Genomic DNA, 57208 nt, shown 5'->3' with positions numbered 1-57208 from the left:
CCCCGAGGCTGCCCCCGGTCGCCCGGGGCGCCTGCGCCGTCGTGAACCAGACCGAGGGCGCCCTCCCGCAGCCGGTCGCCCCGGCGCCGGCCGGGGACGCACCCCTCGCCGAGGTCCTCGCCACCGAGGCGGCCACCCTGGCGGAGGTTGCAGATCCCGCTGTCCTCGCCGCGGCGAGGCGGGAGGCCCGGGCTGCCTCGCTGGTGGCAGACCTCGACGGGGTTCTCGCGAGCAACCCTCTCGACGAGACCGATCTCAAGATCGGGCTGCAGCCGGCCAAGCCGCACGAGGTGCTTGAAGCCCTCGGTCGCAGGGGTGCCCGGTGCGCGGGCTCAGCCGCCCGGCTCAGGGCATACCTGAGCGACTTCGAGCATCCCCGGCACGCCGAGCTCGCCGCCCTGCACGACCGGCTCTACGCCGAGGGAAAGCGCCTCATGGCCGAATCGCGCGCGATTTCCGCCTAGGGACCTGGTGCCATGCTTGTGCGGGGATAGACTGCTCTCATGCGGGATGGCGCTGCCGCCCGCGGAGCAAGGGAAACCGGCACATCATGTCCTCAAGCACCCCCATCACCGACCGGATCGCCGAACAAGTCGCCGCCATTCTGGAGGCCCGCGGTCAGGCCCTCGTCCAGGTCAGGCGCCCCGCCCTCGACATCGCGGCGGTCAACCGCGACGTCGGACCAGATTACCGGGTCGAGGAGCGTCTGGGCTCCCTCCGTCTCATCCGGGTCGACATAGACCGCATGGTCGAGAAACTCGACGCGTCGATGACCCCCCGGATGATCTACATGCTGGCGGACATCCACGCGCGCGGCGTCCGGATGGGACAGTCCCGGGAATGGGACCGCCACCGGGATGCCGCCGTGGCCGCAGGGGAGCGCGGGCCCCGCGTCATGCCCCCGGGCTGGACCCCGCCGAAAAGCCGGACCCGGAAGGCCGTCGAGGCTGAGGCCCCGGCCGCCGGCCCGTCCCTGTGAGCCCCGAACTCCTCGCACGCGCCGGCCGGGCGCTCGCCGGCGACGACTGGCGGCGGCCGCTCGCCCGGGCGCTCGGGCCGCTCCATCCGGATGGCCCCCGCGAGGAGATCGACCAGCGCACCGTGTCCCGCTGGTCCCTCGGGCAGAGGGAAATCCCGCCCTGGGTCCGCCCCGCGCTCGTGGGGCTTCTCTGGCAGCGCGCCCAGGAACTCCACCACCAGGCCGACGAGGCCGCCGCGGCGGCGGACGCGCTGACTTTCTAACAGGAAGGGCCCCGGGATGACCGGGGCCCTTTTCTCATTCCGCGTCGTCGGGGCGTTGCTCCTCGGGCGGCGTGGGCGTCGCCGCGAGGCGCTCGCGGATCTCGGCGAGGCCGACCGGCCTGAAGTCCCAGCAGTCGACGCCGACGTCGAGGCTGCGGCTCGTCCCCGGCAGCTTCCCGTGGGAGTGCCCGTAGAGGTGGAGCGCCCCGCGCCAGGAACCACTCCACGTCCGGAGGCCGTAGTGGCAGAGCACCAGGCGGGTGCCATCGACGTGGATCGTCCGGAGCATCTCCGGCGGGCTCGCCCAGCCGAGGTCTAGGTGGCGGGGCTTGTCGTGGTTGCCCACGATGAGGTGGGCGTTACCCCGGACCCGGGCGAAGATCTCCTGGCACCGCTCGGCCGGCGAGTTCATGGCGAAGTCGCCGAGGTGGAACACCTCGTCGCCGGGGCGGACGACGCTGTTCCAGGCGTAGACGAGGTCGTCGTCGTGACGGCCGATGTCGTCCCAGGGGCGGCCCTCCATGGCGAGGATGCCCCGGTGGCCGAAATGCGTGTCGGCTGTGAACCACGTGCGGTGCGACGAGAAAGTCTGGCGGGTCTTGGTCTTCATGATGGGCAGCCTCCGTGGCGGGGGGCTGCGCGCGCGGCGTCACGCCCCTTGGATGGGTCTCTGGCTCGGGCGGGGGGCGCGTATTCGTTTCACGGGGGCCTCTCAGGCGGGGTCGAATCAGCAGGATCGCAGCTCGTGGAGCGGGGTCAACCGGGTCGGCGGGGTGACCCTGGGCGATGGTGAAGGAAGGGTGAAGGCGGGGCCGGAACGTCTACCGGTGACGCATCCTGGTGGACGTTCCGGCCCGGTTGAACGCCGCCCGTTTGTTCCTATTTCGTTCTCATCGGAGGAGCGACATGGACAACTATTACTGGATCGCCGAGGCGGCCGCGGAGGAGCGCGACGCCATCGCCCGGGCGCTCGCCGAGGACATGGCGGAGGCCTCGCGCGGAGGGAGGGGATTCGTGCGGGCCGAGCGCCCGGCGGACCTGGCTAGGGCGCTCGGCCGGGACCGGCGGGCTAAGCGGGGACGGCCTTCTTCCGCTTGGTCGGCGGCTTCCTAACGGGCCGCGGCCGCGGCGGCGGCAAGGGCACGCGGGCGACGGCCTCGCGCTCCCGCTCATAGGCGGCGAGGATCGCCTCGCACCACAGGGTCATCCCCTCGGCCTTGAGCTCCACGCGCTGGGCCCGGTCGTAGTGGAGGCGGGTGACCGCGGCGGTCCGCTCGCGCTCGTCTGACTTCCCGTCGACGTGGTCCAGGATGGCCGCCGCGGCCCCGCCCAGGCGACGCTCGCCGAGAAACGTGGCGAGCCCCCCGACGGACGTCATGCGGGGTCCAGCGCCGGATGCCGTACAGGGCGAACAGGTCGGCCTTGCTTGGGTCGGGCTTGCCCTCGCGCAGGCCCTGCAGCCGGGCGAGCAGTTGATTGAGCGCCAGGTAGGAGATGTGCCCCTCGCCGCGACGGGACGGGAACATCCAGGGTGAAGGCTTCTCCCGGCCCCACGCGTCTTCCTGCCGGTAGCGTTCAATGATCGCCCAGGCATCCGGAGGAACAGGAAGGCCGTGCGGCAGCTTTGACTTCATCACCGTTCCCGGCCAGCCGACGGCGGTCCAGCCGGGCAAGCTGTTGCTGAATTGCGGGACGCACGAGCCGACTTCGGTGGTCACCAGGGCACCGGTGCGTTGGGCGGTCAGCACGACGGCCCAGAGCGCACCGAGCAGCCCGGCGCCGGTGGCGTGCTCCGTCTGCCCGAGCGAGCGGTGTCGTTCCGCAACCACGAGGGTTCTGGCGAGCTCGTCCACGGTCGGCACGTGGGTCCGCGTCCCAGAGGCGTAGTCGACGGTCAGCCGGTCCCACCACGGGAACTCCATCCGGACGAGCCGGCATCGCAGCGGCTGCTCCCGCCAGCCCCAGGTCATCGCATCGCGGAACTGGCCGATGACCCTCTTGGCAGCGGACCGCTTCGTCGTGCCGTCCTCAAGCAGCCGCTGCCGGACGCCGAGCATTGTCTCCAGGTCCAGGGCGGCGACGGTTACCATTGACAGGCCGGCCATCTCGGGATGCCTGAGGTACCCCTCATAGCTGGCACGCCAGCGTCCGGCCTTGAGCTTCGGGAGCTTCCAGGCGAGGAACGCGTCGATCAAGTCGCCGACGACCCAGGGCCCGTCCCGCCGGCGTGCTTCGGCGGTCTGCGTCTCCGGCTCCTCCTCGGGCCACGCGGCGTCCAGGGCCTCCTCGACGCTTCCGGTCCGGCGCAGGACTTCCTCGTAGATGCGGGTCTCCGCCTTGGGCTGGTGCAGGCCCGGCACGGCGAGGCGGATGCGCTCGGCCTGGTCCCGGGCCTGCGCGAGGCTGATGATGTTGGCGTCGCCGATGCGCACCGTTCCGGCCTTCGACTTCCTGAGCCACGTCGCGGAATTCCGGGTCACGCGCAGGACGAGGCCGGCACATTCGGTGTCGACGAGGTCGAGGCCGCGCCCCGGGACCTCGCCCTTCCGGATCAGCGCGCGGGCCTTCGTCACGTGCCCGGCGGTGAGCGGCACGCGCTCCCGGGCGTACGAGCCCCTGCCACCCTCGACGGCCATGTAGTCCCCCCGGCTGGATACCACCCGGATACCACCTGACCCGAATCGCCCCCGCAACCCCGGTGTTAACCCTAGGCCGGCGATTTCCCCTGTATATTGAGGCGGTTGGTTACCGAAACCCTGGGCGGAAGGGATACGCTCGGGTTGACAATTCAGCCTTCCAAGCTGAATACGAGGGTTCGATTCCCTTCACCCGCTCCACGCCCGCCCCATAACGGGATAACGGAGCTCCGGCATCGCCGCACGGCCCGCCCGGTCAGGCGCCCACCCATCCGGTTTCAGCCCTCCGCCCTTTCGTTGGCGGCCATTCGCCGTGTTCGGGCCCCTCGGGAAGCATCACCATGAAGGTATCCGCCGACCTGTGCATCGTGCCGATGGGCGTCGGGCCGTCGGTCTCGCCCTATGTGCGCGAGATCAAGGCGATCATCGAGGCGAGCGGCCTAACCGCCACAATGCATCCCAATGGCACCAACATCGAGGCCGATTTGTCGGAGATCTGCGCCCTGGCCGAGCGCTGCGAGGCGCGGCTGGCCGAGTTGGGCGTCGAGCGGACCTTCTTCACGCTGATCTTCTCGACCCGGCGGGATAAGGAGCAATCCATGGCCGACAAGCTCGCGGCCGTCTCCTGACGGGTCGCCCCCGGGGCACCGCGCGGCGGCCACGCCGTCGCGCGGTTCTTTCAAGTCCGAAACCGCTCAGCCGTGGCAGGCGCAGCCGGCATGCTCGCAGCCGGCGTGATCCTTGTGACTGTCGGCGCAATCGTCACAGCAATAGGCCTTGCCGTCCCGGGATACGGCCTTGGTCAATTGGACCACGCACACGCAGTCCTGACAGGCGCATTTTACCATCTCGACGTCGACGCTGGCCATAACCTTCTCCTCAGACGATTCGTCCGCCGGCCCAGCCTAGCGCCGCGCTGCCCCGGGCGGAAGCGGATCGCCGCCGCGGTGACGCGCCCGTGATCCGACCGGCCCCTTCGTGCGTTCACCCTCGTCCGGACGTGCGCGTCCCGGGAGGAGGACGGCATGAGCGAGCAGAACACCGGCGACGTGCGGATCGAACCCTATGACAGCCCGGCGGGCGGCTGGGGCTCGGCCCGCTCGCTGGTCGAGATCCTGACTCGCGAGGGCGTGCCGGTCACCGGCTCGGCGATGCTGCTCAAGCAGAACAAGCCGGACGGCTTCATGTGCGTCTCCTGCGCCTGGGCGAAGCCGGCCAAGCCCCTGGCCTTCGAGTATTGCGAGAACGGCGCCAAGGCGACCGCCTGGGAACAGACCCGCCGGCGGGCGACCCCAGACTTCTTCGCCGCCCACACCGTCACCGAGTTGCTCGGCTGGAGCGATTACGCGCTGGAGGAGCAGGGCCGCCTGACGCATCCGATGCGCTACGATGCCGAGACCGACCGGTACCGGCCGGTTTCCTGGGGTGAGGCCTTCGCGGAGATCGGGCGGGAATTGCAGGCGCTGCGCGCCGAGGATCCGAAATCGGTGGTGTTCTACGCCTCCGGCCGGGCGTCCCTCGAGACCAGCTATATGTGGGCGCTGCTGGCGCGCCTCTACGGCAACAACAACCTGCCGGACTCATCGAACATGTGCCACGAGCCGACCTCGGTGGCGCTGCCGCAATCGATCGGCGCGCCGGTCGGCACGGTCCTGCTGGAGGATTTCGAGTCCACCGACCTGATCTTCTTCTTCGGCCAGAATGTCGGCTCGAACGCGCCCCGGATGCTCCACCCACTCCAGGAGGCGCGGCGCCGGGGGGCGCAGATCATCACCTTCAACCCGCTGCGCGAGCGCGGGCTCGAGCGCTTCACCAACCCGCAATCGCCGGTGGAGATGCTGACGCGCTCGGCCACCAAGATCTCGACCCAGTACCATCAGGTGAAGGCCGGCGGCGACCTCGCGGCGATCACCGGCCTGTGCAAGGTCCTGATCGCCATGGACCGGGAGGCGACAACGTCCGGTCGGCCCGCCATCCTCGACCACGCCTTCATCGCCGAGCACACGCACGGCTTCGAGGATTTCGTGGCGTTCTGCGACAGCCAGGATTGGGCGGGGATCGAGCGGCGCTCCGGCCTGACCCGCCCGGCCCTCGAAGCCGCGGCCGGCACCTACGCCCGGGCCAAGGCGGTGATCGGCATCTACGGGATGGGGCTGACCCAGCACCGCAAGGGCACCGAAACGGTGCGGATGCTGGTCAACCTCCTGCTGCTGCGCGGCAATATCGGCAAGCCCGGCGCCGGGATCTGCCCGGTGCGCGGCCATTCCAACGTGCAGGGCCAGCGCACGGTGGGCATCTCCGAAAAGCCGGAGCTGGTGCCCCTCGACAAGCTTAAGGAACTCTACGATTTCGAGCCGCCGCGGGAGAAGGGGCTCAACACGGTCGAGACCTGCGAGGGCATCCTCGACGGCAGCGTCCGGGCCTTCGTCAGCCTCGGCGGCAACTTCCTGCGCGCAGTTCCCGATACCGGGCGCATGGAGCCGGCGTGGCGGCGGCAGCGCCTGACCGTGCAGATCTCGACCAAGCTCAACCGCTCGCACCTGGTCAACGGAACCGTCGCCTACATCCTGCCCTGCCTCGGCCGGATCGAGATCGACCAGCAAGCCAGCGGTCCGCAGGCGGTCTCGATGGAGGATTCCACCGCGCGCTTCCACGGCTCCCGGGGCGTATCCGATCCGGTCGGCCCCGATGTCCGCTCCGAGCCCTGGATCGTGGCCGAGATCGCCAAGGCGTCGGTACCCCCGAACCCGCGGATCGACTGGAATGCCTGGGTCGCCGATTACGCCCGGGTGCGCGACGCGATCGAGGCGACCTACCCGAAGGTGTTCCACGACCTGAACGGCCAGATGTTCCGCCCCGGCGGGATCACCAAGCCGCTCGGCGCCCGTGACCGGAAATGGGAGACCGACACCGGCAAGGCGAATTTCGCGGTGCCGGAAGGGCTTGAGGCCGATCCCGACTTGCCGGCGCGCGGCCCGGACGTGCTCGACCTGATCACGCTGCGCTCGAACGACCAGTTCAACACCACGGTCTACGGCTACGACGACCGCTTCCGGGGCGTGAAGGGCACCCGGGACATCCTGTTCATGAACCGGGCCGACATCGCCCGGCTCGGGCTCAAGGATGGCGGCTCCGTCGATGTCGAGGCGGTGGCCGGCGATCAGATCGCGCGGCGCGTCGGCGGCCTGCGGGTGATCGCCTACGACATCCCGCCGGGAAATTGCGGCGGCTACTATCCGGAATTGAACGTCCTGCTGCCGCTCTGGCACCATGACGAGCAATCCAAGACCCCCGCCGCCAAGGCGATCACCGTGCGGGTGACGGCCGCGACCTGAACCGGGGGATCTGGCGCGGCGCCGTTCTCTCCGGCAAAGAGCCCGGATGGATCAGGTCACGCCCCGAGACGTGGAGCCGCGCCTGCGCGGGCTCCTGGACCTGATCGCGGCCGGCACGCCCGTCCGCGAGCCGGGTCTCGACCTCGCGCATGTCGATGCGAGCGGCACCGCGCTCGCCGCCGGCGGGACCGCGCCGGCCGACGCGGAATCGGGCGGCCTTCCGCTCGCCGAGGCCGACCTGTCGCGCGCCCGCATGGAGGAGGCCGACCTGTCCGGGGCCAACCTGCGCCGGGCGAGCCTCACCGGGGCGGTCGGGCGCTCGACTCGCTTCGTCGGGGCGATCCTGGAGGAGGCCGACCTGTCCGAGGCGGACATGTCGGGGGCGGATTTCACAGGCATCGTGGCCGGGCAGGTCAAGTTCGCCTCCGCCATGCTGGAGGATGCGCGCTTCGGCCAGGCGGCGATGCGCTTCGCGGATCTGTCGGGCGCGCTCCTGGACGGGGCGAGCTTCGCGGAGGCCGACCTCTGGGGGGCGGATTTCTCCGGCGCCGACGCGGACGACACCGTGTTCCGGAATGCGCGGCTCGACGAGGCCAAGCTCGCCGACGCCAACCTGACCCATGCCGATTTCGAGGGCGCCAGCCTGACCAAGGCCTCGCTGGCTGGCTCGCGCCTGCGGGGCGCCAAGTTCACCGGGGCGAAGCTCGACGGCGCCGACCTGTCCGGCGCCGACCTGTCGGATACCGATCTCGTGCGGCTCAACCTGGCCACCTGTCGGCTGCGGCATGCCCGCTTCGCCGGCGCCTGGCTCAACGGCACCCGGATGAGCGTCGAGCAGCTCGGCGGCGCCGTGGGCGAGGAGGTAACCGGCGCCTATGAGCTGGCGCAGGCGAGCTACCTCGCCCTGGAGCAGAACTGGAAAAGCATCGGCAGCCACGATGCGGCGAGCTGGGCCTACAAGCGCGGCCGCCGGATGGGCCGCTTCCAGGCCGGGCAACAGGCGCGCGCCGCCTGGGCCGAGCGGGACTGGGCCGGAATCCTGCGCCACGGCTACCGCTGGACCGCCGACCGCTTCGTCGAATGGCTGTGCGATTACGGCGAGAGCCTGTCGCGCATCGCCCGGGCCTTCGCGCTGCTGATCCTCGTCTTCGCCGGCCTCTACGGGCTCACCGGCGGCCTGTTCGTGGTGGAGGGGCCTGAGGCGGGGCCGACCTACAACCCGATCGACCTGATGAGCTACAGCGCCCTCAACATGATGACCGCCAACCCGCCGGAGATCGGCCTTAAGCCGACCGGGCGGGTCACCAACCTGCTGGTCGGCCTGGAAGGCGCGGTCGGGATCATACTGATGGGGCTCTACGGCTTCGTCCTGGGCAACCGCCTGCGGCGGTGAGGTCCGTCAGTCGTTGCCGTTCGCGCTCAGCCGCTCGATCAGGGTCCCGAGATCCTTGCGCAGGGCCCGGATCTCCGGCTCGCTGAGTTCCAGCTGGCACATCACGCTCTCGCGCACCGTGACCGCCTCCGCCCGCAGGGCCGCGCCCTGCGGGGTGAGCGCGATCTCGACCTCGCGCTCATCGGATTGGCGCCGGGTCCGGACCAGGAAGCCCGCGCTTTCCAGGCGCTTCAGCACCGGCGTGAGCGTGCCGGAATCGAGCCGCAGCCGCCGGCCGATCTCCGAGACGGTCACGCCGTCCTGCTCCCACAGCACCAGCAGGACGAGATATTGCGGATAGGTCAGGCCGAGCCGCTCCAGCAGCGGCCGGTAAGACTTCGTCATCCGGTGCGCGGCCGCGTAGAGCGCGTAGCAAAGCTGGTTATCGAGGAGCAGCGGATCCATCGCCTGCTCCGTCTCGATCGTGTCCACTGAATACGACATGTGTCTCGCCCATCGCGGTCCGAGTGCCGCCTGTCTCGCACCGCGACCGCGGGTTGGTCATCCTAGCATAACATGCTCGCCACACGCGCAAGCTCCTGCTCGACCAGCTCTTTCTCAACAACCCCGTCGGTCCGGCGTTGCGACACCTGGGGATGACAAGTTCGATAGGCTGTCCAAGAACCCGGCTTCGTCCTCCAGCGTACGCAGGTCGAGCACCAGCGTATCGTCGCTGATGCGGCCGATCACCGGTACCGGCAATCCGCGCAGGCGCTCGGCCAGCCGCTTGCAACGCCCCCCGGCCCCGCGCCGCCCGCTATCCCCGTCCGGCACCAGCACCAGGGCGGCACTCGGCATGGTCTCGACCGGCAGGGCGCCGGAGCCGATCTGGCTGATGCAATCCCCGACCGACACCGTGGCCCAGCCGGAGACCCGGTCCGCGACCGCGGGCGCGATGGCCCGGGCCTGCGCGTCGATCGCCGCGCGCGGGCGGGTCAGCAGGCGCAGGGTCGGCAATTCCTCGGTCAGCCGCTCGGGGTGGAGATAGAGGCGCAGCACCGCCTCCAGGGCCGCGTAGGTCATCTTGTCCACCCGCAGTGCCCGCTTGAGCGGGTTCTTGCGCACCCGGGCGATCAGGTCCTTGCGTCCGGCCACGATCCCGCACTGGACGGCGCCGAGCAGCTTGTCGCCGCTGAAGGTCACCACATCCGCCCGGGCCAGGGCCGCCCGGACGGTGGGCTCGGGCGGCAGGCCGTAGGCGGCGAGATCGACCAGGCTGCCGCTGCCGAGATCCTCCGCCAGGGGCACGCCGTGCTCTCGGCAGAGCGCATGGAGCGCGATCGGATCCGCCTCGGCGGTGAAGCCGGTGATCGCGTAGTTGCTCGGATGCACCTTCATGACGAGGCCGGTGCGCGGCCCGAGCGCCTCGGCGAAATCGTGCAGATGCGTGCGGTTGGTGGTGCCGACCTCGCGCAGCCGGCAGCCGGCGCGGGCCATCACGTCGGGGACCCGGAACGAGCCGCCGATCTCCACCAATTCGCCGCGCGAGACCACGACTTCCTTGCGCATGGCGAGGGCGTTCAGCACCAGCAGGACCGCGGCGGCGTTGTTGTTGACCACCACGGCGGCCTCGGCCCCGGTCAGGCGGCAGATCAGCCCTTCCACATGGTCGTCGCGCTCGCCCCTTGCGCCGGTGGCGAGATCGAATTCGAGGTTGCTGGCCTGGACCATCACGGCGGCCACCGCCTCGGCGGCCGAGCGCGGCAGGAGGGCACGGCCCAGATTGGTGTGCAGCACCGTGCCGGTGAGGTTGAACACCGGCCGCAGGGACGGGCGCCGCTCGGAAGCGAGGTTCCGGGCCGCCGCCTCACGGATCGCCGCCGCATCCGGCACCGTACCGCCCTCCGCCCGGATCTCGGCGAGGACGGCCCGCACCGCCGCGGTGAAGGCCGTGCGCCCATAAGCGGCCACGATCTCCTCCGAGGCCCCACCGACGAGACGTTCCACCGAAGGGATCCGGCGTTGGCCCTGTGCGGCGTCTTCGGGGGTCGGGCGGGCTGTCGCTGAGGATGTCATGGTCCGCTGAGAGATAACGATGCCCGCGCCAAGGACTACCCCGGCCCGGCGCGCGCGCGATCCCCGCAGGATTGGTCTGGGAGTGGCTTGAGCAGGTGGAAACCGTCGACCGTTTGTGAGTGAAACAGATCCAAGTCGCACCCGCCTGACGCCTGTCCCTGCGGAACCGGGATCGCCGTGCCGAGCACCGAGCGGGTTGTCAGCGGCACCCTCGATCAGGGTCCAGCTGGGGCTGATCGAGGTCCAGGCCGGTTCGTCGATCGGCGACGCCATCAACGGCGCCGAAGAGATCCGAAGCGATTGAGCCGGGAGCGCGACAGGGCGTCCGAGCCGCGCCCGGTTGACACTGCACGGGACACGGCTCTTTCGCATCTGGGACTCAGGCACCCGCGACGACAGGCCGCGCAGCAGCATCGGGATGTTCAGGCGCCTTACAGGGGACTCCGTCGAGGTTACCGCGCATCGCCGCCGCAGCTTCTGCATTCCAGCACTCGGTTCCCGGCGAGGCCGAGCCACCTCGGCTGCGATCCGTATCCGTATTTCTCGACGAGGCCTCGATGCAGGTCGCGTGACATTCAAGGCCTCACCGATGCGACGCACTTCGACTGACAATGCCGCGAGGGGATCCGGCGCGGCCTCACCCTTGCAACGCATGTATCCGCCCGCGGAAATAAAATCGTTCCCGCCTAGACCCACAGATTTACCGACCTGCCCCGGATGCGATACGAGTGCTCAGCGAATCACAATTTGTAATGGAAAATATCGGCGATGGGGCAAATAGACATCCCGACGGGCGCCACATCCCGTTCGGAAACATGCTGATTCACGCGTCTGTCGCGCGATGAAGACCAGAGATCGTGATCGCCGGGTTGAGATGAGACATGGTTGAGCAGGTAGTCCCGACGATCGAGAACCCGGGATCGCGCGAACATTACGAGGCCGTCGTGCTCGGGGCCGGCATCAGCGGCCTGGTCTCGGCTGCGGTCCTGATCGAGCAGGGGTACCGTCGAATACTCGTTCTCGACGAGTTCGAGAAATACGGCGGCAACCACATCGATTGCGCCATCGGCCCGTACAGCTTCGATATCGGCAGTTTCATATTCCAGGACGACTCGCCGTTGCTGGTGCATTTCCCTGAGATGCTGCCGTTGTATGTGCCCATCGACCCGACCTGGGGGAAGCTGACGCCGCAGGGCGCTGTCGCCGGCTATCCGCTGTCGATCAAGGACGACATCCTGCGCTCCGGCCCGTGGGGCTGTGCCCGGATCGGGTTGTCCGTCCTGTATTCGCGGATCTCCCGGCCGAAGATCCGAAATGCGCGCGATTTCGCCCGGTACTGGATCGGCGACTACCTGCTGCGGCGGTCCGGGCTCGAGAGCTACATGATGCGCTTCTTCGGCATCGCCGCCGAGAAGGTCGATCTCGATTTCGCCGAGAAGCGCATGCTCTGGATCAAGGAGCATTCCTCCCCGAGAGCGATGCTGCGGCACCTACGGCCCCGCAAGGCGGAGGCGCCGACCAATCGACAGCTCGCCCGGCCGAAATCGGGCTATGACGATCTATACGCGGTCGCCGCCGCGAAACTGCGCGGACAGGGCACCGAGTTCCGGCTCGGCTGCGCCGTCTCGCAGATCCGAAAGGCCGGGTCAGTGTTCCATCTCGACACGACCGGTGGGACCGTGACCGCGGACCGGGTCGTGTCGACGATCCCGATCAACCGCGCTCTCGAGATCTCCGGATTGGGCGCCGACGAGAACCTCACGTCGGTGACCCTGATCAGCCTGTTCTTCAGCTTCTCGGGCAAGAAGGGCTTCGACTGCGCGGTCCTGTACAATTTCTCGCATGGCGGGTTCTGGAAGCGCCTGACCATGTACTCGGATTTCTACGGCACGGCCGAGGGGCGCGAGTATTTCGGCGTGGAGGTCATCGCGTCCCAGGCGGGGAACAGCCTTGAGATCGCGGAGCGGGATTTCCGGTCGCACGTGGCGGCCAATCATCTGTTCGACGGCGACCTGCGACTGGAGGGCAGCCGCTTCGTGCCGAACGCCTATCCCATCTACATCAACCGCGCGCAGGAGCGGGTCGGGGTGGCGCTGGCGCGGCTGCGCGCGTTCGGGATCGAATCCTTCGGGCGGCAAGGCGGCTTCGATTATCAGCCGACCGCCCGCGTCTCCACGCAGAATGCCGAGGCGCAGGTGCGGCGCGGGCCGGCGCAGAGAGCGTCCTGACGCCGGTAAACCTCCGTGCGCGCAGGCTGACGCCTTCGCCGGCCATGGCAGCGCGGACAGGGGTCGCGCCTGACCTATCGACATGGTTGCAGCCCCATCACCGCATGCAACCATAAGATCAAGGTTGGGGGCACGAAGAATTGAGGGTCTGACATACCAGACCGACGCGCGTGGATTGATTAATCCATCCCTCGTATCGGCTACGTAGACGAGTGGATTTTGACGTCCGAGCAGGATAGAGACCGGGGCGAAATCCGTACCCGGCTCCGTCGTCTGGGGTGGGGCTTTGAAGGCTCGGTACGGCGCCGTCGGGCGCTGAAACGGTGTGCGCTCCGAACGCGAGCGGTGGAGCGATCGGCTCGCGGCGGGCGCGAACGGGCCTGACCTGCGTGAGCGCGAAGCGGAGTAGGCGTCAGTCGTGGAGAAAGAGCCGAGAATCGCCGTCGTCATCACGTGTTTCAATTACGAGACCTACGTGGGCAAGGCGATCCGGAGCGTCCTCGACCAGGAGACGCCCGATTGCGAGCTCGTGGTGATCGACGACGGGTCCACGGACCGGTCCTGGGACGTGATCCAAGAGACGGGCGCACGCGCATACCGGATCGCCAATGGCGGGCAGCGGTCGGCGTGTCTGTACGGTCTCGGACAGACACGCGCGCCGTTCGTCCTGTTCCTGGATGCGGACGACGAATTGGCGCCCGGCGCGCTCGCGCGCATCCTCCAAGTCCTCGATCCCGGTGTCGCGAAGGTCCAGTTCTGCCTGACCTGCATCGACGCGACCGGGCGGGTCATCACGGAGCGCTACCCGGCGCTGGAGGCCTTCCGCAGCCAGGACAAGGTGGTCGACGAGATCCTGCGCTCGGGCGTCTATCAGACGCCGCCGACTTCCGGGAACGTGTTCCGGCGGGATGTCTGCGAGGTCCTGCACCACTGCGCGTACGACAATGCGGTCGACGGCGTGATCCTGCTCGTGGCGCCATTCATGGGCGATGTCGTCAGCCTGTCCGAGACCCTCGGCCTGTACCGGGTCCATGGGCAGAACGATTCGGGGCTGGGGCGTGCCCCGCGGGCCGAGACGTTCGAGCGCGACCTCCGGCGCTTCGAACTGCGGTTGGCGCATCTGCGCCGGCTGGTCGGTCAGTTGCGGCCGGAGGCGGTTCTGATCGAGGCCGAGCGGACCTACTATTTTCGGTTCATGGATTTTTCCGCCGCGCTGGTCCGCGGAACCCGATACGGGTCTCGCGGCTTCCTAGACCTGCTTCGGGCCATCCTGACGGAGCCGCGCCCGCTGAAGTGGAAGGTCGCGACCGCGCTGTTCTTCGTGGCGATGTTCCTGGCCCCGCTCCGCCAGGCACAGGCGCTTCTCGCGTTCCGGTTCTCGGTCGGGCAGCGCTCGGCGCGACGCTTTCTGCGGGCCGCCAACGCCTCGCAATAGAGGCTCGGCCGTCCAAAATTCAACCTGTGCGCACTATATCTAGGCACAGCGCAGACAATGCGTAGTCCAATAACGCTGGACGGTTTGTGTTAATCTTCGACGTTGATTAGGGTCGCGCCTCGCGGCACCGCCGAGCGTCACGCGGCATCCAGGGCCGGACGCGATGTCGGGAATGTCTCAGGTGAAGCGAGCGTCGGTGTAACGTGCGGATTCTGCATCTTCTCAATCATAGGCGCCGCCTGAACGGGCATGTGCATGCGGCCGTCGATCTGGCCTGCGCACAGGTCAAGCTCGGCCACACCGTCGCGATGGCGAGCCAGGGCGGCGATTTCGACGAGCTGCTTCGGACGAACGGCATCGAGACCTTCGTCGTCGATCACGAGCGCCGCCCGGGCCCGGTCCTGAAGTCCATGGTGGGGCTCACCGGGCTTCTGCGGCGCTGGAGACCGGATGTCGTCCACGCGCACATGATGACGAGCGCCGTCCTGGCCTGGCCCGCATGCAAGCTGACCCGGGTCGCGCTGGTGACGACGGTCCACAACGAGTTCGAGAAGGGCGCCATCCTGATGGGGCTCGGCGACCGCGTCATCGCGGTGAGTGCCGCCGTGGCCAAGTCCATGCAGAAGCGCGGCATTGCGGCGTCGCGGATCGACGTCGTGCTGAACGGGACGATCGGTTCCGCCCGGATGGCCGGCCGTTCCGAGGTTCCGAAATCCCTCGATCACCCCGCGATCGTGTTCGTCGGCGGCCTCCATCCCCGCAAGGGCTTGCCCGACCTGCTGCAGGCCTTCGACGCGGTCCACGCGCAGCATCCGGCAGCGCGGCTCTACGTGGTCGGCGGCGGCCCCACGCAGGATAGCTACACCGCGATGGCCCGGGCGATGGCGTCCGCGGACGCGATCGCCTTCACCGGCCCGCAGGACGATCCCTATCCGTGGATGCTCGGCGCCGACATCTTCGTGCTGCCCTCTCACGCAGACCCGGCGCCCCTCGTGCTCTCGGAGGCGCGGGAGGCCGGGTGCGCGGTGATCGCCACTCAGGTCGACGGCATTCCCGAACTCCTGGGCCAGGGCGAGTCGGGGATCCTCGTGCCGCCGAAATCTCCGGACCGGATCGCCGACGCGCTCCGGATGCTGGTGACCGACCCGGACCAGCTCAAGGCGTGGCGCGCCAAGAGCCAGGTCGGGATCGAGAACCTGCGGATCGACCGCGTGGCGCGCGCGACGCTCGAGGTTTACGGCCGCGCCATCGGACCCAGGGCCAAGCCCTCCGCATCGTGACGCAGGCGGGACCCAGGGGTCACGCGAAGCCGCTATCCCGGCGGGTGTCAGGCTGTGTATTGGGGCAATAGGCTCAATAAGGCCTGTCATCGCCATATCGCCCATATCCGGGTTCATTCTCAGGGACAGAGACATCACGTTTCGCGCCGGCCGCGATCCCGTCGCATGTCGTCTCCCGCAGGATCGGTTCATGCTCACCCTCAAGACGTTGCGTGGCGCCGGCTGGAGTGTCGCGGCCCGAACGTCGTCGCGCGTGATCGACCTCGCAACGCTGCTCCTCCTCGCCCGGATGCTGACCCCGGCCGATTTCGGCCTGACGGCGATCGCGGTCTCGCTGGTCGCGATCGTCGAGATGGTTCTCGAGGTGCCCTTGGTGCAGGCGCTGATGCGACTGCAGAAGATCGAGAAATCGCACCTGGACACCGCGTTCACGCTCGGCCTGCTGCGCGGTGGGGTGATCGCGGTCCTGATGATGCTCGCCGCCTGGCCGGTCGCGCATATCTACGACGATCCGCGGCTCGTCCCGCTCATCCTCGTCCTGGCGCTGGGGCCGATCACGCGCAGCCTCTACAGCCCGACGATGGTGCACTTCTTCCGCGATCTGAACTTCCGCGTATCGTTCGTCGCGGATTTCTCGGGAAAGGTCATCGCGGCCCTGCTCTCCGTGGCGGTGCTCTACGCGGGCGGCGGCTATTGGGCGCTCGTGATCAATCCCGTTGTGTCGTCGCTCATGCCGACGATCCTGTCCTACGTGCTGGCCCCCTACAGTCCCAGGCTCTCGCTGGAGCGGCTGCGCGACTTCTCCGCCTTCACCGGCTGGTTCACGTCCTCGCAGGTCCTGGCCGCGTTCAGCTGGCAGTACGACCGCGTGTTCCTGGGCTACAACGTCGAGAAGGCCGTCCTGGGCCGGTACAGCCTGGCGAGCGATTTCTCGGTCATGCCGACCCAGAGCCTGATCGGTCCCGCCATGCGGCCAGTCATGGCGGCGTTCGCCACGATGGCCGACGACCGGAAGCGCCTGCACCTCTCCTTCCTCAAGGCGGCGCGCCTGACGATGTTCATCGCGCTGCCGGCGGGCATCGGGATCGCGCTGACGTCGGACCAGATCGTCGACGTCTTCCTCGGCAGCCAATGGAGCTCCGCGTCGGTCTATTTGCGGTGGCTGTCGCTCGCGGTCATGCTGACAGCCTATTATCAGCCGGTCTCGTCGCTCTGCGTCGCGATCGATCAGCCCAACCTGTTGTTGAAGATCAACATTCTGGAAACCGTCACGAAGCTCCCGCTGCTGACGGTCGCCTTCTACACGGGAGGCCTGCTGCTGATGCTGTACGCGCGGGTCGTCGCCGCCGCCCTGCATTTCCTGATCAGCGCCGTTTACGCGCGCCGCGTGATCGGAACCAGCCTCACGGCGCAGATGCGCAATCTGTGGCAGGTCGTGGTGTCCTGCATCGCAATGGCCTTGGCCGTCCTCCTCCTGGAGAACCTGTTGCAGCGGTTCGCCGTCCCCTCGATCGCGCAGTTGGTCGCCATGAGTGCGTGCGGCGCCGTTGTCTACGCCGCATCCATGCACCTGTGCGGCTTCCGCCTGCGCGCCCTGCGACAATAACCCCGGGCGATCGATCGCGGATAAGACCGGACATCGACCGGGATATGCTGCGCCGCGTTCGATTCAATCTTAATTTATCTGTTCATCGCGCTGCGCGATTTTTAGCAAAATTCGAGGGCGCGATATTTGCGTAAACTGCGGAGCGGGTTGAGTGTTGCCTGATATCGTATAAAGTAACAGCCAGCGACGCAGTGCGGCCCTTGTCCCGAATAGCGGGACGAAGCCGAGGTATTTTGTCGGAACCCGGTTTCGGCTCAGGAGATTTGAATGTATTGGCGGCAGATTGCTGCGTCTTGCGTGTTCGTGGTTGCCAGCGTTCTCGCAGCACCGGCCGCCGAGGCACCGGGCCGATACTTGCTCGGCCCGCAGGATCGTCTGACCATTCGGGTCTACGATCTGCGACGCAACACCGGCGAAGCGTATTCGTGGACCGCCCTGAACGGCGAATTCTCCGTGGCTGCGGACGGCACGGTATCGCTTCCGCTGATCGGCCAGATCAAGGCGTCCGGCGGGACGCCGACCGATCTCGCCGAGGCGATCGGAACCTCGCTGAAACAGGCGGCCGATCTTGCGGAGACGCCGGCGGCGTCGGTGGAAGTCGCGAAATACCGCCCGTATTACATCACCGGCGCGGTGCAGCAGCCGGGTAAGTTCGAGTATCAGCCCGGCCTGACCGTGCTCCAGGCGGTCAGCACCGCGGAGGGGCTGCTGCGCGCCACCGACCCGCGCATGGTGCGGCGCGAGATGGTGACGACGCGCGGTGAGCTGCGGACGCTCGCCGCGGAGCGGATCGCGCTGGCCGCCAAGCAGGCGCGCCTCGACGCGGAGATCGCCGGGGCGGATACGATCACCTTCGGCGAGGATCTCAAGGCCAACGCGGACAAGGCTCGGGCCGATCAGGCGATGCGCGGCGAGCAGCTCCTGTTCGACACGCGCCGCAACGCGATCAAGGCCGAGGTTGCCGCGATCGAGCAATCCATGTCGAGTTTCCGCGCCGAGATCGGCGCGCTGGAGAACAAGTCCAAGTCGCTCGATCGCCAGATCGAGCTGAGCCGAGGCGAATTGAACCTCGTCAACGATCTCGTCGCCAAGGGGCTGACGATCACACCGCGGAAGCTGGCTGCCGAGCAGAGCCAGGCGGCCTTCGAGAGCAACCGGCTGGACGTTCAGGTCGCGATGCTGCGCGCCCAGCAGAGCCTGACGCGGGCCGAGCGCGACATCATCGAGCTCCGGTCCCGGTTCCGCCGCGACGCCCTGGCGGAGGCGGCCGATACCCGCCTCAAGCTGGCGCAGAACGACGAGAAGACACTGACCGCCGGGCGGCTCTCGGCGGATGCCGAGGCGCAGACGCTCGGCACGGCCGAGGATGGCAGCGAGACGCTGACGCCGCGCTACGAGGTGACCCGCCGGGTCGGCGACCGGTCGACCACCTGGCTGGCGCAGGAAGACGGCCAGGTCGAGCCCGGCGACGTCGTCCGGGTCACCCTGGTCCGCAACCCGAGCAGCAGGTCCGGGGAGGCGCCGCAGGTCGCCGTTCCGCGCCGGCCGTCCGAGGGGGGCAATGCGAACCGCACCGGGCCGGCTTCCGCGGATGCCGTGCGCCGGGCCGCCGAGAGCGCGGATCGCTAGCGTCCGGCCCCGGCCGGAGCGGGGTCAAGCGCGGCGCGCCGCGGCGACCGGCTGAACGTTTCTCCCCATGAGGCAGGCGGATCATGAGCTTCGAGCCGATCGGCGCAATCACGATCGTTGTCGGGCTGTTCTGCCTGCTGTTCGGCACCCGGTCGACGGTCGTCGCCTTCGTCGTGTTCTGCACGCTCGGATCCGCCGCCGCGCTGCTGCTCGGCGGCGCGAACGTGCAGCCGGCCCACCTGTTTCTCGTCTTCCTGGCCATCTCGACCCTGTTCTGGCGCAAGACCGCCGTCGAGATGCTGGAGGCCCTGAAGATCACCGAACCGGGTTTCTGGCTGCTCTGCCTCGTCTTGTACGGCGTGCTGAGCAGCTATGTCATGCCGCGGCTGTTCGCCGATGAGACCTATATCATCCCGCTCGGCGCCTCGACCCATCTGAGCACCAGCGACGGCGCCGTGCCGCTGGGGCCGGTGTCGAGCAACCTGACCCAGCCGATCTACCTGATCGGCGACCTCTTCTGCTTCCTCATGATCGCCACCGTGGGATCGACGCAGCGGGGCCTCGAGACGCTCGCCACCGCGCTCATTGCCTACGCGGCCACCAATATCGGCTTCGGCATCCTCGATCTGGTCACCAGTGCGACCGGCACCCAGGAGGCGCTGCAATTCATCCGGAACGCCCAGTACACGTTCCACGATGAGGAGGTGGTCGGCACGATGCGGCGGATCATCGGCTCCTGGCCTGAGGCGTCGGCCTTCGCCGGCATGACGCTGGGGGCGCTCGGATTCACCGGCATGCTGTGGCTGTGCGGGCGCAAGCCCCTCGTCACCGGCCCCCTGGCCCTGCTCTCGCTCATCTTCGTGGTGATCTCGACCTCATCGACCGGGCTGGTCGGTGCCGTCGTCGTGCTGGGGCTCCTCTACGCGACGGCGCTGCGGCGGTGCAGCCTGCGCCCGCAGGATCGCTTCAGCGCCGCGACAGTCGTCCTCGGGCCGCTGCTGCTCTGCCTGATCGTGCTGCTGGTGCTCGCCACCGACGGCGTAGCCGCGCGGATCTACGAGTACGTCGACACGCTGATCCTGAGCAAGGCGCAGACGGAATCGGGCATCCAGCGCGCATCCTGGAATGCGCTGGCCTGGCGAAACTTCTTCGATTCGTGGGGTCTCGGCGTCGGCCTCGGGACGAACCGGACCTCCAGCTTCCCGCTCGCGGTGCTGTCGAATGTCGGCGTGCCCGGTGCCGTCTTCTACCTGTTGTTCATCCTGACCGTGTTCGGCGTCCGCCGGGGCGAGCCGCGGAGCTATCCGAGCGACGTGCGCGCCGCGGCCCGGGTCGCCTGCCTGTCCCTGCTGACGGGCGCCCTCATTGCCGGTCCCACGGTCGACCAGAGCCTGCTGTTCTACGTCTTCGCCGGCGTCGCCTCTGCCTGGCCGGAGCGCGAACGCCGCCCGGCCGCGCCGGTCGCGCCGGCCGCGCCGGCCGCGAAGCTCATCCCCGATCCGCTCGCTCTGGGCCAGGTGCGGCCCGCGCTGCGGTAGCGGTCAGGCCGCCGCAGCGGTCCCTACGGCTTGCCGGATGGCCTCCGCGTGGATCTTGGCCGAGTTCTCGACGCTGTAGCGCTCGATATTCTCCCGCCTGAAATCCGCGAAAGTTCTCTCTTCGGCGATCCGGTCGCAGTAGCTGTTCATGGCCTCGACCAGGGCGGCCTCATCGTCGGGCGGGACCAACTGGCCCAGGCGCCGGTCGATCAGGATGTCGCTCGGCCCGAACTCGCAATCGGTCGAGATGACCGGCAACCCGCATCGGAGCGCTTCGCAGATGGCGAGGGACCATCCCTCCCACCGCGACGTCGCGACGAAAACATCGCTCGCGTAGAGCGCTCGCTCCGGACTGTCGGGGTGATATTCGAGCTTGACCACATCCGTCAGGCCGAGGCGCCGGATCTGCTCGGTCAAGGCCGCCTTGTCGGCACCATGGCCCACGAGACGCAGCCGGATGTCCTGCCGGCGCGTGTAGAGCGCGGCGAACGCGTCGATCAGGATGTCCTGGCCCTTCTGGTAATCGTATCGCCCGACATTCACGAAGGTCACCAGCCCCGCCGTCGGCGTGTCGTCGGGCCCGGGCGCTGCGAATTTCCGGACCGGGTTCGGCACCCAGACCGTCGGCCTGCGGCAGTTGAAGTCGTCGGTGAAGGCGCGAAGCTGCCGGGGCGAGGTGCCGAACACCGCGGCCACGCGTCGGAGGACGAGATGCCGGAGGAGGAAGAACAGGATCTTCGCCTTGAGGTGTCCGCTCTCCCGGCGCGGATTCCCGTGCAGGTGCATCGCGACGGGCTGCCTCAGGCCCAGGCGCGAGAACCAGAAGATCACCGTCGGTTCGATCTGGGGAATGACGACGAGGTCGTAGTGCTTCTCCCGCACGACGCTCCGGAACGCCCGCATCAGCGCTAGGCGTGACGAACCGGCTCGCCTGACGATGGAGTAGGCCCGCGGCAAGGGCGGGTGGTTCCTGTGCTCGGACACGAGCAGGACATCGACGTCGAACACGTCGCCGTAGGTTTCAGCCAGCTCCGTGCAGATCTCGTCGTTGACGCGCTCGATCCCCGCGAAAACCGTCGTGCCGGGCTGGCAATAGAGGACTTTGATCTTTCGATCCGTCGCGACGGCCATCAGGGACACTCTGAGTCTCGGTATGCGGGCACGGTGATCGCCGGAAGTGCGCCGCGATGGCGGGACTTCGCACGGATCTTCGAGCGATCCCCGCCGCAGCGGAGGCCGATTCGGCGGGAGACGGCGCGCCCGATGACGGACCGAGCGCGCTCCAGCACGCTAGAGCCATTCCCGATTGCGTTGCAATCGGGAATGGCTCTAAGTCTTTGATTTTGCGCGCTCGCTTGCGCCGAACCGGTATCCACTTCGGCGGCGAGCGCTCTAGGCGCGGTTGAGCACGGCACCGATGACGCTGGCGCCGGCACTGCGCAATCCGTTCACGGCGTCCGAGAGTTCGTCGACGGTGGTGCGTCCGGCCTCGGCCACGATGATCACCGCATCGGCCCGCCGGGCCGCGGCCCGGGTCTCGGCGGAGACCGACAGGGGCGGCAGGTCGAGGATGACGTAGCCCGTCTGCCGCAGGTGGTCGATCACCTTGGGGAAGGACGGTGCACCGAGGTAGACGCGGCTGTTGGCGGCCGTGTTCGGCAGGCGCGCGGGCAGCACGGAGATCCCGCCGTAATCGAGGAGCTTGGCCTCGGGAATCCGGCTGGGATCCTCGATCAGGTCGGCCAGGCAGGCCCCCTCCCAGGTATCGACATCGTAGGTCAGCGACCGCGGAGCGGATCCGTGGATGTCCGCGTCGATCATCGTCACCGAACGTCCGCTCTCACGGATGATCCGGGCGAGGTTCAGCCCGATGAGCGAGGTCCCGGAATTCGCGGTGCAGCCGACCAGGGCGACGACCGCCTCGCTGTCGCCGGGGCGGCTCGAGAGGGCGAGCTGGATCGAGGTTCGCAGGTCGCGGATGCCGGAGGCGAAGCCGCTATTGCCGAGCCACAGCGTCGTGGCGGACCGCAGGTCGCTCGGACCGCGCCGCCCGGCGACGCCCTTGCGCGAGACGTCGGGCATGACGGCCAGGCACGGGATGCCGACGCGCTGGACGAGATCCTGCGGGGTCCGGATTCGCCGGTCCAGCGCCTGCCGCAAAGCGACGGCGAGCAGCCCGCCGACGAGACCCACCGTCAGGCCGAGGCCCAGGATCAGCGTCTTGCGGGGTGCGGACGCCCGGAGGGGCTGGAGCGCGGCACCGATCACGCGGGCATCGGCGTCCGGGGTCGGCGCGTCCGGCAAGCTGCCGCTGGCCACCGCGGCTGCGGCCGACCGCGCCTGCGAGGACAGCGCGTTGACGCGGCCCTGCAGGAATTCCGCGCCGTTCTTGGCGGCATCGGCCTTGGCGGCGATTGATTGCCAGAGATAGGCCGAGACCGCGGCGTTCGCGATCCGACGCGCCAGGGTCGGGTTGGTGGAGGTGTAGGAGACCTCCACGACGTAGGACTGACCGACCCGGCGGACGCTGAAATTCTGCGCGAAGGTCTCGAACTGGCGCTGCTGAACGACTTCGGGGCTCGGCGGCGGCGGCTCCGGAATGCCGAGCAGGGATTTGAGGCTCAGGCCCGACGGCTCGGCCTTGGCGGAGGGCGGAAGGCCGAATTCCGGATTGTTCGCGAGCCCGAGGCTGTTGAACACGTTGGCCAGCAGGCGCTCGGAGCGCAGGACCTGGAGTTCGCTCTCGGCGCGTCCGACATCGAGGCTCGGCGCCACCGCGCCTTCCGCCGAGCCCGAGCCGGCTTGGCGGCGCGGCTCCAGCAGTAGGGTCGCGGTTGCCGTGAACAGGGGCGTGGCGGTGCTCGCGTAGACGAAGGCGAGGCCGACGCAGAACAGGATCCAGAGCGCCACCACGAATTTGTGGCGCTTGGCGGCCTTCAGGGCGGCGGAGATCACCGCCATGGGACCGTCCGGGACGCCCACGGACGTCGCCTCCGGGAACGGCCAGACGACCTGAGGCCGATCCTGCGAAATCCGATTTTGATCGTGCACGCTCATCTCACGGCTTTCCGTCGGATCTGCAGGGCCCGCTCAGGTTCGAGGCGTCCGAGGAGTGCGTCGGCCGCACCCCGCAGGTTGCCTCGCAAACGGCCGCGCCGATCGATGAACGGCTCCGGGACGGCTGATCGCGCCAGATTGCTGGTGAAGTTCCGAAATAAATGATCGGCCACCTGAGCGTAAGTCATCGTTCCCTTACGCAGCATGTACAGGGGATTAACCACCTGCGAATAGCCGAGCCGGTCCCCGGCGATCCGGCCGCCCTTCACGCCCATGTGGACGCCGCGCGCCGCCATGCATTTCACGAGCCGACCGCCCTTCGCTCTCAGGGCGGCGCCGAAATCCCGGTCCTCCAGCCAGCCGTAGAGGACCAGGCGCTCATCGAACCGCAGGGCCCCGATCGCGGAACGCCGGAAGGCCATGTTGCATCCATAGGGACTGAACGGCTCGATCAGCGGCGCCGGCACGACCGGCCCGCTCTCCGCGAGCAGGCGATCGACCTCCTCGAAGGTCAGGCCGGGCCCCTTGATGCCATCCGCGAGCACGTCGCCCGTGAAGCCCACGATATCCGCCTCGTCGCGGAACGTCCGGGCGGCGACATCGAGCCACTCGGCGTCGGGCACGAAATCGTCGTCGAAGAAGGCGACGACATCGATCCCTTCGGGTAGCGCGGCCAGCGCCGCGTTGCGCTGCGCCGCGAGACCGGGGCGGCCCGTCACCACCGCGACGTCGGGCCAGTTCGCAGCGTCCCCGGCATCCTCCGGCTTGATGCAGGAGATCATCACGGCGGCCGGCTTGTAGGTCTGCCGGTCGAGGATCCGCCGCAGCGTCTGGGCGACGACGTCCGGCCGCCCCAGGGTCGCGATGACCACGGCGATGCTGGGCGGGGCGGAGGCGGTGCGGGGGCGCCCGACATCCCGCCGCTGCGGCGCCTGCATCACGTCCAGGTAGCCCTGCGCCGTGTCGGCCCAGGAGAACCGGGCCGCCTGGAGCCGGCCGCGGCCGATCAGATCCTGACGGAGGTCGGCACTCGCCAGCAACGTCCGGACATGCGCCAACCAGAGATGCGGCTGGTCCGGGGGCGCCAGGAGCGCGGCGGTGCCGCAGATCTCCGGCAGGCTCGCCCGGTCGGTGGAAATGACCGGGCAGCCCCGCGCCATCGCCTCGAGCGCCGGCAGACCGAAGCCCTCGGTCAGCGAGGGGAAGGCCAGGCACAGGGCGCGCTCGAGGAGGTAGGCCAGATCGTGATCGCTCACGAAGCCGAGATGCTGCACATTCTCGCTGCGCTGCAGATCCTCCGCGGCGAAGATGCCCGCCTGCCCGCCGGCAATGATCAGGTCGACGCCGAGGGTCGCGAACTCGCCGGCCAGACTGAGCAGCAGGCCGAGATTCTTGTGTCGCGCGCGCGAGCCGAGCGCCAGGACGAACGGGCGCTCGCTCCCGTCCGGATTGCGGCGCAGGGCCGACGGCGCCCGGGTCGCCTGGTTCGGATCCCAGGCCTGGACATGCTCGTGCCCATTGGGGAGGACGAGGATGTCCGAGGCCTTCAGCGACAGATGCTGCGCGATCTGCCCGGCCGAGAAGGTCGAGACCGTGGCGATCCGCGCCGAGCGCCGGGCCAGGAGCGGCTGGAGGGTCTTGTAGAACGCCCGGAACGACGCGCTGTAGCTCTCCGGCTCCAGGAACACGTTGGCGTCGTGGATGCAGACGACCTGATCCGCCTTGAAGGCCGGAGCGGTGTTGCAGAGGTTGAGCAGACGACCCGGCCAGGCGCGCGGCAGGACGGCCTGCTCCCAGGCATGGCCGCCCGCGCGGCCGACGACCTTGAGCGGCGTCCCATCCAGGCCAGGATCCTGGGCGCCGGGCGGCGCCAGCAGGGGGATCGTGGAGCCCTGCGCGGAAACGGCCTGGCTCATCGCCCGGGTCACGTTCAACGCGTAGCGCTGAACGCCGGTCATCGATTGCGTCAGGAAGCGACCATTGATCCCGAACGACTCAGCCGCTTTCATGCTGACGATATACTCCTATTGCGATCCGTCATATAAAATATTAATCTATCCAATATGGCCGATAGTGCTTGCCACTATTTTTGCCGTCCGGCCCGACCCTTTCAGGCCGCAACGTCCGTTTCAATTGCTGCGGGCCGTTTTGCACTATCACAGCGATATTACTGGTAAATGCCCCTTAAGGCCACAGTTCCTTACGCTATCGCTCAGCCGTGTACAAGAAACGGCCGCTGCCCTCGAGAGCAGTGGCACCGCGTTGCGGCATCTGCGCGTCGGGATCGATCCGGCCCGGACCAGACCGGATCGCGGGGCCTATTCCGCCAGCACCAGCAGGGAATAGCCGCCGAGGATCCGCACGGTGAGATCCTGGTTGAGCGCGAACATGGCCCGGCGCGGGATCTTCATGAGCTTGCTGGACGTCGCCTGGTTGGGCAGTTCGAGGCGTCCGGCCGTATAGGCATGGTCGATGATTTTGTATCCGCAGTCCCGAAGGGTCGCGAGCGCCGATTCCTTGAAGAAATAGTGCAGGTGCCCGACACCTTTTCGCAGGTTCATGATCGGCCGCTCCCGGAAAAGCGACTGCACCGACAGGTCGAGCGGGATGTGGAAGATCTTGTATTTCGCCAAGGGACGCAGCTGCTTCGCGAAGCCGAGATAATCCTCGACATGCTCGATGACGTCGATGACCAGCATCACGTCGAAGGGCGCCGCAGCGGCATCGAACACGCTTTCGAGGTGGAATTTGGTCCGGTCGGTCTCCTTGGTCTTGGCCCGCCGATAGGCATGCGGGGAGACCTCGTAGCCGTAGCCCTTCGAAAAACCGAAGGAACGCTCAAGGTTGAGAAGGATGTCCCCGGTCCCGCAGCCGACCTCGCAGAGCGTATCGAACGTGATAGCGTTCTTATTGATAATCTGAGCGATCTGCTTCGCTTTCCAGGGCGCGTCTTCCTCGTGCCATCCTGGATTATTCTCCGCATACGTCTCGCTCTGGTAAATTTCAAGCATACTGGTCATCCCCAGGCATACGTGTGACGGGGAACTGAGTTCGTCCTGTCATCAACGTTTCGACAGCCAATATGGCCTCACCGCGCATTGAATTTTTGTAGCTCCGTCCCCCGACAACGCAACCTTCCGATTGAAATATCAACCGCTTAACGGAAGGATCGTTAAGGCCAGAGATTTTTATAGCTGGCCAGATTTCCATTTACGTCCGCGTAATTGCGGTGGATCCATTACGGGCGACGCTCGCGCAACGGGCTGCCCTCTCGGGCGGCTCACCGATGGGTTGAAGAGCGTCGCTGTTTGCAATCTATAAGGCTGTATTAGCTGCGCTGTAGCCGGATCAGTACTTACATCAGCGTTCTGTGCAGCCGAATCGGCAGGCGAGAAGACGCTCTCTGCCCAACCCGCCGTCGCCCAACAGCGTGCCGCGCCTCGTCAACGCTCGCGCCGGCGCAGGGCCCGCATCTCGGAGCGCAGCGCGCGCCCAGCATAGATCAGCTCGATCAGCGAGAGCGCGAGGCGGCCGCCGCGCGGGAAAGTGCGGATCACGGCCCCCTCGCGCCACAGGCTTTCGCGGATCCGCTTCAACGGGCTCGCCGCGCCAGGACCGGCAAATTGCGCCCGCAGCTCGGTCCGCCCGAAATCCCGGGATCGGTGCCCGAGGCTCAAGGTCGCTACCGCCTGCGCGTCCGGCCAGACCACCGCATCCTTCAGCTGCTGCCAGGCCCGCGCCGCATCCTGCGGGACACGATGGAGCGATTCCGGCGCGAGGCTGTCGATGGCGGCCAGGACGCCGGAGAACAGGCCGGGCTGCTCGGGCGCAACGCGGCTCTCCCAGCCGGGAACCTGAAGGTTGGCGCGCGGCGCAGCGCCGTCAACGCCGGCCGTGAAGGTGCGAACGCTCGCCAGATCCGGCTCAAGGCAGGCCTCGATCAGCTGCCAGAATCGGAGCGCCGAGGTCCGGACATCCCACGGCGTGTACGCGTCGCTCTCGACGCTGAGGCCGAATGTCCGCGGGAAATGCGGCGTGGGAAGCCCCTTGTAATTGCAACGGGCGAATTGGAGGCCGGACCATTGCCGGTCCGGAATGCCCTCCTGAAGGATCCGGACCGTGCTGCCGTAGAGGCCGGTATCGACCAGAACGCCGTGGCGGCGGCCGCCGGTACAGGCTGCGAGATGGGCGCGAAACAGCCCATCCTGCTCCGCGACCGCGCGGTGGAGCGCCACCACGCCGGGCTCGTCGCCCGCCAGGAGCGCGATGAACGTCACCGTCTCGAACGGCGCGTGCCAGGGCGGCGGCAGGTCGAGATCGTCGCGCTGCGCCAGGGCGGCGGCGATCTCGGCCATCGACTGGCCGCTGAACTCGCGCTCCAGCTCGGACAGGACGCCCGGACTCGGCGGGTCGAAGGCGGTCCGGGCCGCGACAAGGCGCGACACCATCAGGTCGGCGTGCGGCACCTGCTGCGGCAGGGCGGTGCGGTCGAGGAAGCGCTCATAGGCGAGTCTCAGTCGCAGGCCGCCGCGGGCGCAGAAGAGCAGGACGGCCTCGTCCCCTTGGAGGAAGCGCTCGAACAGCCAGAGACGGAGGCAGAATTCCGCCAGGATCGGGCCCACCACGACGCGCCCGAACGTCTCCGCGTCGAGCCGGCCGACATCGGGTACGCTCATGCGGGTGCGCCCGCGCGCTGCGTATGCGCCGCCCGGATCCGGAATCCGTGGAGCGCGCGGGCGCGCAGGGCGTCGGCCCGGCGCCGGAACACGAGATGCTTCGGCCGCAGCACCTGCAGGGAGCGCAGGCCCGCGGCCTGGGCCATCGTCACATCTGCTCTGGTATCGTCGCCGATATGCAGAATGTCGGCGGCCGCCACGCCTTCCTGGCGCAGCACGACCTTGAACAGGGCGCCGGTGCGCTTGGTCGCGTTGTGGTCGGCGCTGGCATAGATCTGGGCGACGGGATGGTCGGGCGCGCGGGCAGCGAGCAACTGCGCGATCGTCTCGCCCCGATGATACGTGTCGCTGACCGCGATGATCCGGCATCCGCTCCGGACCTGCGCGCGGAGCCAGTCCAGGAGGACCGTATTGGCGGTCAACTGGGCGATCTCGATCGCGATTTCGGCGTGATGCAGGATCTCCGCCGCCTGGGCATCGAGAGAGAGGATCCGCCCCATCGCGTCGACCATGTCGGCGAACCGAACGTCCCCCGTGGGGCAGGAGAGATCGAGGGCTCGATAGGCCTGCTTCTGGACGTCGAGGCGGGCGTCGTAGATCGCGCCGGGATGACGCACAATGCCCCGCTCGGCGGCCAGGCGCTGCGCGGCGAGCACGGCGATGTCGTTGAACCGCTGACGTTCCGAGCGATGATCCCGATAGAGCAGCGTATCAAATACGTCGCAGGAAATGATCCGGGCAGCAGCTGTCTTGGGGAGGAGCATGATGCCTTTTAGCCCTTTAAACCCGCGCGTATAGCCGCGGCGAGCCGATCGCCGGGACGCGTCTCCGACATGCCCGACCTGTCCGCAGCGTGGCAACCGCGATTGCGGTCTATCCAGACAAAATCGCTGGCCTGATTGCCGGTTAACAATATTCGTGCGCGACTTCGCCCCCGAAAATGGTTGTGAGGAATCCGGCGCCTATTGTGCGTTGGGAGCAAACGCGACTCACCCGGAACTCCCCATCGGCGCCGAACCGGCATTCCGTCCGGCGAAGGGCGCTGCGGGCCGCGCTTCGAGCCCGCAGCCGTAGGCGAACCCACCCTATTCCTTGCAGACAGCGTCGCGCTTCGTCTCGTCGGGGGCGAAGGCGTAGACGTAATCGACCAGCAGATCGGAGGGGTTGGGGGTCTTGTCGATCGGCCAGCCGGAGCCGAGGGCGAGGTTGACGAGGATCATCAAGGGCTTGGTGTGCTCGGGCGGGGTTGGGGTCCGGCCGATCTCGCGGCGGTCGAGATAGAAGACGACCCACTCTTTCGTGACATCGACGCCATAGGTGTGGAAGCTGTCGTTGAGCGACCCGCTCGGCACCGAGGTGACGATCTCGCCGCCGCGGTTCTTCTTGGGATCGGTTTTGTCCCAGATGTGCCAGACCGAATGGAATCCGTCCGGGAACTGGCCGTAATATTCCAGCACGTCGATCTCCACCGACGGGGTCTTGTCGTCCTTCGGGTTGTTGGCGTTCAGCCAGAAGGCCGGCCACACTCCGGGGCCCGGCGGAAGCTTCATCCGGGCCTCGAAATACCCGTACATCAGGGCAAAGCCCGCGGTGGTGGGATCGGCCGAGGAGATCAGGCCGGAGGTCCACTTTCCGTTGTCGTGCTTGCGCGCCCGGATCTTCAGGATCCCGTCTTTGACGATGAACGGCGCGTTCTTCTCGGGGTCGGCGAAGATGTCGATCGGATCGATGAACTGGGCATCGCCGAAATCGCCGTTCCAGGGCGTGTGCGCCGACCACCGCGTCCGCTCATTGTTGGACTTCGAAACGCTCAAGTCGTTGAAATCGTCGGCGAAGACCTTCTTGTACCGGCAGAGCTGCAGCGGCTCACCCTGCGCTTTCAGCTCCCGACATCCCGCGACCGTGGCGAGGCCGGCCAAGGCTGCAACGGCTGGGAATACCCATTTATTCCTCATCAAGCGTGCGCCCATTTGGGATACCTGCAATGTCAGCGAGTTTTAGCGATTATATTTTGCCTTATTAGACGGTGTATATAGTTTCGGTCCAGGGCAAAGATCGGCAGATTGCCGAGGCGCGGGACAATCGGAGCGGGCCAGGCGGTCCGGACGACGCGCGGGCCTGGGACTGCGGCGACGCGGCCAACGGCACCGCGGAGCGGCATGACCCATGGCCCCGTCGAACGTCACCGCACCGATGGTGATGGAAGGACGCGCGAACGCGAGGGCGCCAAGTGCGACACCCGGCCAGCCGGCGCACGTCATCGCGAGCGGACGCAAAGTCCAGGAACGGTCTCGGCGCTTAGCCGCTGCGTGGCCGCGAATGTGTTCGCGCCGCCCAAAGCTCCGGCGCAAGCGGCCGGATCACATCGTGGACGGGAAGGACCCGTCCAGCGGCCTCAGAATGCGAATCCGACTTCGGCCGCGAAGGCGTCGAGGAGCGGCAGCGAGGCGTCGAACAGCGGGCGCGAGCCGAAGGCGTCGCCGGCGCGCACGAACAGGGTCGCCTTGGCGTTGCGGTGCGGACCAAAGACGCAGGCGAGACGGCCGTCATCCTTGAGCTGATCCAGCAGCGCCTGCGGCCGGACCTCGACGCGGCCGTTGATCAGGATCACGTCGAACGGCCCCTCCTTGGGGGCGCCCGCCTGGAGCGGGCCCTCGATCACCCGGACCGAGGAACCCAGCTTGGCGCGGGCCTTCTCGGCAAGGTCCGGAACCGATTCCAGCGCCGTCACCGCCGCGCCGAGATGCGCCATCACTGCGGCCGCATAGCCAGTGCCGGTGCCGACATCGAGGGCCTTGGCGCCGGGCCGGATCTTCAAAGCCTGGATCATCCGGGCCAGCACCATCGGCGCCGGCAGGCAGCGGCTCTCGCCGTTCGCGCCATCGAGCCGCAGGGTCTGATCGATATAGGCGAACGGCTCGCGGCCCGGGGGCACGAAGGCCTCGCGCGGCACCGTGTCGAACGCGTCGAGCACCGCGTTGTCGTTCACGTCGAAGGTCCGCAACTGGCAATCGACCATCATCCGCCGCGCCTGCGCGTAATCGATCATCGAACCGTGTCCTCGAACCGGATCGGAACGCCGCCCCCGCCAGGCCGCTGCGTCGGCGCCGCGGTCCCCGGCCAAGCTCAAGCGTTCCGGACGCGCGCGTTTTCGGAGATCACTCGCCAAAACGCAAGGTTTTCGCGGACGGGACCGGCCATGAGAGTCAACGGCGCGGTCGCCCCGGGACGGCACCCGGCGACGCTGGCACGCGAAAGGCGGGTGACGGCCGCATCCCGCTGTCGCGGCAGAGTTGTCCAAGGGCTCGCGTCTCGCGGCCAGACGTTGAATAATGAGTGCAGACCGGATCGGGCGCGCGAAGAGCCCGGCCCTATCGGGAGGCATCATGACGCCAGCCAGCAAGCCGATTCTGACGCGAGGTCTCGCCGCCGCGCTCGCCTGCCTGGGCCTCGGGACCCTGGCCCCGGGCGGATCGCGCGCCCAGGAGACGCCGGCGAGTTCCGCGCCGCCGGCCAGCGTGCAAATCGATCGCGGCTCGGCGCTCTATGGCCGGCCGGAGGGCGGGGACGCGGCCAAGCTCGCGCCGGTCGCGGGGCCGCCCCTGGCGACGGCCGCCGCCAAGCTGCCGCTCGACAAGCTCAAGGTTCCGGAGGGCTTCAAGGTCGAGGTCTATGCCAGCGGCCTCGCCAATGCCCGCTCGATGACGCAGGCGCCGGACGGGACGCTGTTCGTCGGCACCCGCACGGTCGGCAAGGTCTACGCGGTGCTGCCGCAGGCCGGCCCGGACGGCAAGCGCGTGGTCAAGACCATCGCGTCCGGCCTGCACCGGCCGAACGGCGTCGCGTTCCATGACGGCGCCCTCTACGTCGCCGAGCTGTCGAAGATCTGGCGCTACGACGACATCGCCCAGCACCTCGATGGCGTCGAGAAGCCGAGCCTCGTCTACGACGACCTGCCGAAGGACGAGGCCCATGGCTGGAAGTTCATCGCGATCGGGCCGGACAACAAGCTCTACGTGCCGATCGGTGCCCCCGGCAACATCCTGCTGCCCCCGGACACCCACGCGCAGATCCGTCGAATCGATCTCGACGGCAAGAATGCCGAGGTCATCGCCCGCGGGGTGCGCAACACGGTGGGCTTCGACTGGAACCCGAAGACCAAGCAGCTCTGGTTCACCGATAACGGCCGCGACTGGGTCTCCGAGGATATCCCGAACGACGAGCTGAACGTGCTCACCGAGCCCGGCAAGCAGCATTTCGGCTACCCGTTCTGCCACCAGGGCACATTCACCGATCCGGAATTCGGCTGGGGCCATTCCTGTTCGGAATTCACCGCCCCGGCGGGCCTACTCGGGCCGCATACGGCCTCGCTCGGCATGCGGTTCTACACGGGCGCGCAATTCCCGGAGGCCTACAGGGACGCGGCCTTCATCGCCCGGCACGGGTCCTGGAACCGCACGGCCAAGCTCGGCGGCGACGTGGTCGTCGCGCGGCCGGGCCCGGACGGTAAGGTCGCCTCCGTCGAGCCGTTCCTGACCGGCTTCCTCCAGGACAACAAATATGCCGGCCGACCGGTGGACGTGCTGGTCGCCAAGGACGGGGCGATGCTCGTCTCGGACGATTACAACGGCGCGATCTACCGCGTCAGTTACGGCCAGTGATGCGCGGTGTCTCGAGGATCGGGGTGATCCGGGGGCTCGCGCCGGCCCTCGGCGTCCTGCTGGCCGGTGCGGCGCTGGCCGCACCCGATGCGGCCATGCAGGAGCGTCTGGCCCCCTGCGTCGCCTGCCACGGGACCGGCACGTCCGAGACCGAGGGCGTGCCCTCGCTCGGCGGACAGCAGGCGGATTACGTCGTCACGCAGCTGTTCCAGTTCCGGGAGAAGCAGCGCGAGGCCCCGCCGATGAACGACGTCGCCGCCGGCTTCTCCGACGACGACCTGCGCGCCTATGCCGACGCGGTCGCGACCCTGCCCGCACCGGCTTGGTCGGGCCCGGCCGCGGACCCGGCCCTGGTGGCGCGCGCCCAGGCGCTGGTCTCCAAGCACCAGTGTAATTCCTGCCACGGTGCCGACCTCGCCGGCCGGGATGCGATTCCCCGGATCCGGGCGCAGCGCGAGGAGTATCTCGCCCGGGCGCTCACGGCCTACAAGTCGAACGCCCGGCCTGGCTACGACCCGGCGATGAACGAGGTCGCGCAGGGCCTGAGCGAGGACGACATCAAGGATCTGGCGGCCTACGTGTCGCGTCTCTGAGCCTCGCGGCTCAGCTCACGGGCCGCAGCGTATCGCCCACGGCAAGCGCGCCACCGGCGATCACCTCGGCATAGACGCCGAGGTCGCGATGGCCGAGCCGCGCGTCGAGGGTCCAGGGGATGTCGTGGTCGCGCACGCCGCTCGCCGGATCGACGTTGGTGGCGGCGCAGCGCACGGTGCGCTTGGTGATCTTGAGCCGCAGCCCGCTCGGCGCCTCGATCACCCGCCCGACCATGTCCAGCTCGGCGAACGGTGCCAGCCCCTCGACCAGCAGGTTGCCCCGGAAGCGCAGTGGGTCGACCGGCGCGCCGAGATACTCTTCCACGGCCGCCACGCTCGCGCGGTTGATCAGCGAGACGTAGCCGGTGGGCGAATCGGTGAACCGGTATTGCGGCGGCGCCGCGAGGACTTTCGGCTCACCCCGGAGGCTGTCCGGAAGATAGCGCCGCATCAGGTCGGCGAGCCCGTCCCGACCGGCCGCCGTATCGAGCCGGAAGGCCAGGGTTTCGCCGTCATGCTCCACCGTGAGCGTGGCGGTGGGATCGTCGTAGCGGGTGCGCAGACGCGCCAGCGCCTCGTCGCGCATCAGCATCAGGTACTTGGTTTTGGGCTGGTGCCGCGGCGCCACCGGGTTGAAGCCCGAAGGCCCGTTCTCGATGGCGTAGAGCCGGTCCCCCGGGAAGAAGCCGCTGGTCTCCAGCTCGGCCCGTTCCAGAGGCTCGGGACTCAGCCCCTTCACGGGGTAGCGGTAGAGGCCGAGGAGGCCGATTTCGAGCGCGGCTTGCATGCCGGGAAGGTGGCGCGGAAAAGCTGTGCCGCGCAAGTCCCCGGCCCCTTGTGGTGCGCAAATACAACACCACATCGGGTCTACCGGTGGCTTTCGGCGCCGGGGCCTCTTCGCGGCGGATAGCCGGGGGGCGACGTTTCGGCAGGGCCGCGCCATCTCGGGCGGCGGATGCTGGCACGGGAGGGTGAGACACGCATGAATTTCGACATCTACACCGAGCGCGCCCGCGGCTTCGTCCAGGCGGCGCAGAACCTCGCGATGCGCGAGGGCCATCCGCAGCTTCAGCCGGGGCACCTGCTCAAGGTGTTGCTCGACGATCCCGAAGGCCTGTGCGCCGGTCTGATCGACCGCGCCGGCGGCCAGTCGCGGGTCGCTCTGGCGCAGACCGATCAGTGGTTGGCGAAACAGCCGAAGGTGTCCGGCAACGCCTCGGCCCCGCAGGCGACGCGCGAGCTGATGCGCCTGTTCGACACCGCCGAGCAGGCGGCGAAGAAGGCCGGCGATTCCTACGTCACGGTGGAGCGTCTGCTCCTCGCTCTGGCGGTGGAGAAGGATTCCGAGGCCGGCCGCGCGCTGCAGGCGGCGGGCGTGACCCCCGCCTCTCTCAACGGGGCGATCAACGCGCTGCGCAAGGGCCGCACCGCCGACAACGCCTCGGCCGAGAACGCCTACGACGCGTTGAAGAAATATGCCCGCGACCTCACCGAGGCCGCCCGGGACGGCAAGCTCGACCCGGTGATCGGCCGCGACGAGGAGATCCGGCGGACCATCCAGGTCCTGTCCCGGCGCACCAAGAACAATCCCGTCCTGATCGGCGAGCCGGGCGTCGGCAAGACCGCGATCGTCGAGGGGCTGGCGCTGCGCATCGTCAACGGCGACGTGCCCGAGAGCCTGCGCGACAAGAGCCTGCTGGCCCTCGACATGGGCTCGCTGATCGCCGGCGCGAAGTATCGCGGCGAGTTCGAGGAGCGGCTGAAGGGCGTGCTCTCCGAGGTCACCGCGGCCGAGGGCGGCATCATCCTGTTCATCGACGAGATGCACACGCTGGTCGGCGCCGGGAAGGCGGACGGGGCGATGGACGCCTCGAACCTGCTCAAGCCCGCGCTCGCCCGCGGCGAGCTGCACTGCGTCGGCGCGACCACGCTGGACGAGTACCGCAAGCACGTCGAGAAGGACGCCGCGCTCGCCCGCCGCTTCCAGCCGGTCTTCGTGTCGGAGCCGACCGTGGAGGACACGGTCTCGATCCTGCGCGGCCTGAAGGAAAAGTACGAGCAGCACCATGGCGTGCGCATCCAGGATTCGGCCCTGGTGGCGGCGGCGACGCTCTCGAACCGCTACATCACCGACCGGTTCCTACCCGACAAGGCGATCGACCTGATCGATGAGGCCGGCTCGCGCCTGCGCATGCAGGTCGATTCGAAGCCGGAAGAGCTCGATTCGATCGACCGCGAGATCGTGCGGCTCAAGATCGAGGCCGAGGCGCTCAAGAAGGAGACCGATTCCGCCTCGCGCGACCGGCTGGTCCGCCTCGAGAAGGAGCTGGCCGATCTCGAGGAGCGCTCGGCATCGATCACCGCCCGGTGGAAGGCCGAGAAGGACAAGCTCGGAACGGCCGCCGGCCTCAAGAAAAAGCTCGACGAGGCGCGCAACGAGCTGGCCGCGGCCCAGCGCCAGGGCCAGTACCAGCGCGCGGGTGAGCTCGCCTACGGGGTGATCCCGGGCCTGGAGAAGCAGCTCGCCGAGATCGAGGCGAAGGCCGAGGGCGGCCGCGACGGCATGATGGAGGAGGCGGTCACGCCTTCTCACGTCGCCGGCGTGGTCTCCCGCTGGACCGGCGTGCCGGTGGACAAGATGCTGGAGGGCGAGCGCGAGAAGCTGCTGGCCATGGAGGAGGCGCTGGCGAAGCGCGTCGTCGGCCAGCGGGAGGCGGTGGAGGCAGTCTCGACCGCGGTCCGGCGTGCCCGGGCCGGGCTGCAGGACCCGAACCGGCCGATCGGCTCGTTCATGTTCCTTGGCCCTACGGGCGTCGGCAAGACCGAGCTGACCAAGGCGCTCGCCGGCTTCCTGTTCGACGACGACACGGCGCTCGTGCGCATCGACATGTCCGAGTACATGGAGAAGCACGCGGTCGCCCGCCTGATCGGCGCGCCTCCGGGCTATGTCGGCTACGAGGAAGGCGGCGCGCTGACCGAGGCGGTGCGGCGCCGGCCCTACCAGGTCGTGCTGTTCGACGAGATCGAGAAGGCGCATCCGGACGTGTTCAACGTCCTGCTGCAGGTTCTCGACGACGGCCGGCTCACGGACGGACAGGGGCGGACGGTCGACTTCCGCAACACGCTGCTGATCATGACCTCGAATCTCGGGGCCGAGTACCTGGTGAACCAGCCCGCGGGCGAGGACACCGAGGCGGTCCGCGAGGAGGTGATGAACGTGGTGCGGAGCCACTTCCGGCCGGAATTCCTGAACCGGGTCGACGAAATCATCCTGTTCCACCGCCTGGCACGGTCGGAGATGGGCGCGATCGTCGAGATCCAGCTCGGGCGTCTGGCGAAGCTCCTGGAGGATCGCAAGATCACCCTGGACCTCGACGAGGAGGCCAAGATCTGGCTCGCCGACAAGGGCTACGACCCGGCCTACGGGGCACGGCCGCTCAAGCGGGTGATCCAGAAGAACGTGCAGGATCCGCTGGCCGAGCTGGTCCTGTCGGGCAAGATCCACGATGGCGAGACGGTGCCGGTCCGGCTGGGCCCGATGGGCCTGATGATCGGCGACGTCACGGTCGGCGCCGAGCGCCGGCCGCCGAACGTGGCTCTGAACTGAGCATCTCGGTCTTTGAACGGGGCGGCGCGCCGGATCAGGGTGCGCCGCCCTTTTTGTCATTCGGCTTCACGAGCCAGGGCGCTACCCAGGATCCACCGCATCAGCCGGCCGCAACGCGCCGGACACGCGCCAGGATCGCCATCTGCAGCGCGAGGCCCCCGGCCGCCACGGCGGCGGCCGCCGCCGGAAGGGCGGGGATACCGGCCAGCGTGACCACGACGCCGCCGAGCGCCGCGCCGGCCGCGCCGCCGAGATAATTCGCCGAGCTGTTCAGCGCGACGACGACGCTGCCGTGATCGGGGCGAAGGTGGAGCAGCGCATGCTGCTGGGGCGCCTGCGAGGCCCAGCCCATCGCGCCCCAGACCAGCAACGGCAGGTAGCCGAGCAGCGAGGCGCCCAGCAGGCCCGGCAGGGAAGCGAGCGCGAGCGTCAGGGCGGCCAGGATGATCGCCATCACCCGGCGGGGATCGCGCGTCCGATCGATGAGCGGTCCGACCGAGAAGCTTCCCACCATCCCGCCGATGCCCCAGGCCCAGAAATACGAGGCCGCGGCACTGCCGAGGCCGGCCCGGTCCAGAAGCGGCGCCAGATAGGTGTAGAGGCCGAGACTGGCGATCGCGGTGAGGAACGTGACCGTCACCGTGGCGACCACCGGCGCGTCGGCCAGCAGGGCCACGCGCGCCCGCCAGGATGGCGGCTCGGCGGCCTCGATGTCGGGCAGACGCGTCAGAACGGCCACCGTCGCGACGGCACTCAGGATCGCCACCATCCAGAGCGCGCCCTGCCAGCCGAACCGGTCTGCGATCCATAGCCCGGCCGGCACGCCGATGACCGTCCCGGTGCTCATCCCGCCCAGGGTCAGAGCCAAGGCGTGCCCCTTGCGGCCGGGCTCGACCAAGGCCGCCGCCGACGCGATCGCGACCGGGGCGTACAGGCCGGCGGCGAGCCCGGCGAGCGCCCGGGCCAGGAGCAGACTCCACAGGCCGGTCGCCAGCGCGCTCAGCGCATTGGCCAGGGTGAACACCGCGAGCGCCAGGCCGAGGATCCGGCGCACCGGCTTGCCGGCCAGGAGTGTGGCGCAGACCGGGGCGGCCAGCGCGTAGGCCAATGTGAAGACCGTGACAGCCTGCCCGGCCTCGCCAGGCTGGACGCCGAACGCAGCGCCGATCCCCGGCAGCAATCCTGCGACCACATACGCATCCAAGCCCAGGGCGAACATCCCGAACGCCAGAATGGCGATACGCTTCATGTCTCGCCGCCCTCTTTACGATGTACGACGAAAATCGGACATAAAAGCCGCCATGAGCCCACGCAAGTTCTTTCACCCCGACCTCGCGGACCTGACGCTGCATCGAGTCCTGTTCGCGCTGAGCGATCCGACCCGCTTGGCGGTCGTGTCGGAGCTGATGAAGACCGGCGAGCGCGCGTCCGGCGATCTTCTGGCCGAGAGCGTGCCGCGCTCGACCATGACGCACCATCTCAAGATCCTCCGCGAGGCCGGCGTGACGCGCACCCGAACCGAGGGGATGCGCTGCCTGATCTCGCTGCGCCGCCAAGACATCGACGCGCGCTTTCCCGGCCTGCTCGACGCGATCATGGCCCATGGCGGAGCCGAAGCGTGAGGGCGTGACCCTCGGCGGGTTGTCTGGGCAGGATCTTGATCTTGCAAGGCTCTGCCCTGCACCCGCAAAAGGTCGAAGACCTTTTGAAACCTCAATTTTTTTAAGTGTCGGACCGGCCGCTAAGCCTTGCGGATTGCCTGCGCCAGATCGGCCGCCTGCTCCCGGTCGCGACAGACCATCCACAGGTCGTCGTGGGCCGACAACTCAGCGTCGAACAGGTCGATGAACGCCGCCGGCGGGGCCGCGAGGTCCGGCCAGTGGAAGAGGCGAAAGCCCAGCGCCTCGAAGAGCGGCAGGATCGGCGCTAGGTCCCACAGCATGCTGTTGACGACCGTCGCGTCGAGCCGCCCAGTGGCCAGGAGCGCGGCGTCCGAGATCGATCCGCCCTCGCTCCAGGGGAACCAAGCCCGCCCATAATCCAGGGTGAAGCGCTGTGCCGCGACGGCGAGCCAACCGACATGGCCGGTGCGGCTGGGGGTGGGTTTCAGCGCGCGCAGGGCTTCCGTCCGGCGCCCGCCCCGGGTCGGCGCCCAGAACGCCCGGCCCTCATGGGCCGCGAACAGGATGCCCCGGGTCGCCTCGGCGGATTCGATGCGGGCGGGTCCGGAACGGTCCTCGTTCCAGGCCGGCAGGTTCATCACGCCCGCGCGCGGCCACCCGTCGCGGCAGGCCGCCACCATCACGCCCCAGCCCGACAGCCCGCCCGCGAAGGGCCGCGTGCCGTCGATCGGATCGCCCACGAAGGTCCAGGCATCCCGGGCCAGCATGGCCTTGGCGGCCGCGTGGCCCAGATCGTCGGCGGTCTCCTCCTCGATCAGGTCGGGGCCGAAACGGGCGTGGAGCAGGCGGCTGACAGCGAGGTCGGCCTCGGTGAGGGCCTGGCCGAGATCCGGGCCCTTCTTGGTCATGGACAGCCCGGCCGCCCGCATCGCGAGCGCCAGCGGTGCCGCCTCCTCGGCGAAGGAGAGCATTTCGGCCAGGACGGCGTCGATCGGGGTGTCGGGCTGGATCATGCGGTGAACAGCTCGGGACGGCGCAGCATCAGCGCCTGGACCAGGACCAGGGTCTTGAGGTCGGCCAGATGGCCGGAGCGCGCCTGCTCGGCCAGGGTGGCCAGGGGCAGCTCCAGCACCTCGACCTGCTCGCCCTCGCCCGGCAATCCGCCGCCCGGTCCGACCCGGTCGGCCTGCGTGTAGGGGGCGAGGTAGAGCCACAGCCGTTCGGAGGAGACGCTCGGCATACTGTAGGCGTGGGCCACGGGATCGAGCCGCGCGAGCCGCAGGCCCGCCTCCTCCATCGCCTCGCGGATCGCGGTCTCCTCCGGCTCGCCGCCGTCGAGGCCCCCTGCGGGCGCCTCGTCGAGGGCCGGGGGCTCGCCCCAGAAGGCCGGGCCGACCCGGCTCTGACGGACCAGCACGGCAACCCGCCGCTCGGGATCGTAGGGCAGCACGCAGGCCGCCTCGCCATGGTCCTCCAGGGCCCGCGGCACCGTGCTGCCGTCGGGCTGGGTGAGCGTGGCGATGCCGAAGGTGTTCCAGCCCCTGTGGATCACCCGCAGGGGGAGAGCGGTCCGCGTGCCGGTCATGGACGGGTCAGCGCTTGGTGGTCGCGGCGGTCTGGCCGAACATCACCTTCTTGGCGTCCTCGCTCATGGTCTGGCCGTAATCGGGGTTGACCTCCGGAGCCCGGGCATAGGCCGCCTGGGTGCCGGGCCGCTCCGCGATCGCAGTGAACCAGCGCTTGAGGTTGGGGTGGTCGTCGAGGTTCTGGCCCTGCTTCTCCCACGGCACGATCCACGGGTAGCAGGCCATGTCGGCGATCGAGTATTCGGAGCCTGCCACGAAGGGCCTGTCGGCCAGGCGCCGGTCGAGCACGCCGTAGAGCCGGTTGGTCTCGTTCACGTAGCGCTTGATCGCGTAGTCGATCTTCTCGGGCGCATATTGCGAGAAGTGATGGTTCTGGCCGAGCATCGGCCCGAGGCCACCCATCTGCCAGAACAGCCATTGCAGCACCTCGGCCCGGCCGCGCAGATCGCCCGCGATGAAGCGCCCGGTCTTCTCGGCGAGATACAACAGGATCGCGCCCGATTCGAACAGAGAAACCGGCGCGCCGCCGTCGGCCGGCTCGTCGTCGACGATCGCCGGCATGCGGTTGTTCGGGGCGATCTTGAGAAAGTCCGGGTTGAATTGTTCGCCTTTACCGATGTTGACCGGCTTGATCCGATACGGAACGCCGGCCTCCTCGAAGAACATCGTGACCTTGTGGCCGTTCGGCGTCGGCCAATAGTACAGATCGATCATCGGATTGTGTCCCGCTGACGCATCATCCCGGACGGTGTGCCGGCGTTCGGGATGATGCCAAAACAAAGCCCCGGCGCCTCCTCGGGGGTCCGCGATCCGGAAGGAGGCCCCAGGCCCCGGCGCTGGGGAGGTGGGCCTGCGACACGCCCCGGTCAAGCATGGTCGGAAAGGCCCGCCGCGCCAGCGCAGCCTCAGCCGCCGGCGCAGCCCTGGGTGTCCACGTAGAGGGCATAGAGCGACTGGCTCGCCGCCATGAACAGGCGGTTGCGGTGGCGGCCGCCGAAGCAGAGATTGGCGCAGCGCTCCGGCAGGCGGATGCGGCCGATCAGGCGTCCGTCCGGGTTGAACACCATCACGCCGTCGAGGGCGTGGTCGCCCATGCCCCAGCCGCACCAGAGGTTGCCGTCGGTATCGCAGCGGATCCCGTCCGGCGTGCCCGGCCCGGCATCGATCAGGACCCGGCGGTCGCGCAGGGCCCGGCCGCCGACCACGTCGAAGGCGACGATGCGGCGGGTCGGCTCCCCGCGGGATTCGACGAGATAGAGAAGCGACTCGTCCGGCGAGAAGCACAGGCCGTTCGGCCCGGCGATGGCGTGCGCGACCATCTCCAGGGCGCCGGTCTCCGCGTCCAGGCGGTAGACGTTCTGCGGCAGCTCGGACTCGGCCCGCTCGCCCTCGTAGAACCCGGCGATGCCGAAGGTCGGATCGGTGAACCAGACCGAACCGTCCCTGGCGGTGACGACATCGTTCGGCGAGTTGAGGCGCTTGCCGTCGAAGGCATCCGCCAGCACCGTGAGCGCCCCGTCATACTCGGTGCGCACGATCCGGCGGCCGCCATGCTCGCAGGTGACGAGCCGCCCCTGCCGGTCGCGAGTGTTGCCGTTGGCGAATCCCGACGGCCTGCGGAACACACCGACCGCGTTGCCCTCCTCGTCCCAGCGCAGGATCCGGTTGTTGGGGATGTCGCTCCACAGGAGATAGCGCCCGTCCCCGAACCAGACCGGGCCCTCGCACCAGCGGAAACCGGTGGCGAGCCGCTCGACCGCGGCGCTGAACACCCGGTAGCGGGCGAACGAAGCGTCGAGAATCTCGACGGCCGGATCGGGATAGAGCGCGCTCGGCGTCCACACGGGGCTGATCTCCTCACACCGGCCAGCGGATCCGGCCACGGCGTGAACGCGATACAAGATCGCCGCGGAGACGCCAGACGCAACAAGCCGAGTTGTCGAGGGTGCTGCGAGCGCTGCGGGTATCGGAGCGTATCAGGGACAGACGATGAGCAGCGCAACGCCATACACGGGAGCGACGAGGACCAAGATCCCCCACCGTTGGTCACCGCGCCGCGTCTCCACCGCCCCCCAATGGACATGCAGTCGGTTCGTCGGTGCGAGAATCAGCCCTCGCCGTCCCGATAAAAACCTTAACCGCCGTTGAATTGTCTGACAAGTGATCGAGGCATTTTTGAGCGGCCTACACCTGCGGGACGGTTAATCCAGGCGTGGGACGCCCCCCGTGGCCCGGTGCCCCGTTGCGCCCGAACCGGCGAAACGCTAGGGATCGGGGCCCGTAACGGGGTGTCGGGGTGTGGCGCAGTCTGGTAGCGCACCTGGTTTGGGACCAGGGGGTCGTAGGTTCGAATCCTATCGCCCCGACCATTCGATCAGGAGCTTGTCGAGACCAGATGCCGAGCGCCCGCATCTTCCGCCCGTCCCGGGACGCCACCCAGTCGGGCATGGCCCGCACCAAGCAGTGGATCCTGGAATTCGATCCGACCAGCCCGCGTGAGATCGATCCGCTGATGGGCTGGAACGGGTCGGCCGACATGATGCAGCAGGTCCGTCTGGAGTTCGACACGGAGGAGGAGGCGGTGGCCTACGCCAAGCGCGAAGGGATCGCCTACCGGGTCGAGCAGCCGGCCAAGCCGGTCTCCCGCAAGGGCCTGTCCTATTCCGACAACTTCAAGTTCAACCGCACGGCTCCCTGGACGCACTGAGCCGTCAGCGGCTCGATGCCGGCGTCTGGGTTCGACGCCGGCAGGCAGTTGGCCGTCGCCCCGGGGACGTGATCTTCGGGAGATCCGACCATTCCCCTCGATGTGATGGCGCCCCGCCCTTCTCGCCCACGCGGACGTCGCGAAGCGGTCTTGCGGCAGGCACGGCCCAGAGTTGCACGATGACTTGGCTTCTGCGCGTCCGCCGCGAAGGCGCGGCACGACCGGATCGAAAGCGGTATCGTCAGCCCTCCAAAGACTGAGATTGCCGGGGCAAATAGGCGACTTAAGCCTGGCTCACCGCAGCGTCGGACGGCTCGACACGTCGAGACCGTGCTAACGACAGCGCAAACGCGGCAGACCTCGTCCGTGCCGGCTGGAACGCGTCTCCGGAAGACTTGGCCGCGGGTCGGGCGGCACGGGTCCTCTCCCCTTGCGTGGCACCGTCGGGGCAGCGCCAACCCTCTCGAAACATGAGCAAAACGGCCATTCGCGATGCCGGCCGCAACGCCGTGGGGAGTGCGCCGCCGGGCCGACCCGCCATGTGTCACCTTAATGCCCCAACGCGCCACATTTCGACGCCAGCGCCAGGCAAGCCCGAGCCAAACCGACGGTTTTGCGCTAAGCGTGACGGTGGGGCGGGCTTGATCGGATCCCTGCGTAACGCCGTACCTTGGCCGTTTTCGTGGCGGACATCCGGACCGTTAAGAGACCGCAAGGGCTTGTTATCGTGACAATACGTCCACCAGCGAGTTGCCCCGCGCTCCGAATCATCGGAATAGCGTCCGGACTCGCGATTTTTGCGACGAATCCTTCTATTGCCGAGACATTGGAGAGCGCTCTCGCCAAGGCTTACCAGGGCAACCCGTCTCTGAACGCCGGCCGCGCCGGCGTCCGCGCGGTCGACGAGAACGTCGCCATCGCGCAGTCGGGCTACCGGCCGCAAGTCAATGTCGGCGCCTCGATCGGCGTGCAGTATCTCCAGACCCGCAGCGGCAGCTCCGTTTCCGCGGCCGCCGGGGCGACCAGCACGGGTGCGAGCACGGCCAGCACGGGAACCACCGGCGGGGGAACGGCGGGCTCCGCCGGAGCCTCGGGCCTCGGCGGCGCGGCCGCCGGCGCAACGACCGGGATCGGGACGGGTACCGCCGCGGGCGGGCTCGGCAACACCGGCACCTCGGCGGGCGGCCTGGCCTCGAACACCGCCGGACAGGCGGCCGGTGGTGCGACCACGACCAACGACGTGACCTCCCAGGTCGTCACGTCGAACCGGACGACGCGCACCACCTACCTGCCCAGCAGCGCGAGCCTCACCGTCTCGCAGACCATCTTCAACGGCTTCCAGACCGACAACTCCGTCCGTCGGGCCGAATCCACCGTCTACAGCCAGCGCGAGACCCTGCGGTTCACTGAGATCACGGTGCTCTACAACGCCGTCCAGGCGTATATGAACGTGCTCAGCAACACCGCGACGCTGGAGCTCAACCGGAACAACGTCGAGGTTCTGGAGGAGCAGCTGCGCCAGACGCGCGACCGCTTCAACGTCGGCGAGGTGACCCGCACCGACGTCGCCCAGGCGGAAGCCCGGCTCGCCGGTGCGCGCTCCCAGGTCAGCGCCGCGGAGTCGACCCTGCGCACCAGCATCGGCGTCTACCGCCAGAATATCGGCGTCGAGCCGCGCCAGCTGGCCCCGGGCCGGCCCCTGGACCGCTACGTCCCGGTCAGCCTCGACGCGGCCATCGCCATCGGCCTGCGCGAGCATCCGCAGGTCGTGTCGGCAATCCACGCGGTCGACGGGGCCGAGGCCCAGGTCAAGATCCTGGAGGGCCAGCTCGCGCCGTCGCTCAGCCTGCAGGGCTCGCTCAGCCAGCTCTACGATCAGAACGGGCCGAACCAGAGCTTCTTCGTCGGGTTCGTCGGCGGCCGGCTCAACATCCCGATCTACGAGGGCGGCCAGACCTACGCGCAGATCCGGCAGGCCAAGGAGACGGTCGGCCAGTACCGCATCCAGGTCGATCAGGTCCGCGACCAGGTCCGGGCGCAGATCGTCGATTTCTGGGGCCGGCTCGAGGCCGCCAAGGCGCAGGTCATCGCGGCCCAAGCCCAGGTCCAGGCCAACGAGGTGGCGCTGAACGGCGTGCGCGAGGAGGCCCGCGTCGGCCAGCGCACCACCCTGGACGTGCTCAACGCGCAGCAGGAATTGCTGAACTCGCGGGTGAACCTCATCCTGGCTCAGCGCGACCGGGTGATCTTCTCCTACGGCGTGGTCCAGTCGATCGGGCAGCTCACCGCCCGCTTCACCGCCCTGCCGGTGGAGTACTACAGCGCCAAGATCCACTACGACCAGGTCAAGGATCTGTGGTTCGGCCTGCGCACCCCGGACGGGCGCTGAGGTCTTTTCCACGGGGAGTGTGTTGCAGGCGCGCTTGCCGCGACGAATTGGCATGGAATACTGTTTGACGAGCGGCCCGATCGGGTCATCTTCCGAACATCCCCTGCCCGAGCGCGCCTGTTGATGAGTGCAGCGAGCCCCAAGATTCCGGACTCGAAATTCCAGGACAAGGCTGCCGAGAAGGCGCACGAGCCTTCGATGGAAGAGATCCTGGCCTCGATCCGGAGGATCATCGCGGACGATCAGGCGGCCAAACCCGCCGAGGTCGCGCCCGCGCCGGAGCCGGACGACGTGCTCGACCTCGCCGAGGTCGCCGAGCCGGTGATGCGGCCCCGCGCCGTACCGCCGCCGGAGCCGACGCCCGAGCCCCTCGATTTCGACGCGATCGATTTCGGGGACGAGGCCTTCGCCGAACCGGAGCCCGAGCCGGAGCCCCCGCCTGCGCGGCCGAGCCCGCCGCCGCAGCCGGAGCCGGTCGTCCAGGCCCCGCCGCGGCCGGAGCCTGAGGCCGAGACCCTGATCTCGCCGGCGACCGACGCCAGCGTCAACGGCGCCTTCAACCTGCTGGCCCACACGGTCCTGACCCAGAACGCCCGCACCCTCGAGGATCTGGTCAAGGAGATGCTCCGGCCGATGCTCAAGTCCTGGCTCGATGACAACCTGCCGGCCGTGGTTGAGCGGCTGGTGCGCGCCGAGATCGAGCGGGTCTCGCGCGGCCGCTGAGCGGCCGGCCCGCCCGCCCGGGGTCTGCCCGGTGCCGGGCGCGTGTTGACGGACGCGGCCTGACGGTCGAAAGCGGGTCCAACCTGTTGGACGAGCGCCGGCCCATACCTGCAATGATGGACAAGACCTTCGAGCCCGCCTCCGTCGAGGCGCGGATCTCCGCCGCCTGGGCGGAGGCGGACGCCTTCCGCGCCGGCCGGCCCGAGTGCGCCGGCGCCCCGCCCTACTGCATCGTGATCCCGCCGCCGAACGTGACGGGCTCGCTGCATATGGGCCACGCGCTCAACAACACGCTCCAGGACGTGCTGTGCCGGTTCGAGCGGATGCGCGGCAAGGACGTGCTCTGGCAGCCGGGCACCGACCACGCCGGCATCGCCACCCAGATGGTGGTCGAGCGCCGGATGATGGAGCGCCAGGAGCCCGGCCGCCGCGAGATCGGCCGGGCGGCCTTCGTCGAGAAGGTCTGGGCCTGGAAGGCGGAATCCGGCGGCGCGATCGTCAACCAGCTCAAGCGGCTCGGCGCCTCCTGCGACTGGTCGCGGGAGCGCTTCACCATGGACGAGGGCCTGAGCCGCGCGGTTCTGAAGACCTTCGTGGACCTGCACCGCCAGGGGCTGATCTACCGCGACAAGCGGCTGGTGAACTGGGACCCGAAGTTTCAGACGGCGATCTCGGACCTCGAGGTCCAGCAGATCGAGACCAAAGGCCATCTCTGGCACTTCGACTATCCGGTGGTGGACGATACCGGGGCCGAGACCGGCGAGATCATCACGGTCGCCACCACCCGGCCCGAGACGATGCTGGGCGATACCGGCATCGCGGTCCATCCCGAGGATGCGCGCTACACGGCGCTCGTCGGCAAGCAGGTCCGCCTGCCCCTGGTCGGCCGCCTGATCCCGATCGTCGCCGACGAATATTCGGATCCCGAGAAGGGTACCGGCGCGGTCAAGATCACGCCCGCCCACGATTTCAACGACTTCGATGTCGGCCGGCGGCGCAATCTCGGGGTGATCAACATCCTCGATCCCGAGGGCCGGATGCTGCTCGACGGCAATGCGGCGTTCCTGGCCGACGCGTCGCCCGAGCCCGAGGCCCTGGCGCTGCACGGGCTCGACCGGGCGCGGGCCCGCAAGGAGGTCGTCGCCCTGATGGAGGCGCGCGGGCGCCTGCGCGCCGTCGAGCCGAACACTCATGCGGTGCCGCACGGCGACCGCTCGGGCGTGGTCATCGAGCCCTATCTCACCGACCAATGGTACGTGAACGTCAAGCCGCTGGCCGAGCGCGCGCTCCAGGCGGTGCGCGACGGCCAGACCAAGTTCGTCCCCGAGAACTACGAGAAGATCTTCTTTCAGTGGCTCACCAATATCGAGCCCTGGTGCATCTCGCGCCAGCTCTGGTGGGGCCACCAGATCCCGGTCTGGTACGATGACGAGGGTGGGATCTTCGTGGCCGAGAGCGAGGCCGAGGCCCTGGCCCTGGCCACGGCGAAGCACGGCAAGGCTGTGCCCCTGACCCGCGACGAGGACGTCCTCGACACGTGGTTCTCCTCTGCGCTGTGGCCGTTCTCGACCCTGGGCTGGCCGGATTCGACCCCGGAACTCGCCCGCTTCTACCCGACCAACGCCCTGGTGACCGGCAAGGACATCCTGTTCTTCTGGGTCGCCCGGATGATGATGATGGGCCTGCACCTCACCGACCGGGCGCCGTTCGACACGGTCTACCTGCACACGCTGGTGCGCGACGCCTCCGGCGCCAAGATGTCGAAGTCGAAGGGCAACGTCGTCGATCCGCTTGAGCTGATCGATCAGGTCGGGGCCGATGCCCTGCGCTTCACCCTCTGCGCGCTCGCGGTCCAGGGCCGCGACATCAAGCTGTCCACTGACCGGGTCCAGAGCTACCGCAACTTCGCGACCAAACTCTGGAACGCCGCCCGCTTTGCCGAGCTGAACGGCTGCCAGCTCGATCCCGCCTACGACCCGCGGGCGATCACCGGGGCGATCAACCGCTGGGCGCTCACCGAGGCCGCCCGGGCCGTGAGCGAGGTGACGGCGGCCCTCGAAGCCTACCGGTTCAACGATGCGGCGAGCGCGGCCTACCGGTTCGTCTGGAACATCTTCTGCGACTGGTATCTGGAACTGGCCAAGCCCGTGCTTCAGGGCGAGGGCGTCGATCCGGCCGTCCGGGCCGAGACCCAGGCGACGGTGGCGTTCCTGATCGATCAGGTCGCCAAGCTGCTGCACCCGTTCATGCCGTTCCTCACGGAGGAACTCTGGGCGATCAAAGGCGCGGCGCTGCCCGAGCGCGGCCTCCTGACCCGCGCGGCCTGGCCGGATCTGGCCGGGCTTGCGGATGCGGGTGCCGAGGCCGAGGTCGGCTTCGTGGTCGATCTCGTCACCCAGATCCGCTCGGCCCGCTCCGAGACCAGCGTCCCGGCCGCGGCGCAGATCTCCCTGGTGATGGTCGGGGCCTCCCCCGAGGTCCGCGCTCGGGTCGAGGCTTGGCGAGACACGCTGCTGCGGCTGGCCCGGCTCTCGGAGATCACCTTTTCGGAGACGCCGCCGAAGAACTCGGTGCAGCTCCTCGTGCGCGGCAGCGTCGCGGCCTTGCCGCTCGAAGGCATCGTCGACCTCGCCGCCGAGGTCGCGCGCCTGAAGAAGGAGCAGGGCAAGGCGCAGGGCGAGATCAAGAAGATCGACGCCAAGCTCGGCAACGCCGATTTCGTCGCCCGCGCTCCCGAGGAGATCATCGAGGAGAACCGCGAGCGCCGCGAGGCCGAGACCGCGCGGCTCCTGAAGATCGAGGAAGCGCTGGCCCGGCTGAGCGGGGATTAGGCCGCTGAAATGGCTGGAGCGAATGGCTCAATACGGGCTCGCTCCAGCCGCAACTGGGAACCCCTCACGACACGCCCGATCATCGAGAGATCTCCCTCCGGGTGCGGCGGCATGGCGGGCGTATCGTGAAGGGCTTCAAGACGGGCCCCGGTTCACGACCGGATCGGAAATACCGCCCATTGTCGCTGAGACGCGCAACTGCGGGGCCGGGTCTGCGACGGGCGCGGCGTCGGTCAGCCCCGGGCCTGCACAGCTCCGCTACACATCTTCGGCCGCATGGTCGGATCTGCTTATGATCCCGTCGACGAGGGCTGCCCATGCGTACGCCGATCGATCTCGTTGATAAACTCGTCGCCGACGCCCAACGGTACAGTGGCATCAGCGAGCGGACAGAAATCCCGCGCGAAGCCTTGCGGGCGTTGATCCACAGAGAGGCGTCCCGACGCTCATCGCGCTCCTCGGTGACGGCCGCCAGCGCGTTCATCCGTTCGTGATCGGCGAACTCGCTTTGGGAAGCCTGCGGGACCGCACCACTGTTCTGACCCCACTGGAACGGATGCCGTCGACCCCAATCGCCGAGCCCGACGAAGTCATGCACCTCATTACGGAACAGGCGCTGCACGGCCTGGGCATCGGATACGTCGATGCACATCTCCTGGCGTCGGCGGAGCTGATGCCCGGCTCCCGGATCTGGACACGGGACAGACGCCTGGCCGCCGCGAGCGAACGGCTCGGACTGTCGTACCACGCGCCCCACTGAGGCCGAGGGCGTCGCGGTTTCGCCTCAACGGCGCGTGCCGAGGGGGCCGACGAAGGGATTGGGCGCGCTGAAGCTGCCATACGATTCGGCGGCCGAACCGCCGAAACCGTCCCCGACCGAGCCGCGCGGATGGGTGGAATAGTCGGGCGGTACGTAGATCCCGGCGCGGTTCCTGTAACCTAACTTCAGATTGTCCGGGTTCTTCGTCGCAACGCCGTCGTCGTAGCGCCGCGTGTCGATGTCTTCAATGGGATGGCGCTTCGTCTTCGTGGACTTCAGCTTGATCCGATCACCGGCAGCAGGCCTTTCATCGAAGTAGCTCCGATAATCCCCATACCTATCGGCCGCCATCGCCCCGATGGTCGATCCGACCAGAATGGCAACCGTAAACACCGTCTTCATCGCCCCACCCTCACGCATCTCACGCGGCGCCGACCGACAGGACCGAAGGTTACGGCCGCCTGCCGGGATTGATCGGACCCTATCGCACCTTTCCGGAAGCGCCGGTGACAGGCGGCACAAGCCGCGGAGTCTTCCCGAGCCGCCGTCAGGACTTGGGTTTGTCTGATCGCCCTCCGAGAGTCGGCCGAGGCCGCCTCGATTCTGCCGGACCAACGCACATGTCCAAACCGTAATTTGACCGCCACGCCGGGGTCAGGCGCCGCCCGTTACACCGATCGCATCGACCGCCGCGTTCCCGGCGGCGTCCCGATCCGTTCCAAGAGGTTGCGATCCCCATGACCGAGACCCGTCCTCAAAACACGATCGCCGGCCGGACCTCGCGCCGCGCCCTCGCCTCAGTGGCGGCTGCCGCGCTGATCGCCGGTGGCGCCCTGGGCAGCACTCTCCCCTCCGTGACCCCGGCCTTCGCCCAGGCCCTGCCCAAGACCCCGATCGAGGCCCCGGAGCATCCGCCGGGCTCCTTCGCCGGCATCGTCAACAAGGTGAAGCCGGGCGTCGTCTCGGTAAAGGTCAAGCTCGACGACTCGGCGAGCAGCGACGACGATGACGGGCCGAGCCAGGGCCGCAACCTCCAGAACGTGCCGCCGCAGCTGCGCGAGTTCTTCCGGCGCTTCGGCCAGAACGGCCCGGGCGGCATGCCGGCCCAGCCGCAGCGCCAGGGGTCGCGCGGTGCCGTCGGCTCCGGCTTCATCATCTCGGCCGACGGTTACGTTGTGACCAACAACCACGTGGTCGACCACGCCAAGACCGTACAGGTGACCCTCGACGACGGCCGCACCCTCGACGCCAAGGTCATCGGCAAGGATGCCAAAACCGATGTCGCACTCCTGAAGATCAACGAGGGCTCGAACTTCCCCTACGTCCAGTTCGGCAAGACCGCCCCGCAGGTCGGCGACTGGGTGGTGGCGATCGGCAACCCGTTCGGCCTCGGCGGCACCGTCACGGCCGGCATCGTCTCGGCCCGCGGTCGCGACATCGGCGCCGGCCCTTACGACGACTTCCTGCAGATCGACGCCCCGATCAACAAGGGCAATTCCGGCGGCCCGACCTTCAACGTCAACGGCGAGGTCGTCGGCGTGAACACCGCCATCGCGTCGCCCTCCGGCGGCAGCGTCGGCCTGGCCTTCGCGATCCCGGCCGAGACCGTGCAGGCGGTGGTCGACCAGCTCCGCACCGACGGCAAGGTCGCCCGCGGCTATCTCGGCGTCCAGATCCAGCCGGTGACGCAGGACATCGCCGAGGGGCTCGGTCTCGACAAGGCGAAGGGCGCTCTGGTGGATCACGCCGAAAGCGGCACTCCGGCGGCCAAGGCCGGCCTGAAAGCCGGCGACGTGATCGAGAAGGTCAACGGCGACACGGTGGACAGCGCCCGCGAGCTCTCGCGCCGGATCGCCAGCATGAAGCCCGGCGCGAAGGTCGAGCTGGGCTACCTGCGCGGCGGCAAGGCCGACACCGCGACGGTGACGCTCGGCGCCATGCCGACCGACGGCACCAAGGTCGCCAGCCGCGAGGACGATTCGGGCAACGGTCAGCCGCGGCTCGGCCTGAACCTCGCGCCGGCCGCCGATGTCGGCCTTTCCGAGCAGGGCGTCGCCGTGGTCCAGGTCGATCCGGACGGGCCGGCCGCCGCCAAGGGCATCGAGGCCGGCGACGTGATCCTTGATGTCGGCGGCCAAAGCGTGTCCCGCCCGGCCGACGTCGCGGCGCAGATCCGCGCAGCGGAATCGAGCGGCCGCAAGGCCGTGCTGATGCGGGTCAAGAGCGGCAAGGGCCAGACCCGCTTCGTGGCTGTGTCGTTGAGCAAGAACGCCGGCTGAGGCCGGTTCCCACCTGGCGCGGGGATTTTTCCCCCGCGCCGCCTCATGTTTCCTCCCAACTGACGCCGGCCGAACGGCCCGGCGTCTTTTTACGTTCCGGCATTAGGTGCGAGGCGCCACCGGATGTCTCCCAAGCCTTTCGTCCCGCACCGTCATTGCCAGCGGAGCGAAGCAACCCAGGGAACCGACTCGTTCGTCGAGGGCGCGCGGCACTGGGTTGCTACGCTCCGCTCGCAATGACGATAGAAGTGACGGCAGACCTGTCAAATGGACGCCGGATCGGAGGAAAGTGGGATCCCGAGCCCCTTCCCCAACCGCGTTCGGCACTTCCCCAACGACGCGAAGGCCGCGTTGGAATCGCGGGCCAGCCGCATCAGGTCGCCAAGCCGCGCCCTGCCCCGGGCGAAAGCAAAGAACACCGCGGCGATATCGGGCTCGCCGTCCGGGGTGAGCGCCTGGGCGGCGAAGGCCGGCAGCGCCTGGTTGGCGGGGTCGCAGATCACCCGCAGGGCCGCGAAGGGTAGGCCGTGGCGGCCCGCGAAGGCGGCGGCCACGTGGGATTCCATATCGACGGCCGCGGCGCCGGTCTGGGCGCGCAGCTCCGCCTTGCCTTCGACACCGAGAATCGCGGCGTCGACGCCTGCGAGGTCGGCGGGGATCACCCGGGGGCCGACCCCCGCAAGGGCGTTGAGAAGCGTGGCCGAGAGGTCGAGATCGGCGGCGCGCCGACCTTCCTCGCCGATGATTCCGGTGCCGACCACCACGTCGCCCGGTTTCAGGGACGGGTCGAGGCCGCCCGCGATGCCGAAGCTGATCACCGCCCGGCAGCCGGCCTGCGATCGGGCGTCGAGGAGCTGACGGAGGCGGTGCGGGTTGCCGCCGGCGCCGACCGCCTCGACCCCCTCCCCGGCCGCGAGACGGCGCTCGCGGGCGAGACCGGTGACGGCAAGGACGGGGGCAGCGGGATCGATCATGGCGCGCTGGTGGACCAGTCCGGCGAGCTCCGCAAGGAGCCGCGAGCGCCGGGGGGCCGGCGCCGCGGGATCGTCGTCGGAGGTGGCCACGTGCGGGATACCGGGGTTCGCGGGCGGGAGGAGGTTGCAATCCGCTCCGGCATCGTCCCGAACGGTGGCGCCGGCCCGGGGGTCGGCGCCGGGCGCGTCACATGCCGAACTGGACGCGGCGGCTGTTGGTGCGCTTGAGGTTGCGGTAGCGGGCCATCGCCCAGAGCGGGAAGAACTTCGGGTAGCCATGGTACCGCAGGTAGAACACCCGCGGGAAGCCGGTGGCGGTGTAGCGCTCCTCGTTCCAGAACCCGTCCGCCCCCTGGGTGCGCGTCAGGAAGTTGATCCCGCGGGTCACCGCCGGGTCGTCGACCGCGCCGGCCGCCATCAGGGCGAGCAGCGCCCAGGCGGTCTGCGAGGCCGTGGACGAGCCCGCCTCGAACGCCGGGTCGATCTTGTACGAGGAGGCGTCCTCGCCCCAGCCGCCATCCGGGTTCTGGATGCGGATCAGCCAGGAAACCGCCCGCTGGATCCTCGGATCGGCGGAATCGACCCCGGCGGCGTTCAGGGCGCACAGCACCGACCAAGTGCCGTAGATGAAGTTCATACCCCAGCGGCCGTACCAGGAGCCGTCCTCCTCCTGGTCGTTCAGCAGGTAGTTCACGCCGCGATCGAGCGCCCGGGAGGTGTCCCGGGTCTCGCCGAGCTGAGCCAGCATCCCGACCACGCGGGCGGTCACGTCCGCGGTCGGCGGGTCGAGCAGCGCGCCGTGATCCGAGAACGGGATGTGGTTGAGGTACATGTGGTTGTTGTCGGCGTCGAACGCCGCCCAGCCGCCATCCTCGGATTGCAGGCCCTCGACCCATTCCCGGGCGCGGGCGATCGAGGCCTTGTAGTCCGGCATGCCGGCGACCAGCCCGTGCTGGCGCATGGCGCGGTCCATCGCCATCACCACCACGGCAGTGTCGTCGAGGTCGGGATAATGGGGGTTGGCGTACTGGAACGCCCAGCCGCCCGGGCGGACCTTCGGCTTGCGCGCCGCCCAGTCGCCGACGATGTCGAGCACCTGGCGGGGCTTCAGCCAGTCGAGCCCTGCGCGGGCCTGGGCCTCGGCCTCGGGGCCGCCGGCCTCGAGCAGGGCGTGGCTGGCGAGCGCCGTATCCCAGACCGGCGAGACGCAGGGCTGGACGTAGGCCTCGTCGGCCTTCTCGACCACGAGCTTCTCGATGGCGTCGCAGGCCACGCGCACCTGCGGGTGATCGGGCCGGTAGCCCATCACCTCGTACATCAGCACCGAGTTGACCATGGCGGGGAAGATCGCGCCCAGCCCATCCTCGCCGTTCAGGCGTTCGCTGACCCAGGCGCGGGCCATCTCCATGGCCCGCTGGCGGCTCTTGCGCGGCAGGCGGTCCTCGACCAGTTGCAGCATCCGGTCGATGAAGCCGAAGATCGGCGTCCACGGCCATGTGGCGTGCGGCGAGCCCGGCCAGGTGCGGACGCTCTCGGGCGGGGTGATGAACAGCTCCTGGACGCTGATCCCGCGCGGGTTGCGGGCGCGCGGCTTGGTCGCCTGGAGCACGAACAGCGGCACCACGGTGGTGCGCGCCCAGTAGCTGATCTTGTCGAGGTGGAACGGGAACCACTTCGGCAGGAACATCACCTCCACGGGCATCACCGGCACGGCGCGCCAGGGCACCTCGCCGTAGAGGGCCAGCATGAAGCGGGTGAAGACGTTGGCGTTGGCGGCGCCGCCGCGGGACAGGATCGCCTCGCGGGCCCGGCGCATATAGGGCGCCTCGATATCCTCGCCGATCATCTTCAGGGCGAAATACGCCTTGACCGTGCAGCTCATATCGAACGGCCCCTCGTGGACGAGGGCCCAGCCGCCGTGCCGGCCTTGGGTGCGGCGCAGATAGTTGCCAATCTTGGCCTCGAGGCCGTCGGGAACCGGCGTGCCGCGGAAATGGTGGAACAGGACGTATTCGGACGGGATCGTGGCATCCGCCTCGAGCTCGAAGCAGATATGCCCGTCGTCATGCGCCAGGTTGATCAGCGAGCGCGTCGCCTGCGCCACGCCGCGCTCGACGTCGTCGAGCGAGATCCCCTGGGTCTTCGAGCGCTGAAGCGGCTCGACCTTGCTTACGGCCTCTCTCATGGTCCTCGCCTCGAACGGCCGCTGCGACGCGGCCGCCATGCCTCAAGCGGCGCCCAATGCGCCCGATACCGGCGCGCGTAGCCCGGCGCGCACGGAGGATCCGTGACGCAGCGCACGCGCAGCCGTCTTGCCCGAGCGGATCGCTCCCTCGATCGTCGATGGCAGACCGGTGGCGGTCCAATCGCCTGCCAGGACGAGATTTTCGTAGGCGGTTTCGGCCCCCGAACGACGCGCGGCCTCGGCCGGCGTCGCCGCGAAGGTCGCACGCTTCTCCTTTACGATCTGCCAGCTGGGCAGTTCCGGGGCAAGACTGCACAACTGTGCGATCTCCCCCCAGATCTGGCGGGCGAGGTCTTCCCGGGGCACGTCGAGGAGCCGGTCTGCACCGCTAATCGTGACCGAGTACCGGTCCGGATAGGCGAAAAGCCACTCCGTGAGGGCGTTTACGACGCCGAGAACGAGCGGGCTGCCGGGCTTCGGCGCCAGGGCGAAATGCGCGTTCACGATGGAGCGGAATTCCACCGGGGCGAGGAGACCGGGCAACACCTCCCGAGCCACCCAGGGCGGCAGCGCCAGGACGATTCCGTCCTCGTGGCCGATCGCCTCCGGACCGTCGGAGAACAGGAGCTGCCCGACGCGGCCATCTGTCCCCTCGAGGCCGCGCAGGCGCCGGCCTACGCGGATCTCGCAGCCCCGGGCGGTCAGGTAGCGCAGGGCCGGGTCCACGAAGGCGTAGGACAGGCCCTCGACCGCCACCAGCGGCCGGCAGGCCTTGCCGCCGGCACCCAAGGTCTCGCGCAGGATCCGGGCGGCCAGCCCGACATCGCTGTCCCGCGGCTCGGTGTTGAGCGCGGCCAGCAGGACCGGGTGCCAGAGCCGGGCGTAGAGATCGCCCTCGCAGGCCATGCTCTCCCCGATCGTGCCGCCCGCACCCTCCGGCTTGCCGGAGGCCGCGCGCAGGATCCCGAGCGGGGCGAGATAGTCCCGGGCCCGGGTGCCGGGGACGCGCCGCGACGGGCTCATCACCCACCAGGGCAGGCGCCCGGCATTGGGACGCAGGCGCCAGGTCTCGCCGGTCTTCAGGTCGGCGAAGTCGAACGCCGCTTCGTCGGGGCCGACGAGCGCGTCGGCGGGGGCGCCGACAGTCTTGAGGAAGCCCAGTGCGTCGGCATTGCCCGACAGCAGCAGGTGGTTGCCGTTGTCGATGGTCAGCCCGAGGGCCGGATCGTAATAGGAGCGGCAGCGACCGCCGGCCTGCTTGGCGGCCTCGTGCAGCACCACCTGGGCCCCGGTCTCGGCCAGCGCGACGGCCGCGGAGAGTCCCGCCAGGCCGGCGCCGACGACGTGGATGCGTCCCATCAGATCAGGCCATGCCGGAGGACGACGGCGAGCAGCGCGAGCTTGCCGGGCTTCACCCGGGCGCGGGGCATCGCCCAGCCGCGCGCGATCACCGCCTTGAGGTAGAGGTGGTAGGCCGCCGCCATTAGCCGGGCGGCCTTGGTCGCCTTGCGGGGGCTGCGCCGGATGATTTCCCAGGTCGCCTGGTAATGCTCCTCGGCCTCCCGGGCCACCGACAGGCAGACCTCGCCGATGCGCGGATGGCTGATCGCCTCCATGGGGGTCGGATCGGTCAGGCCGATGGCGGCCAGCTTCTCCCGGGGCAGGTAGAGGCGGCCGCGTTCGGCGTCCTCGTCGATATCCCGGAGGATGTTGGTAAGCTGGAGCGCCCGACCCTGGTGCCAGGCGAGCCGGATCCCATCCGCCTCCGGCATGCCGAAGATCCGCACCGACAGCCGCCCGACCGCGCTCGCAACCCGGTCGCAGTAGAGGTCCAGGGTCTCGGCGTCGGGGGCGACGATGTCCTCGACCGCATCCATGGCCATGCCGTCGATGACCGCCTGGAAATCCTCGCGCTTGAGGTCGTAACGGCGTACCGGCTCGACGAGGTCGCGCACCCGCGGCGCCGGCCGGCCGGCATAGAGGGCGTCGATGTCGGCGCGCCAGCGGTCGAGCTCGACTTGGCGCACCGCCCGGGGGCCGCCATCGTCGGCGACGTCGTCGACGGCGCGGCAGAAGGCGTAGACGGCATACATCGCCTCCCGCCGCTCCTTCGGGAGCAGACGCATGGCCGTGTAGAACGAGGAGCCGGCGGCCGGCAGGGCCGGGGCGGCGGAATCCTCG

48 protein-coding genes and 1 tRNA gene (1 of these 49 cut by a window edge) are annotated in these 57208 nt (G+C 68.7%); 25 read left to right on the top strand and 24 right to left on the bottom strand.

Annotation, left to right across the window (positions count from 1 at the left end; all coding sequences use genetic code 11):
* The 3 genes from AKJ13_RS22910 to AKJ13_RS22900 all read left to right on the top strand — a co-directional run.
* Nucleotides 1–464: the 3' portion of a hypothetical protein gene (locus AKJ13_RS22910; protein ID WP_050735438.1), read on the top strand. It extends 31 nt beyond the left edge of the window; the window shows 464 of its 495 coding nt (coding positions 32–495); the start codon falls outside the window, past its left edge; it ends in the stop codon at nucleotides 462–464.
* 86 nt (nucleotides 465–550) lie between these two features.
* A complete protein-coding gene (locus tag AKJ13_RS22905) occupies nucleotides 551–979 on the top strand; it encodes a hypothetical protein (protein WP_050735437.1) in 429 nt (142 codons plus the stop codon).
* A complete protein-coding gene (locus tag AKJ13_RS22900; RefSeq protein ID WP_050735436.1) occupies nucleotides 976–1242 on the top strand; it encodes a hypothetical protein in 267 nt (88 codons plus the stop codon). The genes AKJ13_RS22905 and AKJ13_RS22900 overlap by 4 nt, the downstream gene beginning before the upstream one ends.
* 34 nt (nucleotides 1243–1276) lie before the next feature.
* Here AKJ13_RS22900 and AKJ13_RS22895 read toward each other — a convergent pair whose 3' ends face one another.
* Nucleotides 1277–1852 carry a metallophosphoesterase gene (locus AKJ13_RS22895; protein WP_050735435.1) on the bottom strand — a complete coding sequence of 192 codons (576 nt, stop codon included), beginning with the start codon at nucleotides 1850–1852 and terminating at the stop codon, nucleotides 1277–1279.
* A gap of 296 nt (nucleotides 1853–2148) precedes the next feature.
* Here AKJ13_RS22895 and AKJ13_RS22890 point away from each other — a divergent pair, with 296 nt between their 5' ends.
* Nucleotides 2149–2355, top strand: coding sequence for a hypothetical protein (locus AKJ13_RS22890; RefSeq protein WP_050735434.1), 207 nt, complete (start codon nucleotides 2149–2151; stop codon nucleotides 2353–2355).
* Between the two features lie 56 nt (nucleotides 2356–2411).
* Here the strand turns inward: AKJ13_RS22890 and AKJ13_RS22885 are convergent, their stop codons facing one another.
* Nucleotides 2412–3878 (bottom strand): integrase family protein, encoded by a 1467-nt coding sequence (locus AKJ13_RS22885; protein ID WP_144426346.1) that lies wholly within the window; start codon nucleotides 3876–3878, stop codon nucleotides 2412–2414.
* 341 nt (nucleotides 3879–4219) lie between these two features.
* On the opposite strand from AKJ13_RS22885, the gene AKJ13_RS22880 reads away from it, so the two are divergent.
* A complete protein-coding gene (locus tag AKJ13_RS22880; protein ID WP_050735432.1) occupies nucleotides 4220–4507 on the top strand; it encodes an MTH1187 family thiamine-binding protein in 288 nt (95 codons plus the stop codon).
* Between the two features lie 66 nt (nucleotides 4508–4573).
* Here the strand turns inward: AKJ13_RS22880 and AKJ13_RS22875 are convergent, their stop codons facing one another.
* Nucleotides 4574–4747 (bottom strand): metallothionein, encoded by a 174-nt coding sequence (locus tag AKJ13_RS22875; RefSeq protein WP_050735431.1) that lies wholly within the window; start codon nucleotides 4745–4747, stop codon nucleotides 4574–4576.
* A 156-nt stretch (nucleotides 4748–4903) separates the two neighbouring features.
* Here AKJ13_RS22875 and AKJ13_RS22870 point away from each other — a divergent pair, with 156 nt between their 5' ends.
* Nucleotides 4904–7213: an FdhF/YdeP family oxidoreductase gene (locus AKJ13_RS22870; protein WP_050735430.1), complete on the top strand. Its 2310-nt coding sequence runs from the start codon at nucleotides 4904–4906 to the stop codon at nucleotides 7211–7213.
* A 46-nt stretch (nucleotides 7214–7259) separates the two neighbouring features.
* Nucleotides 7260–8606 (top strand): pentapeptide repeat-containing protein, encoded by a 1347-nt coding sequence (locus AKJ13_RS22865; RefSeq protein ID WP_050735429.1) that lies wholly within the window; start codon nucleotides 7260–7262, stop codon nucleotides 8604–8606.
* Nucleotides 8607–8612: 6 nt separating this feature from the next.
* Here the strand turns inward: AKJ13_RS22865 and AKJ13_RS22860 are convergent, their stop codons facing one another.
* Together AKJ13_RS22860 and selA are read right to left on the bottom strand one after the other, a co-directional pair.
* Nucleotides 8613–9089: a MarR family transcriptional regulator gene (locus tag AKJ13_RS22860; RefSeq protein ID WP_007561845.1), complete on the bottom strand. Its 477-nt coding sequence runs from the start codon at nucleotides 9087–9089 to the stop codon at nucleotides 8613–8615.
* Nucleotides 9090–9203: 114 nt separating this feature from the next.
* Nucleotides 9204–10661, bottom strand: coding sequence for an L-seryl-tRNA(Sec) selenium transferase (selA, locus tag AKJ13_RS22855; protein ID WP_050735428.1), 1458 nt, complete (start codon nucleotides 10659–10661; stop codon nucleotides 9204–9206).
* 881 nt (nucleotides 10662–11542) lie between these two features.
* Here selA and AKJ13_RS22850 point away from each other — a divergent pair.
* The 6 genes from AKJ13_RS22850 to AKJ13_RS22825 all read left to right on the top strand — a co-directional run bounded on the left by AKJ13_RS22850 (nucleotide 11543) and on the right by AKJ13_RS22825 (nucleotide 20377).
* On the top strand, nucleotides 11543–12889 hold the full coding sequence (locus AKJ13_RS22850; RefSeq protein ID WP_050735427.1) for an NAD(P)-binding protein: 1347 nt from the start codon (nucleotides 11543–11545) through the stop codon (nucleotides 12887–12889).
* A gap of 418 nt (nucleotides 12890–13307) precedes the next feature.
* Nucleotides 13308–14324: a glycosyltransferase family 2 protein gene (locus tag AKJ13_RS22845; protein ID WP_050735426.1), complete on the top strand. Its 1017-nt coding sequence runs from the start codon at nucleotides 13308–13310 to the stop codon at nucleotides 14322–14324.
* Between the two features lie 203 nt (nucleotides 14325–14527).
* Nucleotides 14528–15604 (top strand): glycosyltransferase family 4 protein, encoded by a 1077-nt coding sequence (locus AKJ13_RS22840; RefSeq protein ID WP_050735425.1) that lies wholly within the window; start codon nucleotides 14528–14530, stop codon nucleotides 15602–15604.
* Nucleotides 15605–15794: 190 nt separating this feature from the next.
* Nucleotides 15795–17210 (top strand): lipopolysaccharide biosynthesis protein, encoded by a 1416-nt coding sequence (locus AKJ13_RS22835; RefSeq protein ID WP_050735424.1) that lies wholly within the window; start codon nucleotides 15795–15797, stop codon nucleotides 17208–17210.
* 267 nt (nucleotides 17211–17477) lie between these two features.
* The gene (locus tag AKJ13_RS22830) at nucleotides 17478–18839 is read left to right on the top strand and encodes a polysaccharide biosynthesis/export family protein (RefSeq protein WP_050735423.1); all 1362 of its coding nucleotides are present in this window, start codon (nucleotides 17478–17480) and stop codon (nucleotides 18837–18839) included.
* Nucleotides 18840–18922: 83 nt separating this feature from the next.
* Complete coding sequence (locus AKJ13_RS22825; protein ID WP_050735422.1) at nucleotides 18923–20377, top strand: hypothetical protein; 1455 nt, start codon at nucleotides 18923–18925, stop codon at nucleotides 20375–20377.
* A gap of 3 nt (nucleotides 20378–20380) precedes the next feature.
* Here the strand turns inward: AKJ13_RS22825 and AKJ13_RS22820 are convergent, their stop codons facing one another.
* The 8 genes from AKJ13_RS22820 to AKJ13_RS22785 all read right to left on the bottom strand — a co-directional run bounded on the left by AKJ13_RS22820 (nucleotide 20381) and on the right by AKJ13_RS22785 (nucleotide 31159).
* Entirely contained in the window at nucleotides 20381–21508 is a 1128-nt protein-coding gene (locus tag AKJ13_RS22820) for a glycosyltransferase (protein ID WP_050735421.1), read from the bottom strand.
* Nucleotides 21509–21769: 261 nt separating this feature from the next.
* Nucleotides 21770–23338 (bottom strand): Wzz/FepE/Etk N-terminal domain-containing protein, encoded by a 1569-nt coding sequence (locus AKJ13_RS22815; RefSeq protein WP_244471689.1) that lies wholly within the window; start codon nucleotides 23336–23338, stop codon nucleotides 21770–21772.
* Nucleotides 23339–23430: 92 nt separating this feature from the next.
* Entirely contained in the window at nucleotides 23431–25443 is a 2013-nt protein-coding gene (locus tag AKJ13_RS22810; protein WP_050735419.1) for a glycosyltransferase, read from the bottom strand.
* Nucleotides 25444–25752: 309 nt separating this feature from the next.
* Nucleotides 25753–26445 carry a methyltransferase domain-containing protein gene (locus tag AKJ13_RS22805; protein ID WP_050735418.1) on the bottom strand — a complete coding sequence of 231 codons (693 nt, stop codon included), beginning with the start codon at nucleotides 26443–26445 and terminating at the stop codon, nucleotides 25753–25755.
* 432 nt (nucleotides 26446–26877) lie between these two features.
* Nucleotides 26878–28110 carry a glycosyl transferase gene (locus tag AKJ13_RS22800; RefSeq protein WP_050735417.1) on the bottom strand — a complete coding sequence of 411 codons (1233 nt, stop codon included), beginning with the start codon at nucleotides 28108–28110 and terminating at the stop codon, nucleotides 26878–26880.
* Nucleotides 28107–28970, bottom strand: coding sequence for an HAD family hydrolase (locus AKJ13_RS22795; RefSeq protein WP_244471688.1), 864 nt, complete (start codon nucleotides 28968–28970; stop codon nucleotides 28107–28109). The genes AKJ13_RS22800 and AKJ13_RS22795 overlap by 4 nt, the downstream gene beginning before the upstream one ends.
* Before the next feature lie 225 nt (nucleotides 28971–29195).
* Nucleotides 29196–30029 carry a glycoside hydrolase family 16 protein gene (locus AKJ13_RS22790; RefSeq protein WP_244471687.1) on the bottom strand — a complete coding sequence of 278 codons (834 nt, stop codon included), beginning with the start codon at nucleotides 30027–30029 and terminating at the stop codon, nucleotides 29196–29198.
* A 476-nt stretch (nucleotides 30030–30505) separates the two neighbouring features.
* Nucleotides 30506–31159 carry a protein-L-isoaspartate O-methyltransferase gene (locus AKJ13_RS22785; protein ID WP_050735415.1) on the bottom strand — a complete coding sequence of 218 codons (654 nt, stop codon included), beginning with the start codon at nucleotides 31157–31159 and terminating at the stop codon, nucleotides 30506–30508.
* A 337-nt stretch (nucleotides 31160–31496) separates the two neighbouring features.
* Between AKJ13_RS22785 and AKJ13_RS22780 the strand changes: the two genes are divergently transcribed.
* Both AKJ13_RS22780 and AKJ13_RS22775 read left to right on the top strand, forming a co-directional pair.
* Nucleotides 31497–32771, top strand: coding sequence for a PQQ-dependent sugar dehydrogenase (locus tag AKJ13_RS22780; protein ID WP_200905689.1), 1275 nt, complete (start codon nucleotides 31497–31499; stop codon nucleotides 32769–32771).
* The gene (locus tag AKJ13_RS22775; protein ID WP_050735414.1) at nucleotides 32771–33364 is read left to right on the top strand and encodes a c-type cytochrome; all 594 of its coding nucleotides are present in this window, start codon (nucleotides 32771–32773) and stop codon (nucleotides 33362–33364) included. The genes AKJ13_RS22780 and AKJ13_RS22775 overlap by 1 nt, the downstream gene beginning before the upstream one ends.
* 10 nt (nucleotides 33365–33374) lie before the next feature.
* Here the strand turns inward: AKJ13_RS22775 and AKJ13_RS22770 are convergent, their stop codons facing one another.
* Nucleotides 33375–34187, bottom strand: coding sequence for an MOSC N-terminal beta barrel domain-containing protein (locus AKJ13_RS22770; RefSeq protein ID WP_160320624.1), 813 nt, complete (start codon nucleotides 34185–34187; stop codon nucleotides 33375–33377).
* Between the two features lie 159 nt (nucleotides 34188–34346).
* Here AKJ13_RS22770 and clpB point away from each other — a divergent pair, with 159 nt between their 5' ends.
* On the top strand, nucleotides 34347–36971 hold the full coding sequence (clpB, locus tag AKJ13_RS22765) for an ATP-dependent chaperone ClpB (protein WP_050735412.1): 2625 nt from the start codon (nucleotides 34347–34349) through the stop codon (nucleotides 36969–36971).
* A 100-nt stretch (nucleotides 36972–37071) separates the two neighbouring features.
* On the opposite strand, the gene AKJ13_RS22760 is transcribed toward clpB, so the two are convergent.
* Complete coding sequence (locus AKJ13_RS22760; RefSeq protein WP_050735411.1) at nucleotides 37072–38220, bottom strand: MFS transporter; 1149 nt, start codon at nucleotides 38218–38220, stop codon at nucleotides 37072–37074.
* Between the two features lie 52 nt (nucleotides 38221–38272).
* Between AKJ13_RS22760 and AKJ13_RS22755 the strand changes: the two genes are divergently transcribed.
* On the top strand, nucleotides 38273–38593 hold the full coding sequence (locus tag AKJ13_RS22755; RefSeq protein ID WP_050735410.1) for a helix-turn-helix domain-containing protein: 321 nt from the start codon (nucleotides 38273–38275) through the stop codon (nucleotides 38591–38593).
* 119 nt (nucleotides 38594–38712) lie between these two features.
* Here the strand turns inward: AKJ13_RS22755 and AKJ13_RS22750 are convergent, their stop codons facing one another.
* The 4 genes from AKJ13_RS22750 to AKJ13_RS22735 form a co-directional block, all read right to left on the bottom strand.
* A complete protein-coding gene (locus tag AKJ13_RS22750) occupies nucleotides 38713–39606 on the bottom strand; it encodes an inositol monophosphatase family protein (RefSeq protein WP_050735409.1) in 894 nt (297 codons plus the stop codon).
* The gene (locus tag AKJ13_RS22745; protein ID WP_050735408.1) at nucleotides 39603–40178 is read right to left on the bottom strand and encodes an NUDIX hydrolase; all 576 of its coding nucleotides are present in this window, start codon (nucleotides 40176–40178) and stop codon (nucleotides 39603–39605) included. Before AKJ13_RS22745 ends, AKJ13_RS22750 begins: the two co-directional genes overlap by 4 nt.
* A 7-nt stretch (nucleotides 40179–40185) precedes the next feature.
* Entirely contained in the window at nucleotides 40186–40893 is a 708-nt protein-coding gene (locus AKJ13_RS22740) for a glutathione binding-like protein (protein WP_050735407.1), read from the bottom strand.
* A 191-nt stretch (nucleotides 40894–41084) separates the two neighbouring features.
* Nucleotides 41085–42023 (bottom strand): SMP-30/gluconolactonase/LRE family protein, encoded by a 939-nt coding sequence (locus AKJ13_RS22735; RefSeq protein ID WP_050735406.1) that lies wholly within the window; start codon nucleotides 42021–42023, stop codon nucleotides 41085–41087.
* Nucleotides 42024–42471: 448 nt separating this feature from the next.
* Between AKJ13_RS22735 and AKJ13_RS22730 the strand changes: the two genes are divergently transcribed.
* The 7 genes from AKJ13_RS22730 (at nucleotide 42472) to AKJ13_RS22705 (ending at nucleotide 49589) form a co-directional block, all read left to right on the top strand.
* A tRNA-Pro gene (locus tag AKJ13_RS22730) sits at nucleotides 42472–42548 on the top strand.
* Between the two features lie 26 nt (nucleotides 42549–42574).
* Nucleotides 42575–42886 carry an ETC complex I subunit gene (locus tag AKJ13_RS22725; protein ID WP_007561800.1) on the top strand — a complete coding sequence of 104 codons (312 nt, stop codon included), beginning with the start codon at nucleotides 42575–42577 and terminating at the stop codon, nucleotides 42884–42886.
* An 826-nt stretch (nucleotides 42887–43712) separates the two neighbouring features.
* On the top strand, nucleotides 43713–45275 hold the full coding sequence (locus tag AKJ13_RS22720; protein WP_268868441.1) for a TolC family outer membrane protein: 1563 nt from the start codon (nucleotides 43713–43715) through the stop codon (nucleotides 45273–45275).
* Between the two features lie 123 nt (nucleotides 45276–45398).
* Nucleotides 45399–45998 (top strand): DUF2497 domain-containing protein, encoded by a 600-nt coding sequence (locus AKJ13_RS22715; RefSeq protein WP_200905688.1) that lies wholly within the window; start codon nucleotides 45399–45401, stop codon nucleotides 45996–45998.
* Between the two features lie 113 nt (nucleotides 45999–46111).
* Entirely contained in the window at nucleotides 46112–48829 is a 2718-nt protein-coding gene (locus AKJ13_RS22710; protein ID WP_050735404.1) for a valine--tRNA ligase, read from the top strand.
* A gap of 317 nt (nucleotides 48830–49146) precedes the next feature.
* Nucleotides 49147–49323 carry a type II toxin-antitoxin system VapB family antitoxin gene (locus tag AKJ13_RS30665; RefSeq protein ID WP_082317067.1) on the top strand — a complete coding sequence of 59 codons (177 nt, stop codon included), beginning with the start codon at nucleotides 49147–49149 and terminating at the stop codon, nucleotides 49321–49323.
* Entirely contained in the window at nucleotides 49320–49589 is a 270-nt protein-coding gene (locus tag AKJ13_RS22705; protein ID WP_244471686.1) for a VapC toxin family PIN domain ribonuclease, read from the top strand. The genes AKJ13_RS30665 and AKJ13_RS22705 overlap by 4 nt, the downstream gene beginning before the upstream one ends.
* Before the next feature lie 24 nt (nucleotides 49590–49613).
* On the opposite strand, the gene AKJ13_RS22700 is transcribed toward AKJ13_RS22705, so the two are convergent.
* Complete coding sequence (locus AKJ13_RS22700) at nucleotides 49614–49991, bottom strand: hypothetical protein (RefSeq protein ID WP_050735402.1); 378 nt, start codon at nucleotides 49989–49991, stop codon at nucleotides 49614–49616.
* A gap of 335 nt (nucleotides 49992–50326) precedes the next feature.
* On the opposite strand from AKJ13_RS22700, the gene AKJ13_RS22695 reads away from it, so the two are divergent.
* Entirely contained in the window at nucleotides 50327–51868 is a 1542-nt protein-coding gene (locus AKJ13_RS22695) for a Do family serine endopeptidase (RefSeq protein ID WP_050735401.1), read from the top strand.
* A gap of 263 nt (nucleotides 51869–52131) precedes the next feature.
* Here AKJ13_RS22695 and AKJ13_RS22690 read toward each other — a convergent pair whose 3' ends face one another.
* From AKJ13_RS22690 to hpnD, 4 genes are all read right to left on the bottom strand, one after another.
* Nucleotides 52132–52932 carry a phosphorylase gene (locus AKJ13_RS22690; RefSeq protein ID WP_082317066.1) on the bottom strand — a complete coding sequence of 267 codons (801 nt, stop codon included), beginning with the start codon at nucleotides 52930–52932 and terminating at the stop codon, nucleotides 52132–52134.
* 97 nt (nucleotides 52933–53029) lie between these two features.
* Nucleotides 53030–55027, bottom strand: coding sequence for a squalene--hopene cyclase (gene shc / locus AKJ13_RS22685; protein ID WP_050735458.1), 1998 nt, complete (start codon nucleotides 55025–55027; stop codon nucleotides 53030–53032).
* A gap of 42 nt (nucleotides 55028–55069) precedes the next feature.
* The gene (hpnE, locus tag AKJ13_RS22680) at nucleotides 55070–56386 is read right to left on the bottom strand and encodes a hydroxysqualene dehydroxylase HpnE (protein ID WP_050735400.1); all 1317 of its coding nucleotides are present in this window, start codon (nucleotides 56384–56386) and stop codon (nucleotides 55070–55072) included.
* Complete coding sequence (gene hpnD, locus AKJ13_RS22675) at nucleotides 56386–57186, bottom strand: presqualene diphosphate synthase HpnD (RefSeq protein ID WP_050735457.1); 801 nt, start codon at nucleotides 57184–57186, stop codon at nucleotides 56386–56388. Before hpnD ends, hpnE begins: the two co-directional genes overlap by 1 nt.
* Nucleotides 57187–57208 lie beyond the last annotated feature (22 nt).

It is taken from the genome of Methylobacterium sp. ARG-1 (assembly GCF_001262595.1).
Classification (GTDB): domain Bacteria; phylum Pseudomonadota; class Alphaproteobacteria; order Rhizobiales; family Beijerinckiaceae; genus Methylobacterium; species Methylobacterium brachiatum.
Note: the sequence above shows the minus strand (reverse complement) of the source record. Positions and strands in the feature narration are given on the sequence as shown.

Coding starts and splice junctions, on each gene's coding strand:
- AKJ13_RS22905 (WP_050735437.1), top strand. CDS start 551: ATGTCCTCAAGCACCCCCATCACCGACCGGATCGCCGAACAAGTCGCC.
- AKJ13_RS22895 (WP_050735435.1), bottom strand. CDS start 1,852: ATGAAGACCAAGACCCGCCAGACTTTCTCGTCGCACCGCACGTGGTTC.
- AKJ13_RS22890 (WP_050735434.1), top strand. CDS start 2,149: ATGGACAACTATTACTGGATCGCCGAGGCGGCCGCGGAGGAGCGCGAC.
- AKJ13_RS22885 (WP_144426346.1), bottom strand. CDS start 3,878: ATGGCCGTCGAGGGTGGCAGGGGCTCGTACGCCCGGGAGCGCGTGCCG.
- AKJ13_RS22880 (WP_050735432.1), top strand. CDS start 4,220: ATGAAGGTATCCGCCGACCTGTGCATCGTGCCGATGGGCGTCGGGCCG.
- AKJ13_RS22875 (WP_050735431.1), bottom strand. CDS start 4,747: ATGGCCAGCGTCGACGTCGAGATGGTAAAATGCGCCTGTCAGGACTGC.
- AKJ13_RS22870 (WP_050735430.1), top strand. CDS start 4,904: ATGAGCGAGCAGAACACCGGCGACGTGCGGATCGAACCCTATGACAGC.
- AKJ13_RS22865 (WP_050735429.1), top strand. CDS start 7,260: ATGGATCAGGTCACGCCCCGAGACGTGGAGCCGCGCCTGCGCGGGCTC.
- AKJ13_RS22860 (WP_007561845.1), bottom strand. CDS start 9,089: ATGTCGTATTCAGTGGACACGATCGAGACGGAGCAGGCGATGGATCCG.
- selA (WP_050735428.1), bottom strand. CDS start 10,661: ATGACATCCTCAGCGACAGCCCGCCCGACCCCCGAAGACGCCGCACAG.
- AKJ13_RS22850 (WP_050735427.1), top strand. CDS start 11,543: ATGGTTGAGCAGGTAGTCCCGACGATCGAGAACCCGGGATCGCGCGAA.
- AKJ13_RS22835 (WP_050735424.1), top strand. CDS start 15,795: ATGCTCACCCTCAAGACGTTGCGTGGCGCCGGCTGGAGTGTCGCGGCC.
- AKJ13_RS22830 (WP_050735423.1), top strand. CDS start 17,478: ATGTATTGGCGGCAGATTGCTGCGTCTTGCGTGTTCGTGGTTGCCAGC.
- AKJ13_RS22825 (WP_050735422.1), top strand. CDS start 18,923: ATGAGCTTCGAGCCGATCGGCGCAATCACGATCGTTGTCGGGCTGTTC.
- AKJ13_RS22820 (WP_050735421.1), bottom strand. CDS start 21,508: ATGGCCGTCGCGACGGATCGAAAGATCAAAGTCCTCTATTGCCAGCCC.
- AKJ13_RS22815 (WP_244471689.1), bottom strand. CDS start 23,338: ATGGCGGTGATCTCCGCCGCCCTGAAGGCCGCCAAGCGCCACAAATTC.
- AKJ13_RS22810 (WP_050735419.1), bottom strand. CDS start 25,443: ATGAAAGCGGCTGAGTCGTTCGGGATCAATGGTCGCTTCCTGACGCAA.
- AKJ13_RS22805 (WP_050735418.1), bottom strand. CDS start 26,445: ATGCTTGAAATTTACCAGAGCGAGACGTATGCGGAGAATAATCCAGGA.
- AKJ13_RS22800 (WP_050735417.1), bottom strand. CDS start 28,110: ATGAGCGTACCCGATGTCGGCCGGCTCGACGCGGAGACGTTCGGGCGC.
- AKJ13_RS22785 (WP_050735415.1), bottom strand. CDS start 31,159: ATGATCGATTACGCGCAGGCGCGGCGGATGATGGTCGATTGCCAGTTG.
- AKJ13_RS22780 (WP_200905689.1), top strand. CDS start 31,497: ATGACGCCAGCCAGCAAGCCGATTCTGACGCGAGGTCTCGCCGCCGCG.
- AKJ13_RS22775 (WP_050735414.1), top strand. CDS start 32,771: ATGCGCGGTGTCTCGAGGATCGGGGTGATCCGGGGGCTCGCGCCGGCC.
- clpB (WP_050735412.1), top strand. CDS start 34,347: ATGAATTTCGACATCTACACCGAGCGCGCCCGCGGCTTCGTCCAGGCG.
- AKJ13_RS22760 (WP_050735411.1), bottom strand. CDS start 38,220: ATGAAGCGTATCGCCATTCTGGCGTTCGGGATGTTCGCCCTGGGCTTG.
- AKJ13_RS22755 (WP_050735410.1), top strand. CDS start 38,273: ATGAGCCCACGCAAGTTCTTTCACCCCGACCTCGCGGACCTGACGCTG.
- AKJ13_RS22750 (WP_050735409.1), bottom strand. CDS start 39,606: ATGATCCAGCCCGACACCCCGATCGACGCCGTCCTGGCCGAAATGCTC.
- AKJ13_RS22745 (WP_050735408.1), bottom strand. CDS start 40,178: ATGACCGGCACGCGGACCGCTCTCCCCCTGCGGGTGATCCACAGGGGC.
- AKJ13_RS22740 (WP_050735407.1), bottom strand. CDS start 40,893: ATGATCGATCTGTACTATTGGCCGACGCCGAACGGCCACAAGGTCACG.
- AKJ13_RS22725 (WP_007561800.1), top strand. CDS start 42,575: ATGCCGAGCGCCCGCATCTTCCGCCCGTCCCGGGACGCCACCCAGTCG.
- AKJ13_RS22715 (WP_200905688.1), top strand. CDS start 45,399: ATGAGTGCAGCGAGCCCCAAGATTCCGGACTCGAAATTCCAGGACAAG.
- AKJ13_RS22710 (WP_050735404.1), top strand. CDS start 46,112: ATGATGGACAAGACCTTCGAGCCCGCCTCCGTCGAGGCGCGGATCTCC.
- AKJ13_RS30665 (WP_082317067.1), top strand. CDS start 49,147: ATGCGTACGCCGATCGATCTCGTTGATAAACTCGTCGCCGACGCCCAA.
- AKJ13_RS22700 (WP_050735402.1), bottom strand. CDS start 49,991: ATGAAGACGGTGTTTACGGTTGCCATTCTGGTCGGATCGACCATCGGG.
- AKJ13_RS22695 (WP_050735401.1), top strand. CDS start 50,327: ATGACCGAGACCCGTCCTCAAAACACGATCGCCGGCCGGACCTCGCGC.
- shc (WP_050735458.1), bottom strand. CDS start 55,027: ATGAGAGAGGCCGTAAGCAAGGTCGAGCCGCTTCAGCGCTCGAAGACC.
- hpnE (WP_050735400.1), bottom strand. CDS start 56,386: ATGGGACGCATCCACGTCGTCGGCGCCGGCCTGGCGGGACTCTCCGCG.